Here is a 57,671-nt window from a genome sequence, read left to right on the forward strand (position 1 = left end):
ACCACGGCGGCGAGCAGCGCCAGGCCGCCGAGGATGGCGATGGCGGCGTGCCAGGACACGAAGTCCACCAGCACCCCGGTGATCAGCCGGCCGCTCATGCCGCCGATGGCGTTGCCGCCGATGTACAGCCCCATGGACAGGCCGATGTGCTGCGGGTGGATTTCCTCGCTCAGGTAGGTCATGCCCACCGCGGCCAGGCCGCTGAGCGACAGGCCGACCAGCGCGCGCATGGCCAGCACCCCGTGCCAGGTGGGCATCACCGCGCTGGCCAGGGTGAAGAGGGCGGCGAAGGCCAGCGAGGCGACCATGATCGGCTTGCGCCCGATGGCGTCGGAAATCGGCCCGGTGACCAGCAGGCCGAGGGCCATCATGATGGTCGCGATGGACAGCACCAGGCTGCTCTGGGCGGCGGACAGGGCGAAGGTCTGCGACAGCACCGGCATCATCGGCTGCACGCAGTAGAGCAGGGCGAAGGTGGCGAAGCCGCCGGAGAACAGCGCAAGCGAGGTGCGCATAAAGGCCGGGGTGCCTTTCTCGATGTAGCTCTCGATGTCGTTCACGGCGCCGGCCAGCGCCTGGTTGGCCGCTTCGGCGGCCTGCAGCAAGGCGGGTTCGGAATCCGACGAAGCCCGCACGGCAGAGTGACTCACAACTCACCTCGATTCTGGGAAGGGGTGCGCCTCGCGGCGAGCGAATACGGCCCGCGCAGCCAGGCTGGCAGAAAGTGGAAAGTCGTTGTTGGGCTTATGTGACAAGGATAGGGAAGGGCTTTTATTATTTCCAATATATTGATCGACACGTTTGATATGTAATTCGAATCATTGAGGTGCCCCATGGAGCTGCGCCACCTGCGTTACTTCATCGCCGTCGCCGAAGAACTGCATTTCGGCCGCGCCGCCGAGGCCCTGGGTATCTCCCAGCCGCCGCTGAGCCAGCAGATCCAGGCGCTGGAGGAGGAGATAGGCGCGCGCCTGCTGGAGCGCACCAACCGCCGGGTGGCGCTGACCGAGGCGGGCCGGCTGTTCCTCGACGAAGCCCGCCAGGTGCTCGCCCAGGTCGACCGCGCGGTGCTGCTGGCGCGCCGTGCGCACCAGGGCGAACTGGGCGAGCTGCGCATCGGCTTCACCGCCTCGGCGCCCTTCACCTCGGCCATCCCGCGCAGCATCCACGCCTTCCGCCAGGCCTACCCCGAGGTGCACCTGGACCTGCAGGAGATGAGCAGCCGGCAGATCGTCGAGGCGCTGCAGGAAGAGCGCCTGCAGGTCGGGGTGATCCGCTCCTTCCAGCTGCCGGCCTCGCTGGAGGCGGTGGAGCTGTTCAGCGAGCCGCTGGTGGCGGTGCTGCGCGCCGACCACCCGCTGGCCCGCGAATCGCTGGAAGGCCTGGAGCTGGCGGCGCTGGCCGACGAGCCCTTCGTGTTCTTCCCGCGCAGCTACGGCACCGGCCTCTACGACCAGTTGCAGGCGCTGGCGCGGCAGGCCGGCTTCACCCCGCGCATCAGCCAGGAGGCCGGCGAGGCCATGACCATCATCGGCCTGGTGGCGGCGGGCCTGGGCGTGTCCATGCTACCCGGCTCGTTCCGCCGCACGCGGGTGGACGGGGTGGTCTACCGCACCCTGCTGGACCCCGGCGCGACCAGTTCGGTATGGCTGGTGCGGCGGCGCAGCGAAAGCTCGCCGGCGGCGCTCGCCTTCATCGAGCTGGTCACCCGCGGCGCGGCGGCCTAGCCGCCCGGCGGCATGCGCAAGTGCTCGCCCTCGTCATGGGCATTGCATAGAATCCGGTGTCACTTGAACGGCTTGGAGGGGTGCTCATGCGTCGCGTGGTTTTCAATCAGAAGGGCGGGGTCGGCAAGTCGAGCATTGCCTGCAACCTGGCCGCCGTGAGCGCCGCCGAGGGCTACCGCACGCTGCTGGTGGACCTGGACGCCCAGGGCAACTCCACCCACTACCTCACCGGCCTGACCGGCGAGGACGTGCCCATGGGCATCGCCGACTTCTTCAAGCAGACGCTGGCCAGCGGCCCCTTCGCCCGCAAGGGCAAGGTGGACATCTACGAGACGCCGTTCGACAACCTCCACGTGGTCACCGCCACCGCCGAGCTGGCCGACCTGCAGCCCAAGCTCGAGGCCAAGCACAAGATCAACAAGCTGCGCAAACTGCTCGACGAGCTGGCCGAGGACTACGACCGCATCTACCTGGACACCCCGCCGGCGCTGAACTTCTACACCGTTTCCGCGCTGATCGCCGCCGACCGCTGCCTGATCCCCTTCGACTGCGACAGCTTCTCCCGCCAGGCGCTGTACGGCCTGCTGCGCGAGATCGAGGAGCTGAAGGAAGACCACAACGAGGACCTGGAGGTGGAAGGCATAGTGGTCAACCAGTTCCAGCCGCGCGCCAGCCTGCCGCAGCAACTGCTCGACGAACTGGTGGAAGAGGAAATGCCGGTGCTGCCCGTCTACCTGATGAGCTCAGTGAAAATGCGCGAATCCCACCAGGCCTGCACCCCCCTGATCTACCTCGACCCCCGCCACAAACTGACGCAACAGTTCGTCGAACTGCACGGCCTCCTCGAAGCCTGACACCTACCGCCTACCGCCTACCGCCTACCGCCTACCGCCTACCGCCTACCGCCTGAAGCCGCTCTTCAAGCACTAACCAGCAAATCGCAAGGCGGCCGGCGCAGGTAGTAGCGCGCCGTGCTGCCCAGCAGGGCCTGCTGCAGCGCGCCGCGGCCGCGGCTGCCAAGCACCAGCAGCTGCGGCTGCCAGTCGGCCAGGCTGTGGTCCAGCGCCTCGCGGACCCCCATCGAACTCACCCGGCACTCCAGCTGCGGCAGCGGGCCGCCCACCTGCTGGCCCTCGTCGTGCATCAGTTGCTCCAGCAGTTCGCGCTGCTCGTCCAGGCGCTCGCGCAGCCGCGCGGGGTCGTTGCCGGCGTCGTAGGCATGCAGGGCCAGCAGTTCGCCGCCCGGTGCCAGCCAGGCGCAGGCGCTGCGCCAGGCGTGGCAGGCGCCGACGGAGAAGTCCAGGGCGCTGAGCGCCCGCCGGTAGGGGCGTAGCTGCGCGTCGGCCACCAGCAGCGCGGGCACCCGGCTGCAGCGCAGGATCTGCTCCAGGGTAGTGCCGTCGAAACGTTCCACCAGCGCCTGGCGGTGGGTGCCGGTGACCAGCAGATCCGCCTGCAGCTCCGCCGCGGTGGCGGCTATCACGCTGGCCGGGCGGCCCTCGGCGACCAGCGGCTGGTAATCCGCCAGGCCAGCGCTGCGGGCGCTGTCCTGCAGCGCGGCGACGGCGCTCTGCCGGGCCTTGGCCAGCAGCGGTGCGCCCAGGGGTTGTTCGATGACGTGCAGCAGGCTGACGCGGGCGCCGTGTTCGGCGGCCAGTTGCGCGGCGCGACGCACGGCGACGTCGGCTTCGACGCTGAGATCGTGGGCGACCAGGATGTGCTTGGGCATGGTGGGATCCTCCGGCGGTCCCACCACTCTGGCCCAGCTGCGCGCGCCCATGTTGACGCAGCGCAAGGGCCGCGGATCAACGGCTGCGCAGCTGATAGACGGCGCGGCTCTCGGCCACTACCTCGCCGTGGATGTCCTTGAGTTGCAGTTCCAGCACGTACTCGGCCTTGCCGTTGAGCGTGGCTTCCTCGGCGATGCGCTGGAGCTCGGCCTCGTCCAGGCGCGCCTCCACCCGCACGTCGCTGGCCGCCGGGCGGCGGAAGCGCAGGCCGGCTTCCTTGACGATGGGGTAGAAGCGGTGGCTGTCGAAGCTGGTCAGGGTGATGACGCCGCCGGGCAGCTCGGCGAGGGTGAAGAGCGCGCCGGCGTACATGTTGCCCAGGTGGTTCTCGTTGCCGTGCAGCGGCATGCACAGGCGCACGTGGCCGCGTTCGAGGATTTCGGCCTTGAGTCCGCAGCGCTTGACGAAGGCGATGTGCTCTTCGGTCATCTGGCGGACGAATTCGACGGGAAAGGACATCGGGCGGCTCCGTTTCTTGTGTTGTTCAGGCAAGCCTAGCCGCCCTGCCGTGGCGGGCAATGACCGCTTCGCTCAGGCGCGCTGACCGAAGCGGTCGCGGTGCCTCACAGGCCCTGCCGGGCCAGCCAGTCGAGCAGTTGCGGCAGCGGCAGGGCGCCGCTCTGGCGCGCCACTTCGCGGCCGCCCTTGAACAGGATCAGGCTGGGGATGGAACGAATGCCCAACTGCCTGGCCAGGCGCTGGTTGGCCTCGCTGTCCAGCTTGGCCAGGCGGCAGCGCCCGGCGAGGCGCGCGGCGGCCTGCTCGAAGGTCGGCGCGAAGGCCTTGCACGGCCCGCACCAGTCGGCCCAGACGTCCAGCAGCAGCGGCAGGTCGCCCTTGAGCTGGGCGGCGAAGCCGGCCTCGTCGACGGCGAAGGGCTTGCCCGGCAGCACATCGCCCTTGCAGCGGCCGCAGCGCGGGTGGTCGCCCAGGCGCGCGGCCGGCAGGCGGTTGAGCCCGCCGCAATACGGGCAGGGAATCAGCAGGGGGTCGGACATGGCGCGGCTCCAGCGGGTGATTTCCCCAATCTGGAGCCGCGCCCGGCGGATATCAAGCTGCGGCGGCGGCCAGGGCCTGTGCGAGGTCGGCGATGATGTCGTCGCTGTGCTCGATGCCGATGGACAGCCGCACCATGTCCTGGCTCACTCCGGCGCGGGCCAGTTCCTCGGCGTTGAGCTGGCGGTGGGTGGTGCTGGCCGGGTGGCAGGCCAGGGACTTGGCGTCGCCGATGTTGACCAGGCGCACCACCAGCTTCAGCGCGTCGATGAAGCGCGCGCCGGCCTCGGCGCCGCCCTGGATGCCGAAGGACAGGATGGCCGCCGGCTTGCCCTCCATGTAGCGCCTAGCCAGGGCGTGCTCGGGGTGGTCGGGCAGGCCGGCGTACTTCACCCAGGCCACCTGCGGGTGCTGCTCCAGGTAGTGGGCGACCTTCAGGGCGTTCTCGCAGTGGCGCTCCATGCGCAGGGCGAGGGTCTCCAGGCCCTGGAGGATGAGGAAGGCGTTGAACGGTGACAGCGCCGCGCCGGTGTTGCGCAGCGGCACCACGCGGCAGCGGCCGATGAACGCGGCCGGGCCGAAGGCCTCGGTATAGGTCACGCCGTGGTAGGACGGGTCCGGGGTATTGAGCAGCGGGAAGCGGTCCTTGTGCTGCGCCCAGGGGAACTTGCCGGAGTCGACCACGATGCCGCCGATGCTGGTGCCGTGGCCGCCGATGTACTTGGTCAGCGAGTGCACCACGATGTCCGCGCCGTGCTCGAAGGGGCGGCAGAGGATGGGCGTGGCCACGGTGTTGTCGACGATCAGCGGCACGCCGTGGCGGTGCGCGGCGTCGGCCAGGGCCTGGAGGTCGACGATGTTGCCCGCCGGGTTGCCGATGGACTCGCAGAACACCGCCTTGGTGCGCTCGTCGATCAGCGCTTCCAGGGCGGCCACGTCGTCGTGGGGGGCGAAGCGCGTCTGGATGCCGAAGCGCGGCAGGGTGTGGGCCAGCAGGTTGTAGGTGCCGCCGTAGAGCTTGGCCACCGAGACGATGTTGTCGCCGGCCTCGGCCAGGGTCTGGATGGCATAGGTGATGGCGGCCATGCCCGAGGCCACGGCCAGCGCGCCCACGCCGCCTTCCAGGGCGGCGACGCGCTGCTCCAGCACGTCGTTGGTGGGGTTCATGATGCGCGTGTAGATGTTGCCGGCCACCTTGAGGTCGAACAGGTCGGCGCCGTGCTGGGTGTCGTCGAAGGCGTAGGAGGTGGTCTGGTAGATCGGCACGGCCACCGCCTTGGTGGTCGGGTCGGGGCTGTAGCCGGCGTGGATGGCCAGGGTTTCCAGTTTCATCGTGCGTGCATCCTTGGTGGGCAGAAAGGCCCGAGGATGCGAGCGGCCCCGCCCGCGGTCAATGACCCGGAGCAATGCCCGGCGGGCGCCGCTAGATCGCTTTTCGCTGAGCTTATAACCGCTCAGGAGGAACAGCTGATCTCCAGGTGGCGGCCCCAGTCCGGCGGGCGGCGGGTGAAGGCCTCGCGCCCGGGCTGTTCCTCGAAGGGCCGGCTGAGGGTTTCATGCAGCTCGCGCACCACCGAGTAGTCGCCCTGTTCCGCGGCGGCGATGGCTTCCTGGGCCAGGTAGTTGCGCAGCACGTACAGCGGGTTCACCGCGTGCATGCGGGCGCGGCGTTCATCCTGGCTGCCGCCCTCGCGTTCGGCGCGGGCGCGGTAGTCGGCGGCCCAGGCGTCGAAGCCGGCGAGGTCGACGAAGTCCTCGCGGACCACCGCCAGCGCCGCCTCCGGCGCCTGCTCGCCGAGCCGGCGGAAGAACAGGCTGTAGTCCACCGCGCCGCTCTGCATGGCCTGCAGCAGGCGCTGCAGCAGCTCCAGGTCGCCGTCCTCGGCCGTGGTGAAACCCAGGCGGCGCCGCATCAGGTCCAGGTAGTGGGCCTGGTACAGCGGCAGGAACAGGCCAAGGGCCTCGCGCAGCTCGTCCACCTCGACGAAAGGCGTCAGCGCCTGGGCCAGGGCCGCCAGGTTCCAGTGGGCGATGGGCACCTGGTTGTTGAAGCTGTAGCGCCCGGCGTCGTCGGAGTGGTTGCAGATGTGCCTGGCGTCGAAGTCGTCGAGGAAGGCGTAGGGGCCGTAGTCGAAGGTGATGCCGAGGATCGACATGTTGTCGGTGTTCATCACCCCGTGGCAGAAGCCGTAGGCCTGCCAGTGGGCGATGAGTCCGGCGTTGCTTTCCACCACTTCGCGGAAGAACGCGGCATAGGGCCGCTCCTGCGCCAGGCAGTCGGGGAAGTGGTTGGCCAGGACGAACTCGCCCAGTTCCTTCAGCTTGTCGTGCTGCTGGGTGTAGTAGAAGTACTCGAAGTGGCCGAAGCGCACGTGGCTGGGGGCCAGGCGCAGCAGCATGGCGGCGCTTTCCTTCTGCTCGCGCCACACCGGGGTGGCCGAGCCGGTGACGCAGAGCGCGCGGCTGGTGGGGATGCCCAGGGCGTGCAGGTATTCGCTGGCGAGGAATTCGCGGATGGAGCTGCGCAGCACTGCGCGGCCGTCGCCCATGCGCGAGTAGGGCGTCTGCCCGGCGCCTTTCAGGTGCAGGTCCCAGTGCTCGCCGGCGTCGTTGACCACCTCGCCCAGCAGCAGGCCGCGGCCGTCGCCCAGGCGCGGGTTGTAGGCGCCGAACTGGTGGCCGGAGTAGACCATGGCCCGCGGCTCGGCCTCGGACCAGAGCTTGTGCCCGGAGAAGATTTCGGCGAACACCGGCTCCCCGGCTACCGCCGGGTCGAGGTCGAGCAGCGCCATCGCTGCGGGGCTGGCCACCACCAGGCGCGGCTCGGCGATGGGGTCGGGCAGGACTTCGGTGGAGAAGGCGTCGCCCAGGCGGGCGAAGCGGTTGTCGAAGGTCAGTTCGTCGAGCTTTTTCACGGTCACAAGGCGGCTCCGGTAAGTCCGAGCATTGTGCTCGGACTTGTCCGGAGCCGTCCAGACTCAGGGCTTGCTGCCGGGCGGCAGCGGCGGGTCCTGGTCCTTCACCGGCGCCCCGGGCAGCGCCAGGGGCAGCTGGGTGACGTTCTGCGCCAGGTGGATTTCCTTGCCCTCGCCGTTCTTGACGAACACGTCCAGCTGGTTGAAGGCCATGTCCACGCCGTGCTCGCGGAAGCTCAGGGCGATGGCGGTGAGCAGTTCGTCCACCGCCGGGTTGCGGTCGCCCAGCTCGCGCACGTGGAAGCGCAGCTCGTAGTCGAAGGTGCTGGCGCTGATGGCCAGGAAGTACAGCGACGGCGCCGGGTCGGTGAGCACCCGCGGGTTGGCCCGCGCGGCCTCGAGCATGAGCTTGCGCGCCAGGGCCAGGTCGGTCTCGTAGGCCAGGCCGATCTTGATGGTCACGCGGGTCACGGTGTCGCTCAGCGACCAGTTGATCAGTTGCCCGGTGATGAAGGTCTGGTTGGGGACGATGATTTCCTTGCGGTCGAAGTCGGTGATGGTGGTGGCGCGGATGCGGATGCGGCTGACGGTGCCGGACAGGTTGCCGATGGTCACGGTGTCGCCGATGCGCACCGGGCGCTCGAAGAGGATGATCAGGCCGGAGACGAAGTTGGAGAAGATCGCCTGCAGGCCGAAGCCCAGGCCCACCGAGAGGGCCGCCACCAGCCACTGCAGCTTGTCCCAGCTCACCCCCAGGGTGGACAGCGCGCTGACGATGCCGACGCCGCTGATGGCGTATGACAGCAGGGTGGTGATGGCGTAGGCACTGCCCTGGGCCAGGGTCAGGCGCTGCAGCACCAGCACTTCCAGCAGGCCCGGCAGGTTGCGCGCCAGGGCCATGGTCACTGCGGCGATGACCAGCGCCATGAGCACGTCGCCGAGGCTGATCGGCAGGTTGGTGGCGCTGTCGCCGGTGCCGCCGGTGTACTGGTAGAGGGTGACGTTGTCCAGGTAGGCGGCGACGCTGATCAGGTCGGCCCACACCCAGTACAGCGCCACCACGAAGCCGATCAGCAGGCCCAGGCGGATCAGGCGCAGGGACTGTTCGTTGATCTGCTCGATGCCCAGGGTCGGTTCTTCCGCGGTCTCGCCGCCGTCGACGCCTTCCTTCGGCGGGTTCTGCCGCTTGGCCTGGGCGCGCTGGTAGGCCAGGCGCCGCGCCGCCACGCTGAGGCCGCGGACGAAGGTGGCCTCGATCACCACCCAGACCATCAGCAGGAACAGGGTGTCGATCAGCCGGTCGCTCAGGCGCAGGGCGGTGTAGTAGTAGCCGAAGCAGACGGCGACGAAGAGCAGCACCGGCAGCGCGGTGAAGAGCGCGCCGACGATCATCTTCACCGCCGACGGCCGGCTGGTGCTGGGGCTGGCGAAGAGCATGCGCGCCATCAGCCAGGTCATCACCGCGAAGCCGGTGAGCACCACGGCGATGCCGATCACGTCATCGGCCAGGCTGCCGGGCTGGCGCTCGGCCACGGTGACCACCGCGGCCAGGGCCATCACCACCACGCCGAGGCGGCGGATCAGCTTGCTGCTGAAGCGCATCTGGGCCTGGCTCCAGTGGAAGTGCCGCTCGGCGATGCCGCCGGGGCTGAGGATGCGGTGCGCGGTGTAGAACACCAGCCAGACCTCGGCCATCTGCAGCAGCGCGGCGCCCAGGGTGGCGTTCTGCCCGCGGGCGTCGAGCATCAGGGCCAGGCCGGCGATGGCCAGGGTCAGGGTCCCGGGCAGCGCCAGCAGCACCGCCAGCAGCAGGGCCAGCGGGGTGTGCGCCTGGCTGTCGCGCTTGAAGTGGCCGATGTCGTCGTTGATCGAGGCGAGCTTGTCGTAGAGGTAGCGGCGCTTCCACAGCAGCCCGGCGATCAGCAGCAGCAGCGGCAGGAACAGCAGCGGGCGGTCCACCAGGCCCTCGCCCACCTCGACCACCGCCGAGCCCCAGGGCACCTCGGAGAGCTGGTGCTGCAGCAGCACCGGGGTCATCTTGAACCAGGACAGGTCCAGCGGGCGGTTGCTGGGGATCCAGAACATCTGCTCGTCGAGGGTGGCGCGCAGGTTGTCGCTGGTGTCCTTGAGCTGCTTCTGGTTCAGCTGCAGGGTGATGGCCTCGTTGAGCACCGCGTTGAGCTCGTGGTTGAGGCGCTCCATCAGCTCGCCGCGGGTGTCCACCAGGTTCGCCAGGTCCTTGCGCAGCTGCGCGGTGACGGCTTCCTGGGGCTGCTGGGCGAGCAGGTTGTCGATGTACAGCTGCGGGTTGGCCAGTTCGTCGCGCTTCTGGTTCAGCTCGAACTGGTACAGGCGCAGGTCGGCGATCTCGTCGGCCAGCTCCTGGTCGGTCTTGATCTTCGGCAGCGACTGCTTCTGCTGGTAGAGCACCTTGGACAGCAGCAGGCTGCCGCGCAGCACGTTGATCTGCTGGTCGAGGGTCTGGTCGAGCTGGGTCAGGCTGTCCAGGTGCTGCTTGGCCTCGAGGTTGCGGCGGGTCAGCTCGTTGAGGCGGTCGGTGGTGCGCAGCAGGTAGTCGGACAGGCGCAGGTTCTCGGCGCTCTCCTGGCTCAGCAGGCTGTCGCTGCCGGTGCCCTGGCTGCCGTCGCGGGCCAGTTCGGCGACGGTCTTCTCCGACTGCTCGCGGCGCATGCCGCTGATCATGGTCTGCAGTTCGAGAGTCTCGCGCTCGGCGCGGGCCACCTGTTCGCCGAGCAGGTCCTGCTGGCTGCTGGCCAGGTCCTGCAGCAGGTTGTTGCCGGCCAGCTGCTGGCGCAGCAGCTGGATCTGCGCGTTGAGCGCGGCCTGTTCGGCGAGCAGCTCGTTGCGCCGCTCGGGGGCCAGCGCCTTGCCGGTCTCCTTGCCGGCCTTGAGGATGTTGCCGATCTCCAGCAGGCGCGACTGGGCGCTGCTGATATCGGACTGGGCGCGTTCCGGGCGGGTCTGCGCGGTGATGTACTGGCTCTTCGCGTCGGTCAGCTGCTTCTGCCAGTCGGCCAGCTGGGTGGAGCGGTCGTTGAGCAGCATTTCCAGGCGGCTGACGTTCTCCCCGGCGTAGCGCTGGGTCGCCGGCTTCTCGCTGCTGCCCTTCAGGCGCGCCAGGCTGCGCTGGTTCTCCAGGATCTGCCGGGGCGCGTCGGCCAGGCTGGCCTTGAGCTCGGCCAACTGCTTCTCGCTGTCGTCGCGGGCGCCGAGCAGCTTGAGGGTGCGCTCCAGGCTGGCCTTGGTGACCTTGGCATCGGCGTCGGCGAGCTTGCGATCGGCCAGGCTGTCGAGGCTCTGCTGGACGGCGTCGGCGGACGGTGGCTGGTTGGTGTCCTCGGCGTGCACGGGGAGCACGGCGAGGCAGCCGCCGAGCAGGACGGCGGCGAGCAGGTTGCGCAGCGGGAATGGCATGGTCGCGGGCGGCTATCGATAAGTTGCAGTGAGGGTAGGTGTGCCCGGCGGCGCCAGCAAGAGGGAGCGGCGCCACCAGGCGTTCGGCAGGTTCAGAGGAACAGCCCGGGGCCCGGGCGACCTTCGGGGAATTTGACCCCCACCTTGCGGATCTTGTTCCCGTCCAGGGCGGCCACGGTCCAGGTCAGGCCGTTCCACTCCACCTGGTCGCCGATGATCGCCTGGCCGCCGATCTGCTGGGCGATGAAGCGGCCGAGGTTCTGCTCGCCGTCGACGCCGTCGAGCTTGAGGCCGTAGAGCGAGGCCACCGCGGAGAGCTGGGCGTCGCCCTCCAGCACGAAGTCGCCGAAGAAGCGCGCGCCCAGGCCGCGGTCCGGGGCCTGGCTGAACAGCTTGCCGAGGGCCGACAGGTCGTGCTCGTGGCCGATCACGCAGAGGATGTCGTCGGCCTCGAGGATGGTGCTGCCGGAGGGGTGCAGCAGCTGGGTGCCGCGGAACAGCGCGGCGATGCGGGTGCCCTCGGGCATCTTCAGCTCGCGCAGGGCCGCGCCTATGCACCACTTTTCCTTGCTCAGGTGGTAGACGAACAGCTCCCATTCGCTGGTCGGGTGCACTTCCAGGCCGGCGCGGGAGATCGGCGCCGGGTCCGGCGGCACCACCACGCGCAGCAGCTTGGCCGCCCAGGGCAGGCTGGTGCCCTGCACCAGCAGCGAGATCAGCACGATGAAGAAGGCCACGTTGAAGAACAGCTGGGCATTGGGCAGGCCGGCCATCAGCGGGAACACCGCGAGGATGATCGGCACCGCGCCGCGCAGGCCGACCCAGGCGATGAAGGCCTTCTCGCGGCCATGGAAGGCGCGGAACGGCGCCAGGCCCACCAGCACCGACAGCGGCCGGGCGAAGAGGATCATCCACAGCGCCAGGCCCAGGGCCGGCAGGGCGATGGGCCAGAGGTCATGGGGCGTGACCAGCAGGCCGAGGACCAGGAACATGCCGATCTGCGCCAGCCAGGCCATGCCGTCGAGCATGTGCAGGATGCCGTGGCGCGAGCGGATCGGCTGGTTGCCCAGCACCAGGCCGCACAGGTAGATGGCCAGGATGCCGCTGCCGTGCACGGCGTTGGCCAGGGCGAAGATCAGCAGGCCGCCGCTGATCGCCAGCAGCGGGTAGAGGCCGCTGGCCAGCTGCATGCGGTTGATCACCTGCAGCAGCAGCCAGCCGCCGCCCAGGCCGAGCACGGCGCCGATGCCGAACTCGCGCAGGAAGTGGGCGAAGAAGCTCCAGCTCAGCTCGCTCTGGCCGTGGGCGAGCATGTCGATCAGGGTGACGGTGAGGAACACCGCCATGGGGTCGTTGCTGCCCGACTCGATCTCCAGGCTGGCGGTGACCCGCTCGTTCAGGCCCTTGCCGCCGAGCAGCGAGAACACCGCCGCGGCGTCGGTGGAGCCGACGATGGCGCCGATCAGCAGGCCCTCCATCCAGCTCAGCTTGAACAGCCAGGCGGCGGCCACGCCGGTGAGCCCGGCGGTGATCAGCACCCCCACCGTGGCCAGCGACAGCGCCGGCCAGAGCGCCACGCGGAAACTCGCCACGCGGGTGCGCAGGCCGCCGTCGAGGAGGATCACCGCCAGCGCCAGGTTGCCCACCAGGTAGGCCATGGGGTAGTTGGAGAAGCCGATGCCGCCGGGCCCGTCGGTGCCGGCGACCATGCCCACGGCGAGGAAGATGACCAGGATCGGGATGCCCAGGCGCGAGGACAGCGAGCTGACCAGGATGCTCATGCCCACCAGCACCGCACCGACCAGGAAATAGGTGTTGATCGAGACGGCATCCAAGGTGTCGTGGCTCCTGGCGGGGCGAGGGGGAGTGGCGGCGCTGACGGAACGGATGCAGGCCGCATGCCAAGGGATTCTAACCTGCGGATTTGCAAGGCTGTCAAAGGCTAATTGCGGCGTCTTTCAGCGAGCTTTCAGGGGCCTTTCACCGATGCCGGATCCCCCTGTAGGAGCGAGCTTGCTCGCGAACCGCCGAAGGTTCCAGGATGACACCTGGCTTCCCGCGCATGCCGATCGGCCCCCTCTCCCTTCAGGGAGAGGGTTGGGGAGAGGGGCGGAGCCCAACCCGGCACACCGTTGCAACCGGGATACTCCGTTCGCGAGCAAGCTCGCTCCTACGAAAGGCAGCCTGTCGCCAGGGTTTGGCCCATAAAAAAAGGTTCATCGCGCTTTCCCGGGGAAGGCGGCCTTGATTTTCAGGAAGAAGTAGGCGGAGTCCCTGAAGCCATAGGCCATGCGCTTGATCACCTTGATGCGGTTGTTTACCCCTTCCAGCAGGCTGGTGTGCATGGGGAAGCGAGCGCTGGCCAGGATGCCTCGGGCGTATTTGCGCAGATTGCGAGCGAAGCGTTGCAGCGGGGCCAGGCCACTGTCCCTGGCGTGGCGCAACCAGTCCCGCCAGCGGCGCCAACCCTCCCGCACGCTGGGGGCGTACCAGATTTCCTTGAGCGCATCCTTGAGCACGTAGACCGTGGCCAGTGGCTGGTTGGCCTCGAGGATTTCCTGCAACTGCACGGCTTGCTGATCCTTGAGGTTTTCGCGATTGCGCAGCAGCAACCAACGACTCTGCTTGATTACCTTGCGTGCCGCTTTGTCCTGGCGTAGCGCGTTGGCCTGATCGACACGGATGCGGTCGATCACCTCCCGGCCATAGCGAGCCACCACGTGGAATAGGTCGTAGACCACTTCGGCACGGGGGCAATGCTGTTTTACTTCCAGATCGAAGGCGGTGTTCATGTCCATCGCCACGGCCTCGATTTGCTGGCAGCGCTCACCGAGCAGTTCGAAGAACGGCTGAATCGCCTCGCGGCTGTTGCCATGCCCGACCCACAGCACGCGTGTCCGCTGCGCATCCATGATCACGGTGGCGTAACGATGTCCTTTGTGAAGAGCGAACTCGTCCATCACCAGGCGGCGAACGTCACCCGGCTCGAAAGCACCGACTGCGGCCTCTAGACGACGTTTGTCGAGCTGCTTGAGCGTGTGCCAATGCAGACCGACGAGGCGACTGACGTGACTGATGGGCAGTAATTGCAGCAAAGCCTCGAGCCAGATGCGCAAGCGCTGGGTCAAGCGCGACGCTGGCTCCAGCCAGTCGATCCGCTCGGTCACCCGACCACAGCGCAGGCAGTCGACGCGGCGCACCGGCAGTTGGAGCAGGACGCGCTGGTCGAACAGATCGCGATCACGCACCCGGCGAATCCGCCGTTCGTGGATTAATGGACTGGCCTGACCGCAGCGCCCGCATTTGGGGACAGCGCTGGCGTGAGGCTTGAGCTCGATCAGCAGGGTGCTGTCGGCAGATGGGTGGCAGGCGATGACTTCGTAGCCTGGCCAGAAAGCAGCAAGATCAATAGGATGCACGGCGACAGCAGGGGGTGGGGGTTGGTTCGTTTGGCGACTGCCAATCTACCCGCTTCCCTGACTGTCAATCCGCTCTTCCCCCAGACTCCGCGAAGAACCTAAAAAAAAGCCCCGGACGTGACCGGGGCCCGAAGGTACATGGGGACTAGAACCAGGCGTCCCGCATGCTCGAACAGGTATCGTCGCGGGCCTCCAGCAGGGCCAGCTCGTGGTGGCAGGACGGTACTTCCCAGGTCAGGAAGTAGCGCGCGGCCTGCAGCTTGCCGCGGTAGAAGTCCTCGTCGGCGGCGTTGCTCACGCCGTTATGGATCGATGCCAGGCCTTCCTCGGCGCGGATCGCCTGTTCCAGCCAGCGCCAGCCGATGATGGTGTGGCCGAACACCTTCAGGTACAGCGCCGAGTTGGCCAGGCCCTGGGCCACCTTGCCCTGCATCAGGTCGCCGAGCAGCGCCAGGGTCACCTCCGACAGGCGCGCCAGCAGTTGTTCCAGCGGCTGGCGCAGGGCGTCCAGCGACGGGTACGCCCGGGCGCGCTCGCAGGCCTGGTGGATCAGGCGGGTCAACTGCTTGAGGCCGGCGCCGCCGTTCTGCGCCAGCTTGCGGCCCAGCAGGTCCAGCGACTGGATGCCGTGGGTGCCCTCGTGGATGGGGTTGAGGCGGTTGTCGCGGTAGTACTGCTCCACCGGGTATTCGCGGGTGTAGCCGTGGCCGCCGAGAATCTGGATGGCCAGTTCGTTGGCCTTCAGGCAGAACTCCGAGGGCCAGGACTTGACGATCGGGGTGAGCAGGTCGAGCAACTCGTGGGCCTGCTTGCGCGCATCCTCGGTGGGCAGCGTCTCGCAGTCGTCCACCAGGCGCGCGGCGTACAGGCCGAGGTCGAAGGCGCCCTCGACGTAGGCCTTCTGCGTCAGCAGCATGCGCTTGACGTCGGCGTGCCCGATGATCGACACCTGCGCCGAGGTCGGGTCCTTGGCGTCCACCGGGCGGCCCTGGGGGCGCTCGCGGGCGTATTCCAGGGAGTACAGGTAGCCGGCGTAGCCGAGCATGATGGCGCCCATGCCGACGCCGATGCGCGCCTCGTTCATCATCTGGAACATGTAGGCCAGGCCGTGGTGCGGCTTGCCCACCAGGTAGCCGACGCAGTCGCCGTTGTCGCCGAAGTTCAGCGCGGTGGAGGTGGTGCCGCGCCAGCCCATCTTGTGGAACAGCCCGGCCAGGGCCACGTCGTTGCGCTTGCCGAGGCTGCCGTCCGGGTTCACCAGGAACTTGGGCACGATGAACAGCGAGATGCCCTTCACCCCGGGCGGCGCGTCCGGCAGCTTGGCCAGCACCATGTGGACTATGTTTTCCGAAAGCGGGTGGTCGCCGCCAGAGATGAAGATCTTGTTGCCCTTGATCCGGTAGCTGCCGTCGGCGTGGGGTTCGGCGCGGGTGCGGAGGTCGGCCAGGGAGGAGCCGGCATGGGGCTCGGTCAGGGCCATGGTGCCGAAGAAGCGGCCTTCGATCATCGGCTGCAGGAACAGGCGCTTCTGCTCGTCGTTGCCGAAGGACTCGATCAGGTGGCTGGAGCCCATGCTCAGCATCGGGTAGGACGAGGTGGCGATGTTGGCCGACTGGAAGTGCGCGAAGCAGGCCCGCGAGAGCAGGTGGGGCAATTGCATGCCACCCTGTTCGAAGCTGCGCGAGGCATTCTGGAAGCCGGCTTCGTTGAAGGCGTCCACCGCCGGCTTGACCTCGGGGATCAGCACCGCGGCGCCGTCCACGTACTGCGGCTCGTGCTCGTCGTTCTTGCGGTTGTGCGGGGCGAAGAGTTCCTCGGCGATGCCGCGGGCGGTGGCCAGGGCGGCGTCGAAGGTCTCGCGGTTGTGCTCGGCGAAGCGCTCGCGTTGGGTCAGGGCCTCGGCGTCGAGCACTTCGTAGAGCTCGAAGGCGAGGTTGCGGGAGCTGAGCAGGGTCTCGGACATGGTCGGCCTCCAGGGGAATGGCCGCAGTCTAGTCTGGTGAATGAAGCGGGCACAGCAACATCGACGAGCGTGATAAAGGCCTAAAACAATGCCGGTGCAGCTAAACTGCACGCCCCCAAGGAGTCTGCCGTCCATGAACTACCGTCACGCCTACCACGCCGGCAACCACGCCGATGTCCTCAAGCACCTGGTCCTGTCGCGGATCTTCGCCCTGATGGTACGCAAGGACACGCCCTTCGCCTTCCTCGACAGCCATTCCGGCATCGGCCTGTACGACCTGCAGGGCGACGAGGCCAGCCGTACCGGCGAGTGGGAAGCGGGCATCGGCCGCCTGTGGCAGCTCGACGAGGTGCCGGAACTGGCGGCGGACTACATGGAAGTGGTGCGCGCGCTGAACCCCGACGGCGAACTGCAGTACTACCCCGGCTCGCCGGAACTGGCGCGGCGCCTGACGCGCTCCCAGGACCGCGTGCACCTGAACGAGCTGCACCCGGAGGACGGCCGCCTGCTCAAGGCCAACATGGGCGGCGAGCGGCGCATCGCCGTGCACCAGAACGACGGCTGGCTGCTGCCGCGGGCGCTGCTGCCGGTGCAGGAGAAGCGCGGCGTGCTGCTGATCGACCCGCCCTTCGAGGAGGCCGACGAACTGGAACGCTGCGTCATCGCCCTGGAAGAGGCCATCGGGCGCATGCGCCAGACGGTGGTGGCGATCTGGTACCCGATCAAGGACGAACGCCAGCTCAAGCGCTTCTACCAGGGCCTGGAACGCAGCAAGGCGCCCAAGCTGCTGCGCGTGGAACTGCTGGTGCACCCGGCGGACAGCGCCGACCGCCTCAACGGCTCCGGCCTGGCCATCGCCAACCCGCCGTGGCCGCTGGAGGACGAACTGCGCGAGCTGCTGCCCTGGCTGGCCGAGGTGCTGGCGCAGAGCGAGGGCGGCTGGCGGCTGGATTGGCTGATCGAAGAAGCTGCAAGCGGCAAGCTTTAAGCCGCAAGCAAGAACATCCAGGGCGTAGGGCGTATAACCGTTCGCGGTTATACGCCGTTGGTCGGGTCTCTCCTGGCGCCCTGGTGCCAGGGCCAATCGGCGGATAACGCTGGCGCGTTATGCGCCCTACGATGTTGGGCTTGCAGCTTGCAGCTTGCAGCTTGCAGCTTGCAGCTTGCAGCTTGCAGCTTGCAGCCTCCGGCTACGCCGGCAGGCACACCCCGGTCCCACCCAGCCCGCAATAGCCGTTGGGGTTCTTCGCCAGGTACTGCTGGTGGTAGGCCTCGGCGTAGTAGAACGGCGGCACCTCGCGGATCTCGGTGGTGATCTCGCCGTAGCCGCTGGCGCTCAGTTCCTGCTGGAAGGCCGCGCGGCTGGCTTCCACCGCGGCCTTCTGCGCCTGGTCGTACCAGTAGATGGCCGAGCGGTACTGGGTGCCGGTGTCGCCGCCCTGGCGCATGCCCTGGGTCGGGTCGTGGGATTCCCAGAACACCTTGAGCAGCTGCTCCAGGCTGGTCTGCTGCGGGTCGAACACCACCAGCACCACCTCGCTGTGCCCGGTCAGGCCGGAGCAGACCTCGTCGTAGGTGGGGTTGGGCGTCAGGCCGCCGGCATAGCCCACCGCGGTGACCCACACCCCCGTCTGCTGCCAGAAGCGCCGCTCGGCACCCCAGAAGCAGCCGAGGCCGAGGACGATCTGCTGCAGGCCGCCGGGGAACGGCGGGCACAGCGGGTGGCCGTTGACGTAGTGGGTCTCCGGCACCGGCATCGGCGCTTCGCGGCCGGGCAGGGCCTGGGCCTGGGTGGGCAGCTCCTGCTTGTGCACGAGTATCTGCGAGCGAAGGGTCATGGCATTCGTCTCCTCTGGAAGAGCGGTAATGGACTCTCGGAACAAGCAGAGATTACAGCGGTGAAGGATTATCTGGGGTGTTCCGGCAGTAAGTGATCAAGCTTTCCTTGCTTGGGAGGAATTTTCTTCTACCCCTGTAAGGCATGCGACGCTGGGAAGTTGAGGAAGTCGGACGTTTCGTATTTGCAGTGACTTGGATCATGCATTGCTCGCGACCAGTTTGACGCTCATTGGTGTCGAGCCGGAAAAGAGCCCCATCCGAATGCCCCAATATTCAAGGATGGGCCCGCCATGCAGAGGATGTTCCGAACCATCATTCGTTCGACTCTCGTCGTGCTGATTTCCTGCGTTGGAACAACCGCACTGGTTGCGCAGGCGTCATCGCCACATACGGCATCAATGGCAGCCGCGGCCGAATCCGGCAAGTTTCCCCGTGTCTTCGAAGAACCATTGTTGGCAGATGGCCAGGCATCCCGAGCCCAGACCAAGTTAATGCTCAATGCATTGCACGCCTATCGTGAGCAAAGTGACCCCGCTGACCTCGGGCGTTTCGAGGTACTGCTCAAAGCCTGGCCAGATCTGCCCTGGCGCGTTTCCCTGCAAACCAACCTGGGGTTGACTTACTACCACTACGGCTATTTCAGCCGAGCGATCTCGGCCTGGGAGGATGCCTGGCAGCGAGGCAAGTCATTGCGTCAGCCGGAGCAGAGGGCCGTGGTGGATCGGGCGGTGGGGGAACTCATCCGCATGTATGCGCGCATTGGCCGCGCCGACCGTGTGGAGGCGTTGCTGAAGGAACTCGAAAAGCGCCCAGTCAACGGCAGCGCCACCGAGATGGTGGCGGGTGCGCGGGAGGGGCTCTGGGTCATGCGCAATGAGCCTGGCATCTCCTATCTCTGTGGGCCGATGGCCCTGCGCAGCATCCTGGCGACCGGCACGACCAGTTCAGGGCCATCGTCGTCTGTCGTCACCCAGGCGAGACCGGGGGCCCTGAGTGTGTTGGATGCATATCGCTCCAAGCCGAACGGCGTGAGCCTGAATGAGGTCGATGCGCTGGCGAGGCAGACCGGCCTCGATCTGGTCGTGGCTTATCGCGATGGCGCACAGGACATTCCGCTGCCAGCTGTCGTGCACTGGAAGGTCAACCACTATGCCGCCATTGTCGATGAGAAGGATGGGCGCTATCACCTGAAGGACCCAACTTTCGGTACGGATCTGTGGATCAGCCGCGATGCCCTGGACAGCGAGTCAAGTGGCTATTTCATGATCCCCTCTGAAGTCGCGAGAAAGCCGGGGTGGCGCGCTGTCGCAATGGAAGAGAGCAAGCGTGTACGAGGCATGGGGTATCCCAGCAGCGGTGACTCTGACGCCTATACACCAGACGATGACAAGGAGTGTGATCCCTGCAATCCGGGCAAGGGCATGGCGCATGCCAATGTCCATAGCATGCTGGTCAGCCTGAATATCCAGGACACCCCGGTGGGGACGAATCCGCCGTATGGACCCAAGCCCAAGGTCACCTTCACCTACAACCAGCGCGAGTCACTTCAGCCGACCAGCCCACGCTACTCCAACGTTGGGCCGAAATGGACGTTCAACTGGCTGAGCTACATCCAGGACGATCCTACGTTGGCAGGCGCCAAGGTGAAGCGCTATGTCGCCGGGGGTGGCGGCCTCAATTACAGCGGTTACAACAGTAGCACCGGTATGTTTGCCGCAGAGCGCCGGCAGAGGGCCACTCTGGTGAAGACGGCGAACAACCCAGTGCGCTATGAGCGGCGCCTGCCGGATGGAGGCGTGGAGATCTACGCACAGTCCGATGGTTCCACAGCCTACCCACGCAAAGTACTTCTCTCCCAGGTCAAGGATCCGGTTGGTAATACCTTGACCTTGAATTATGACTGGCAGACGCGCTTGGTAAGCCTCAAGGACGCCACTGGCGGAAAAACATCCTTCGTCTACGACAACCCTGGCAATCCTCTGTTAATCACTCAGGTTATCGACGCTGCTGGTCGCAAGGCCAAGCTCGACTATGACGCCAGGGGGCGGCTGGTCAGGATCGTCGATCCTGCAGGCATGGCTTCGGAGTTCACCTATGCAGCCGGTGACTTCATAGACAGCATGACTACGCCCTATGGGACCAGCCGCTTCACATACGGAGAATCGGGCGTCGGCCGTTGGTTGGAGCTTACCGACCCGAGCGGAGCCACTGAACGCGTGGAGTACCGTCGTCAGACCGCTGAAATTCCTTCTAGTGACGCGAAGGTTCCGGTAGGGATGCGCCTGGCAAATAGCCGCCTCGATGCACGCAATACCTTCTACTGGGGCAAGGAGGCTCATGCACAGCATCGTGGCGACTATACCAAGGCACGTATCAAGCACTGGCTGTATGGGCAGAATAACGCCAACATAACTTCCGGGGTGCTGGAAAGTATCAAGTATCCGCTGGAGAGTCGGATTTGGTTCAATTATCCAGGACAAAGCGGATTCAACAACAATGGGGTTTCGGAAAAGCCCTCCCTGAAGGGCCGTGTGCTGAGCGATGGTACTACCCAGATTGAGCGCTACGTCTATAACAGTGCGGGCAGTCTTATCCAGTACACCGATCCGAGGGGGAGAGAACTGCACCTTGAATACGCTGCCAATCAGATAGACCTACTGAAGATCAAGCGCAGAACTTCCACTGGTTTCGTCACGCTGGGCAGCTATACATGGAATGAGTTACACAGGCCCACCAGTTACACCGATGCGGCGGGTAATATGACCCGTTGGAGTTATAACCGTAGAGGGCAACTGGCTTCGGTAATCAATCCATTGGGAGAAAGGTATAATTACATCTACCATGGCAATGGTCATCTCTGGAGAATCGTGAACCCCTATCACAGGGCTCAAGGGTTCTTCGAGTTCGATAATGCCGGCAGACTCGCCAAGCATACCGATTCGCAGGGGATGGAGGTCGCCTACTTCTACGATGATCTGGATCGCCTCACCCGTATTGACTATCCCCAGAGCGCACGGAGTGAAACTTTCCAGTGGAACCGTTTGGACCTTGTCGGCTGGCAAAGGCGGGATGGACGCCTTACTACCTACACTTATGACAATCTGGGGCGCCGACTCTCGGAAGTGATGTCCGGGGCCTCGTCTGGCGGCACCGGTAACGATCAGATCCAATACGGGTACGACCGAGCGGGCAGGCTGACTTCGCTCACTGATGGCAACGGCAACGTCACCACCTGGCAGAGGGATATCCAGGGGCGCGTCATTGCCAAGATGTACGCCGATGGCAAAGTGGAAAAGTACGGCTACGAAACCGCTACCAGCCGCCTGTTCGATGTGACCGATGAGTTGGGGCAGCGGCGCATCTACACCTATCACCAGGACAATCTGCTGAGGAGCAAGGGCTACTTCCGGCCAAAGTTCCCAACACCCAATGTAGTTTTCGGTTATGACGAATATTTCCCTCGCCTCACTTCCATGTATGACGGTATCGGCACGACCTATTATGGCTACGCCGCCAAGCCGAGCGGCGGGTTGGGGCAGGACAACCTCGTCAGCGAAGACGGCCCTTTCACCAATGACACCATCGCTTATACATACGACCGCTTGGGGCGGGTGACCAAAAGGAGCATAGGCACCCAGGTCGAAACCTTCGCCTACGACAAGCTGGGCCGCCGCGTGAGCCACTCCAGTCCACTGGGAGATGCCTCGTACTCTTACCTGGGGGACAGTGGGCAACAGCTTCAACAGACCTGGTCCGGCAGCCCGCTCACTACTCTTCGACAGTACTTGCCGAACGAGCAGATGCGGCAACTGGAAAAACTGACCCACATCGGTAGCGGCTGGCGTGACGAACAGGGTTTCGCCTATGACGACGCCGAGCGGATCGTATCCATCACCCGTACATCCGATGCCGGTTCCGACCAGGCCATTACCGAGACCCACGACTACGACCACCGGGACCGTCTGCTCAGGACCCAGGTGCATGGGCAGGGATCCATTGGGTACGATTTCCGCTACACCCGCGATGCCGCCGACAACATCGTCGAACAGCAGCTGACGACCTCCGGGCCGCAAAGCACGCCGGTCAACGTGGTGAACCAGATCGACAAGCCCGGTTATCGGTACGATGCCAATGGCAGCCTGCTATCCGACGGAGACCGTGAATATACCTGGGATGCCGAGAACCGCCTGGTGCAGGTGAAGAACCTTACCAGCGGCGCCTCCGGCAAGCTCGAGCCCGGCCAGGTCACGCGCTTCAGGTACGACGGATTGTCACGCCTGGCGGTGGTCACGGAGACGCCGCCATCCCTCTCCACCGACCCCGAGACCCGCTACCTCTGGTGCGGCAGCAGCCTGTGCCAGGCCCGCAATAGCCGCGACATGCTGCTGACTGCCTATTTCGAAGACGGCCAGATACTGGAGGGCCGGGCCGAGTACTACGTGAAGGACTCCTTGGGCAGTGTGATCGGCCGTAGCACGGGTAGCGGACCCCTGCAGCGCCTCCACTACACACCCTACGGAGGCAGCCGGAGCACCCCGGACGATCCTCAGCCGAGTCCGGCCAACAGCAATGGCACCTTGGCGAGAGGTTTCGCGCAATTGCACTGGCATCAGGCCAGTGGCCTGTACCTGGCCCTCTACCGGGCCTACGACCCGGAATCGGGGCGATGGCTGAGCCGTGATCCGATTGGGGAACGAGGGGGATTAATCTTTATGCGTATGTAGAGGGAAATCCTATTTCGTTGCATGACGCTAAAGGTCTTGCCGCTGAGGGAGCTGCGGTTGGAGCAAGCGTCGGAGCCGTTGCTGGTGGTGCGGTTGGCACGATTGCAGGTGGCCTGGGTGGAAGCGTCATTCCTGGATTTGGCACTGTCGGAGGAGGGCTGGCGGGGGCAACAGAAGGTGCCCTATGGGGGGCTGCGGGAGGTGCAGCAGTCGGCAGTCTCATACAGGATGCTTACAACTGGTGTACAAAAGATGATGAAGAACCTTGCGAGGAAGAGGTCAAGCATTGTGAGCAGATTTGTGAGGACTCAGTGTCTGACTCTGGTCGGCAACACGTATGGGGAGGCAGCTGGAGCACCTGCATGATGGGCTGTGTTTCTCAACGCTGCGGAGGTAATAAAGTAAATTGAATCAGACAGTTGAAATCAAGAGGTTGGATAGTCTCATAAGAGGCCGGAATTATGAGGAGGCTCTCAGTGTTTGCAATCTTCTGCTAGAGAAAGAAAGCAGCCTTGGGGATCTGGATGTTTTGCGTAAAAGATCCCATGTATATAGCTTGCTAGGCGATTATCAGTTGGCCATTGACGATCGCCTTGAGCTTATTTCTCGGGCGCGTGAGCAGAGCGATTTTTTCTTTGCTTCTCTATATTGTATTAGGGTTAATAGGTTGAGGGATGCATATAGGATAGTGAATTCAGGGATTTTAGAGTTGCCTGCTTCTGTACATGCTCCCTTTGCTGAAGAGCTTATTTTTCTTAGGGGTTACATACTTCTAAAGTTAGGGCTATACCAAGAGGCACAGGAGGCATGCGGCCACATAAAGGATGGTATGAAGATGTGGGTTTCTAATTTAAATAGACCAATCTCAAAAGATGATCTTAAAGATGCGGCTGAGCAGCGTAATAGTGAATTCGATCTAGGCTGCTGATACGTATAGTCAACTTTCGAAGGCGGCCAGATACTGGAGGGCCGGGCCGAGTACTACGTGAAGGACTCCTTGGGCAGTGTGATCGGCCGTAGCACACGGGTAGCGGACCCCTGCAGCGCCTCCACTACACACCCTACGGAGGCAACCGGAGCACCCCGGACGATCCTCAGCCGAGTCCGGCCAACAGCAATGGCACCTTGGCGAGAGGTTTCGCGCAGTTGCACTGGCATCAGGCCAGCGGCCTGTACCTGGCCCTCTACCGGGCCTACGACCCGGAATCGGGGCGATGGCTGAGCCGGGACCCGATTGGGGAGCGAGGAGGAATTAATCTTTATGCATATGCCAATGGAAACCCACTGAAGTATTCTGATCCTAAAGGACTTGCTGCAGTAGCGCTTTGTTTTATTCCAGGCGTCGGTTGGACTGCATGCGCTGCAATGGCTGAGGCAGCAGTCTCTGCCTGTGCTTATATAGGTTCAGCAGTAGGAGGGGCCCTACTTGGCGGCTATCTAGCGAATGAGGCCTTGCAGAATGATGGAGCTAATTCAGGCAGTAGCTTTCCTGACAGAGATCTCCCGAGAGACAAGAACGGTAACCCAACACCTGAGCCTGATGCGGAGGGACCACACTCTCAACTTGGTCAGAAAGATGGTCGCAATGGTAAATATGATCAGGCTAGAGAGTTTGATGTGGCTGGCAAGCCAGTTCGAGACATAGATTTCACAGACCATGGTCGCCCACAAAATCACGCAAATCCACACCAGCATCCGTATGAGCCCAACCCAACAGGTGGAACTCCGAGGCGCGGAAATCCACAGCCACTATGAGGGTTAGTTATGAGGGAAACTTTAATTGTAGAGCCGCCAATTTCAGGGCGGGTAGTGAGTAACTATCTTTCCAAAACACTGAAAAGTGGTGAGGTTTGCAAATTAAGGAGCATAGAAACTCTATGCACTGAAAATTGTGAGGGTCTAGGCAGGCTCTGGCGTGAGGTAACTGAAAATCAAAATGTAGAAATAAAAATACATGAGCTTGTATCTGTATTGAGAAATGCTGATCAAGTTGTATCACTACATATTATTATAGAGGGCTTGCCGAGTCAGGAGTTGGTGATAGATGATGGAGAGTTGGTTGCGAATACTATAGTCATGCATGATGATTGAGTTATATGGGGCTGTGAAGGTCGAATAATATAGATCGTATGATGGAAATGCCACGATCTGAGTTCTGGTTTTCTCAGCTATTAGAGAAAGTCCGAAAAATGTTCCCTGATTTTGTGGAGGCGTATGAGCCTCGTTAAATGGTTTTCTCGGTGCAGTAATTGAACTTCGTTAATGCCGAGTGCTGTGGAAAGTGTAAGCAGACCTACAAGGAGTTGCTCTTGGTCGAGATGGGGCGTCGTGGAAGGGGTTTAGTGTCCTAGTCGAGCCGCATTATCCCAAGGAGGCAAGCGGGATATCCTGGTCAAGAAGCTTGTTGCACCAAGTGAGAGAGGAGCCATGAGCGAGTTTCTTTTCAATGGACTGGTTTACTTGCTGGGATTCGTAGGTTTAGCTGCTGTCGGATTGATTCCTTATAGGATGTGGCAAGTGTTGAGGGGCACGCTAAAAGGTAGGAGTTAGGAGCGGGAAAAAATATTGGTTTTTCTTGCTTTATTTTTTGCAGTAATGGCCCTGGGGAGCGATTTTTACATTGCGGGGCGAGTTTTTAAGTGCCTTACCAGAACGTACTGTAGGCTGGCCGAGCATAGCTAGTGACTGGGTGTATCTGGTAGTGTTAGGAATTGTGTACTTGGTCTTTGAGGTTGTGGGCCTTTTTACCCGGGGGATTGGCCGAGCCAAGAAAGTTGGGTGTTCTATATGACTGCGTGATTGCACTGATATCGGACCTACAGTCCGGAGTCAGTAGGAGTAGGATGGCTAAGTCATGTCCGGTTGAAGAGCGAGGGGGCTAATCTTTATGAATATGTAGGGCGGTAAGGGATTGAGTCATGTTAAGTGCCACGCAATGAAGGGCGGTGGAGCGAGGTGAATGAGTGAATATATCAGAAGTGATCTTGCTGCTTAAGGAGTCTTTTTCACATCCTACATCGACTCCGAATGTTGGGAGGGAGGATAGGGAGAGATATATTAGGGATAATCAAGAGTGTTTAATTGAGCATGTCGTTGAACCAGTTGCTGTTGAAGCTTATACAGCCGAGTGGACTAGAGAGTTTACGGGGTTTACTGCTGATTCTTATGAAATGCTGTGCATTGCAAAAAGCAAGAATGAAGAGTTGCTTTATGATGAGAGAAATAAGACTTTTTCTTTGGCTATAAGAAATGATAGGGGGAAGCTGTATATTATTGGGTATGCATCGTCAGATGCGTTGGCTGAGTGGCTTGGGTAATCTCTATGGGAAAATATATCCACTTGGACCTGTTCAGTTCCAAGGGGGCGGGCGTCTCTACCAAATCCACATTACTCTCTGAACGCGGCCTTATGTCGGACGACCTGCAGCCGAGTCCTGCCAACAACAGAGGTTTCGTGCAACTGCACTGGCATCAGGCCGGCTAGCGGCCTATTTTTAGTGGCGGTATTTGTTATGAATGGCTTGCGCAGGCCAGGATTAAAAATAATAGTTTTTATATGGGGCTCCAACGCTTTAGGGTACCTAGGCTATGTTTTTTATTGGCATGGCTGGTAGCGTTTTTTAGATTTTTTGAAAAAATAGACTAGTGCTTTGCTGGGCTGGTTAAGTAAAACTCTTCTCCTAGTGCTCCGTGCTACATGGCCTATAAAAAGGCATCGTTTGTCTGAGGATGAATGTGTCGCTGGCTTGGGATCTAAATCCCCGGGAATGGGTGTTACAGATGGATTGAGTGCAGAAATTGTATACTCGCTCACTACGCTCTTTTCTCTAGTCCTATAATTTCAATTCCTATGAAGAACTCCTTCAATACTATATTGCGTATGCGGGGGTGAATTTTTATTGCGATTAGATAGGCGAGAGAGATAGATGTAGAGAGGGAAAGTCTTTTGGGCGGAGTTTGGTGATTTATTTAGCGCGCTAGCAGTGAAGAAAATTTTAAGGATAACTGCGGGAAAAGGAGAGGCAGACACATGGCGGATAGTAACGTTCGATATATAGCAGAGCGAGTGCTGCTGGTGGCAACGAAGAATGACCTCAGGAGAAGATAAATAAAAATAAAAACTCTGAACCAAAAATCGTCGAGCAATCGATGGTAAAGTTTCCGTTTGATGGTGCTGTGGCGATATGCCGCGTGGAAATAGAGGGGTTAACGGAACGTAGCTTCGACGTCTATGGGATGGACTCTCTGCAAGCGATAAATTTAGTTTACAATATCGAAAAATTGATTAGACGCCTAAGCGCTGAGTATGATTTCTATTGGTCATCAGGAGAGCCTTACTTCGACGGTTAGTCATGTTTTTAATGGGCATGCATGTATGGGACGATTCTCAACAGTTCTATGAGTGTATATACAGAGCTATGGAAACAGCGAAAGCAGCAAACAACCTGCTGGCGGCCGTTAGGGATGAATATAGGCGCTTGGCATCAGGGTGAGAGAGCAGAGCTCCCTATTGCTGCCTATAAAGTACTAGATAATACACTGGAGCTGTTTTGGTTCGCCCAGCAAATTGCTGCATGAATTCCAGACGGTGACTGGAAGCTTTTAATTGCCGACAACTCGAATGTCCTTGCAAAGGATGAGAGTGTACTCCTGTATCAAGGAACCTTGAGCCCCACCCAGGTAGAAGCATCTAATAAGCTATTTAGGTTTGGTGCTGAGAGGGGGCGAAATTTCGAAAGTAATGTGGCTACAGTGTGCGCTATATTTATTTTTTTGATATTCGAGGGATATACCTACCTCATATCATCCAACAGCAGTGATCTCTAGATTCTAGACGTTCAAGGTGGTTATGCTCACCTATATGCCAATGGGACTGAAATATCCGAGGCCGAAAATTTGCTTCAGAGCTTTGATAGAAGCCCATTGTTCACGCCACAATGAGTTGTCGAGTAACTTTGACCGTGAGGGGCGTAAATAATTTAGCCTACGGTGCTCAGCCCTCCCCAATTCGCCCATTTTTCTGACTATGCCGAAATTTAATTACGATGAGGTTGTTTTCACAACAGCCGAGGCTTCCTCAAATGCTCGTCCAGGTGCGAAGGCGTGGATCGTTGGAGTATTCGAAAAGCGAAGGAGCGAATTTTTGAAGTCTTTTCCGGATGGGGTCGTATATCTAATTGAGTTCGAGGATGGTAGCTCGGTGGAGGTAATGGAAAATCATTTGAAGCCTTATACCGAGTAAACATAGAAAGAGGTAAGTGGAGTATATGCTATCCAATAGTATTTATGATGGTAATTTACTATCCCTTTCCACGCGGAACGGTGATCTTGAAATTGGAATATCATCCGGAGGGGGATTGAGAAAGATAATAGTCGGCGGGCTTGAAAGGTTGCGTGTTTCAGATTTTAAAGAAGGGAATATTATAAACGCTGCTTATGTGTTCTCCGGTAAGGACGATTCATGCAGCGAGGAGCGCATGGGTGCATTGTTGAAATATGTTTACGATATAGATGATGCGGGCTTGAAAAACAATGAAAGCCTGCGTTTTTTGACTGGAAAGATTGAGGAAATCAAAAGAGGCATGTTGCTTGTTCTAGAGATCGAGCCATCTTGCGGTGGGTATGTGGTGGCTGTTGACAAGTCTATTTCGCTGGTGTGACGGTACGCATAGATGGGTGGTGAAAATTCATTCATGGCGATTTCGCTTTGATTTCAGGTCGCGTGAATATGGAAGCAAGAGAGAATAGAGATGCCGATATTGCAGAATCAGATAAACCTCGATGATTGGGAACCGGTCGTTTCTCGTTGCGACGCAGAGGGTTTAATCAATAGGTTCGGTGGTTTTTCGGACTGCATAATTGTTGAAAGCTACATCTGGGGGGAGTGCTACGTGGACGAAGAGCTTTGTATCCTTTACCCCAGGTTAAGTGCCGCGGACCAAAAGGCAAGAGCAACCTTTCAACGCCAAGGTTTGAATCAAAAAGCTGTTGAGCTTCTATTTATTGGCCTAAAAAGTATTTACATAAAGTGTAGAGGCGATGCAGACGACGGAATAATAAATTTTGTCGCCATTACCGAGGATGGCGGCAGGGGCGATAGACGTTTTCTCGCTAAATCATCCTCTGCTCCAGAGGTGGAGCCGATATTTTCTATTTGTGCTCGTTCAATCTATTGGCGGGTGCTTTAAAAAAGCTAAGAGGCCAAGAGTCTATATTCCAATAAACGACTCGGGATCACCAGAAGTCCTAAGACTAATTCGCATGACTTCTGGTGTCGCCGTGGCTTGGCAATGGCCGTTTAGCCGACTCGAGCAAGGTCGAGTGAAAGGTGTCGCTCGACCTCAGTCGGGCGTGTGCGAGCGGCAGGGGTAGCGCTGCAGGCTGCTGGCGAGCAGGGCGCCGGGGATCGGCTTGTCGAACAGGTAGCCCTGGCCGATGTCGCAGCGGTTGCGCCGCAGGAAGGCCAGCTGCGCCGCGGTCTCGACGCCTTCGGCGACCACCTGCAGCTTGAGGTTGTGGGCCATGGCGATCACCGCCGAGGTGATTTCCATGTCGTCCTGGTTGTCGGGGATGTCCTTGATGAAGCTGCGGTCGATCTTGATCACGTCGATGGGGAACTTCTTCAGGTAGCTCAGCGACGAGTAGCCGGTGCCGAAGTCGTCCATGGCCAGGGTCAGGCCCAGCTGCTTGAGGCGTTCCAGCTGCTGCTTGGTGTCGGCGGTGGCGTCCAGCAGCAGGCTTTCGGTCAGCTCCAATTCCAGGCGCCCGGCCGGTACCTGTTCTTCATGGAGGATGGCTGCGATGGAGCCGACCAGGTCGGGGTCGCTGAACTGCTTGGGCGACAGGTTGATGGCGATGTTCAGGTCGCCCAGGCCGGTTTCCGCCAGCTCGCGGCCCATGCGGCAGGCCTCGCGGATCACCCACTTGCCGATGGGGATGATCAGCCCGGTTTCCTCGGCCACGCTGATGAACTGGTCCGGGCGGATCATGCCCTTCTCCGGGTGCTGCCAGCGCAGCAGCGCTTCCAGGCCGAGCAGCTGGCCGCTGCGCAGGCACAGCTTGGGCTGGTAGTGCACCGCCAGCTCGTTCTGCACCAGGGCGCGGCGCAGGTTGCTCTCGACGAACAGCTTGTGGCTGGCCTCGGCGGTCATTTCCTCGGTGAAGGTCTGCAGCTGGTGCTTGCCGTTGGCCTTGGCCTTGTGCAGGGCCAGGCCGGCATTCTTCATCAGCGTCTGCGGGTCCTGGCCGTGCTGCGGCGCGTAGGCCAGGCCAATGGAGCCGGTGATGTTGATCAGCTGGTTGTCGACGAACAGCGGCTTGTCGAGCACGTCGAGGATCTGCGCCGCCACCCGCTCGCCGCGGCCGGGGCTGGATTCCTCCAGCAGCACGGCGAATTCGTTGCTGGCGAAACGCGCCAGGGTGGTGCCGTCCACCAGGCTGCTGCGCAGGCGCCGGGCCAGGCTGGCGAGCAGCTTGTCGCCGGTCTGGTGGCCGAGGCTGTCGTTGATCCGCTTGAAGTTGTCGATGTCCACCAGCAGCAGGCCCAGGGGCGGGCCGGAGCCGGCGCGCAGGCGTTCTTCCAGCACGTTGATGAAGTAGTGCCGGTTGGCCAGGCCGGTGAGGTTGTCGCGGTAGGCGAGCTTCTCGATGTGCTGCTGGGCCAGCTTGCTCTGGGTGATGTCCTCGTAGATGCCGATGTAGTGGGTCAGCTCGCCGTCGTCGGCGTAGACCTTGGACAGCGACAGCTGCCCCCAGTAGGGCTCGAGGTTCTTGCGCCGGCTGCGGAACTCGCCCTGCCAGCTGTTCTGGTTGACCAGGGTGGAGCGCGCGTCGAACAGCAGCTCGCTGAGGTTGGCCAGGGCCGGCACCTCGGCCAGGCGGCGGCCGCGCACCTCGTCGGCGCCGTACTGGGTGATGGCGGTGAAGCTGGGGTTGACGTACTCGATGACGCCGTCGCGGTCGATCAGCAGGAAGGCGTTGGCGCTCTGCTCGACGGCGCGCTGGAACAGGTGCAGGGCGCTGGAGGCGCTGCGCCGCTCGTGGTTCATCAGGACCTGGGCATACTGGTCGGCCAGCTCGCCGGCGAAGGCGATCTCGTCGCTCTGCCACAGGCGCACTTCGCCGATGTGCTCCAGGCAGAGCACGCCGACCACTTCGCCGCCGACGCGGATGGTGGCGTCGAGCATGGCGCTGATGCCTTGCGGGCGCAGGTAGGCCTCGGCCAGCTCGCGGGTGCGCGGGTCCTGCAGGACGTTGTGCGCGTCGATGGCGCGGCCGCTGTTGATGGCGTCCAGGTAGTTGGGGTAGCGGCTGGCGTCGAAGCCGCGCGGCAGCTCGAACTGGTCGATGTCGCGGCGGTACACCGCCAGCGGCTCCATGTGGTCGTCGTCGGTCAGCCGCCAGATGCCGGCGCGGGCCACGTCGTAGGCCTCGCTGGCGGCCTGGGCGATCAGCTGCGCGGCCTCCAGCAGCGGGTCGCTGGACTGGTAGCGGTGCCGCGCCAGGCGCACGATCAGGTTCTGCTGGGCGCGCGAGCGCACCAGGTGCTGCAGGTGCTCGTCCTGGGAGCGCTGGTACATCTCCAGGGACATCTGCAGGCGCAGGTTCTGTTCCGCCAACTCGCCCTGGGTTTCCTGGCGGGCGCCTTCCTCGTCCTGCAGCAGGTAGCCGTGGAGCAGCTGGCGGCCGCGCTGCTGGAAGGCCTCGCCGACTTCCAGCAGGTTCAGCACGCCGCGGGGCGTGTGCAGGGAGTAGCGCACCTGGTAGTAGGCATGTTCCACCAGTTGCTGCTGGATCTGTTCGTGCAGGCGGTGCCGCGCCTCGGGTTCCATCAGGCTGGCGTAGGGGGCGTCGAGCAGGCCGCAGAGCTCGGCGGCGGCGACGCCGAAGGCGCGCTCGCAGGCCGGGTCGAGGAACAGCAGGGTCCAGCTCGGTTCATTCAACCGCTCGAAGCGCAGCAACCCCAGCCGCGAAGGGACGGGGAGCTGGGTGACAGCCTCGACCGCCGGGCGATTGGCGGTATCGGGATGACTCTTCATGCTCGGCGGTTTTCCACTACTGGGCGAGGTACTTTGCCTCGGCCGACTTCTGCTGGGCGAAGGCAAGGGTGCATGATGCGGTTTTGTCTGACAAGCAATGCCTGTATCGGCGGGACCGGGAGGATTTTGAGCCGCGTGCGGGGTGCCGTTGATCGGAGAATGCCACGCGTCATGGCGTTTTGCCATTATCGCGGCTGGCGGAAATAAAAAAAGCCCCGTCATCCGGCGGGGCTGGAGAGAACGAGCGTGGCGTGCCCGTTGGTGGAAAGCGATCGGCCCCCGGGCGGGGGCCGATGCGGTTACAGCAGCAGGGTGCGGATGTCGCCGAGCAGCTCGCCCAGGCGCTTGGTGAAGCGTGCGGCGGCGGCGCCGTTGATCACCCGGTGGTCGTAGGACAGCGACAGCGGCAGCATCAGACGCGGCTGGAAGGCCTTGCCGTCCCAGACCGGCTGCATGGAAGCCTTGCTCACCCCCAGGATCGCCACTTCCGGCGCGTTGACGATCGGCGTGAAGCCGGTGCCGCCGATGTGCCCGAGGCTGGAGATGGTGAAGCAGGCGCCCTGCATGGCGTCGGCCGAGAGCTTCTTGGTGCGCGCCTTTTCCGCCAGTTCGGCGGCTTCGGCGGCCAGCTGCAGGAGGCTCTTGCGGTCGACGTCGCGGATCACCGGCACCAGCAGGCCGTCCGGGGTGTCCACGGCGAAGCCGATGTGCACGTACTTCTTGCGGATCAGCGCCTTGCCGCTGGGGGCCAGGGAGCTGTTGAAGTCCGGCAGTTCCCTGAGCAGGTGGGCGCAGGCCTTGAGCAGGATCGGCAGCACGGTCAGCTTGACGCCGGCCTTCTCGGCGGCGGCCTTCTGCGCGATGCGGAAGGCTTCCATGTCGGTGATGTCCGACTGGTCGAACTGGGTCACGTGGGGCACGTTCAGCCAGCTGCGGTGCAGGTTGGCGGCGCCGACCTGCATCAGGCGGGTCATGGCCACTTCTTCCACTTCGCCGAACTTGCTGAAGTCCACTTCCGGGATCGGCGGGATGCCCGCGCCACCGCTGGCGCCGCCGGCCGGGGCCGACTTGGCGCGCTGCAGCTGTTCCTTGACGAACAGTTGCACGTCTTCCTTGAGGATGCGGCCTTTCGGGCCGGTCGCCTTCACTTCGGCCAGCTCGACGCCGAACTCGCGGGCCAGCATGCGCACGGCGGGGCCGGCGTGGACCTTGGCGCCGTCGCGGCTGGGCGCGCCCACCGGGGCCGGGGCTTCTGCCTTGGCGGCGGCAGGGGCCGGCGCTGCGGCAGCCGGAGCGGCCGGTGCAGCAGCCGGGGCCGGCGCGGCAGCCGGTTGCTCGGCGGCGGCCGGGGCGGCGGCGCCCGCGACCTTGAGCTTGAGGATCAGGTCGCCGGTGCCGACTTCGTCACCGATCTTGATCGACACGCTTTCCACCACGCCGGCGGCCGGCGAGGGGATTTCCATGCTGGCCTTGTCCGATTCCAGGGTGATCAACGACTGGTCGGCCTCGACCGTGTCGCCGGCTTTCACCATGACTTCGATGACGTTGGCCTTGCCCGCCGAGCCGATGTCCGGGACGGCGATGTCCTGGACGCTGGCTGCCGCCGCCGGGGCGGCGGCAGGGGCGGGTGCAGCGGCCGGGGCCGGAGCCTCGGCCTTGGGCGCTTCGGCAGCCGGGGCGGGTGCCGCGGCCGGAGCCTCGGCTGCGCCACCCTCGACTTCCAGCTCGAGGATCTCGTCGCCTTCCTTCAGGGTGTCGCCCACCTTGACCTTCAGGCTCTTCACCACGCCGGCCTTGGGCGAGGGGATTTCCATGCTGGCCTTGTCGGATTCCAGGGTCAGCAGGCTCTGGTCGGCCTCGACCTTGTCGCCGACCTTGACCAGCAGTTCGATGACTTCACCCTGACCGTTGCCGATGTCGGGTACGCGGATCAGCTCACTCACAATGCGTCTCCTCAGCAGTCCAGCGGGTTGCGTTTGTCGGGGTTGATGCCGAACTTGGCGATGGCCTCGGCCACCACCTTGGGTTCGATATCACCACGGTCGGCCAGGGCTTCCAGCGCGGCCAGCACGACCCAGCGGCGGTCCACCTCGAAGAAGTCACGCAGCTTGCGACGGCTGTCGCTGCGGCCGAAGCCGTCGGTGCCCAGGACCTTGTACTCCTTGCTCGGGACCCACTGGCGGATCTGCTCGGCGTACAGCTTCATGTAGTCGGTGGAGGCGATGACCGGGCCCTTGCGGCCGCCCAGGCATTCCTCGACGTAGCTCTGCTTGGGCTTCTGGCCCGGGTGCAGGCGGTTCCAGCGCTCCACGGCCAGGCCGTCGCGGCGCAGCTCGTTGAAGCTGGGCACCGACCAGACGTCGGCGCCGATGCCGAAGTCCTCGCGGAGGATCTTCGCCGCGGCTTCCACTTCGCGCAGGATGGTGCCGGAGCCCAGCAGCTGCACGTGGTGGGCCGCGCCCTTGGTGTCCTCGTCGAGCAGGTACATGCCCTTGATGATGCCTTCCTCCACGCCCTTGGGCATGGCCGGCTGGACGTAGTTCTCGTTCATCACGGTGATGTAGTAGAAGATGTCCTGCTGCTCTTCGATCATCTGCCGCGAGCCTTCGCGGATGATCACCGCCAGCTCGTAGGCGTAGGTCGGATCGTAGGTGCGGCAGTTCGGGATGGTCCCGGCGAGGATGTGGCTGTGGCCGTCCTCGTGCTGCAGGCCTTCACCGTTGAGGGTGGTGCGGCCGGCGGTGCCGCCGATCAGGAAGCCGTGGGCGCGGCTGTCGCCGGCGGCCCAGGCCAGGTCGCCGATGCGCTGGAAGCCGAACATCGAATAGAAGATGTAGAACGGCAGCATCGGCTGGTTGTGGGTGGAGTACGAGGTGCCGGCGGCGATCCAGCTGGACATGGCGCCGGCCTCGTTGATGCCTTCCTCGAGGATCTGGCCCTTCTTGTCCTCGCGGTAGAACATCACCTGGTCCTTATCCACCGGCTCGTACAGCTGGCCGACGGAGGAGTAGATGCCGAGCTGGCGGAACATGCCTTCCATGCCGAAGGTACGGGCTTCGTCGGGCACGATCGGCACGATGCGCGGGCCGAGTTCCTTGTCCTTGACCAGCTGCGAGATGATCCGCACGAAGGCCATGGTGGTGGAGATTTCGCGGTCGCCCGAGCCGTCGAGCATGGCCTTGAGGGTTTCCAGCGGCGGAACCGGGACCTGGAAGCTCTTCTCGCGGCGCACCGGCATCACGCCACCCAGGGCGGCGCGGCGCTCGGCCAGGTACTTGGCCTCGGCGCTGCCTTCCTCGGGGCGGTAGAACGGCAGGTTCTCGAGGTCGGCATCCTTGATCGGGATGTCGAACTTGTCGCGGAACGACTTCAGGCTCTCGACGTCGACCTTCTTGACGTTGTGCGCGATGTTCTTCGCCTCGCCGGAGCCTGTGCCATAGCCCTTGATGGTCTTGGCCAGGATGACGGTCGGCTGGCCCTTGTGGTTGACCGCCTGGTGGTAGGCCGCATAGACCTTGTAGGGGTCGTGGCCACCACGGTTGAGCTTCCAGATCTCGTCGTCGGAGAGGTCCTTGACCATCTCCAGCAGCTCCGGGCGCGCGCCGAAGAAGTGCTCGCGCACGTAGGCGCCGTCCTTGGCCTTGTAGTTCTGGTATTCGCCGTCGATGACCTCGTCCATGCGCGCCTGCAGCAGGCCGGCGGTGTCCTTGGCGAACAGCGGGTCCCAGAAGCGGCCCCAGATGACCTTGTTGACGTTCCACTCGGCGCCGCGGAACACGCCTTCGAGTTCCTGGATGATCTTGCCATTGCCGCGCACCGGGCCATCGAGGCGCTGCAGGTTGCAGTTGATGACGAAGATCAGGTTGTCCAGCTTCTCGCGGCCGGCCAGGGAGATGGCGCCGAGGGATTCGGGCTCGTCGCACTCGCCGTCGCCCATGAAGCACCAGACCTTCTGCTTGCCGGCGGGGATGAAGCCGCGGCTTTCCAGGTACTTCATGAAGCGCGCCTGGTAGATCGCCTGGATCGGGCCCAGGCCCATGGACACGGTGGGGAACTGCCAGAAGTCCGGCATCAGCCACGGGTGCGGGTAAGAGGACAGGCCGTTGCCGTCCACTTCCTGGCGGAAGTTGTTCAGTTGGTCCTCGCTGATGCGCCCTTCGAGGAAGGCGCGGGCATAGACGCCGGGGGAGGCGTGGCCCTGGAAGAACACCAGGTCGCCGCCGTGCTCGTCGGTCGGGGCCTGGAAGAAGTAGTTGAAGCCGATGTCGTAGAGCGTCGCCGAGGAAGCGAAGGAGGAAATGTGGCCGCCCAGATCCGGGTCGTGCTTGTTCGCCTTCATCACCATGGCCAGCGCGTTCCAGCGGACCAGCGAGCGAATGCGGCGTTCCATGAACAGGTCGCCGGGCATGCGTGCTTCGTGGGTCACCGGAATGCTGTTGCGGTAGGGGGTGGTGATGGCGTAGGGCAGTTGGGTGCCGGACCGGCTGGCCAGCTCGCCCATGCGGGTCATCAGGTAGTGGGCGCGGTCTTCACCTTCACGGTCCAGGACCGATTCCAGGGCGTCCAGCCATTCCTGGGTTTCGACGGGATCGAGGTCTTGCATGGCTTGCTCCAGGGCGGAAAGGCTTCCAGAATCGAAAGCCAGTAGATCGTTGCCGATAGCAGCGCCGGCCTCGTGGGCGACGCCGCGAATTCTTGGAAGTGCACCGGGGGGTGGTTCCGGCGGGTTGTAGTTTTACTACAAAACGCGAGTGGATACAGCCCTTCGCCGAAAAAAGTTAGTAGTAAAACTACAGGCGCCCGAATGGCGGGGCTTCCGCGGGGTTGCCGTTCATCAGGATCGATGCATGACTCTGCCGTCCCGGGCCGCCCTGCCGGCCACCCTCAAGCCCCTCGCCGAGCGCGCGGGGCAGGCCTTCAGCAACGCCGTTGCCAGTCTTCCCGCCGAACATGCCGCCCTTTATGGGCAGTGGTCCGCCGAGCGCCACCACGATTTCGCGCTGGTCTGCGCGGCCAGCGACTTCGTCGCCGAACAGGCGGCGCGTGACGCCGTGGGGTTCCTCGAACTGGTGGCCAGCGGTCAGCTGGACCGCCCGCTGGAGCGCGGCGAGATGCGCGCGCAGCTGGAGGCGCTGCTGGCCGACTGCGCCGACGAGGACGAGCTGGGCCGCCGCCTGCGCCGCTTCCGCCGGCGCCAGCAGCTGCGCATCGTCTGGCGCGACCTGACCCGCGGCAGCGACCTGGCCGGCACTTGCCGCGACCTTTCCGACCTCGCCGACAACGGCATCGACCTGGCCTACCGCTGGCTCTATGAAAGGCACTGCCAGCAGTTCGGCACGCCCATCGGCCACCGCTCCGGCCTGCCGCAGCAGCTGGTGGTGCTGGGCATGGGCAAGCTGGGCGCCGGCGAGCTGAACCTGTCCTCGGACATCGACCTGATCTTCGGCTACCCCGAGGGTGGCGAGACCCAGGGCGCACGCCGCGCGCTGGACAACCAGGAGTTCTTCACCCGCCTGGGGCAGAAGCTGATCAAGGCGCTGGACGCCATCACCGTCGAAGGCTTCGTCTTCCGCGTCGACATGCGCCTGCGCCCCTACGGCTCCAGCGGCCCGCTGGTGCACAGCTTCGCCGCCCTGGAGCAGTACTACCAGGACCAGGGCCGCGACTGGGAGCGCTACGCGATGATCAAGGCGCGGGTGGTCGGCGGTGACCAGGACGCCGGCCAGCGCCTGCTGGAGCTGCTGCGGCCGTTCGTGTACCGGCGTTACCTGGACTTCTCGGCCATCGAGGCGCTGCGCAACATGAAGCAGCTGATCCAGCAGGAAGTGCGGCGCAAGGGCATGAGCGAGAACATCAAGCTCGGCGCCGGCGGCATCCGCGAGGTGGAGTTCATCGCCCAGGCCTTCCAGCTGATCCACGGCGGCCGCGACCTGAGCCTGCAGCAGCGGCCGCTGCTGCGGGTGCTGGCGACCCTGGAGGGGCAGGGCTACCTGCCGCCGGCGGTGGTCGCCGAGCTGCGCGAGGGCTACCAGTTCCTGCGCTACGCCGAGCATGCCCTGCAGGCCATCGACGACCGGCAGACACAGATGCTGCCGGAGGACGAGCTGTCGCGCATCCGCGTGGCCTTCATGATGGGCTTCGCCAACTGGTCGGCCTTCCACGAGGCGATCAGCCACTGGCGCGAGCGCGTCGACTGGCACTTCCGCCAGGTGATCGCCGACCCCGACGAGGACGAAGGCGGCGAGAGCGAGGGCGCCACGCCCGGCGCCGAGTGGCTGCCGCTGTGGGAAGAACAGATGGACGAGGAGTCCGCCTGCCGGCAACTGGCCGAGGCCGGCTTCGCCGAGCCGGCGGCGGCCTTCAAGCGGCTCATCGACCTGCGCCACGGCAACCAGGTGCGCGCCATGCAGCGCCTGGGCCGCGAGCGCCTGGACGCCTTCGTGCCGCGCCTTTTGAACATGCTCGCCGAGCACGAGAAGCCGGACCTGACCCTGGAGCGCGTGCTGCCCCTGGTGGAGGCGGTGGCGCGGCGATCGGCCTACCTGGTGCTGCTCACCGAGAACCCCGGCGCCCTGGAGCGCCTGTTGACGCTGTGCGCGGCCAGCCCGATGGTGGCCGAGCAGATCGCCAGGTTCCCCATCCTGCTCGACGAGTTGCTTAATGAAGGTCGCCTGCTCAGTCCACCGCAGGCGCCGGAGCTGATCGCCGAGCTGCGCGAGCGGCTGATGCGCATCCCCGAGGACGACCTCGAACAGCAGATGGAGACCCTGCGCCACTTCAAGCTGGCCCACGGCCTGCGCGTGGTGGCCTCGGAAATCGCCGGCACCCTGCCGCTGATGAAGGTCAGCGACTACCTGACCTGGCTCGCCGAGGCCATCCTCGAACAGGTCCTGGCCCTGGCCTGGCACCAGCTGGTGCAGCGCCACGGCCGGCCGCTGCGGGCCGACGGCACGCCCTGCGACACCGACTTCATCATCGTCGGCTACGGCAAGGTCGGCGGCCTGGAGCTGGGCCACGGCTCGGACCTGGACCTGGTGTTCATCCACGACGGCGACCCGCAGCGCGAGACCGACGGCGCCAAGCCCATCGACGGCTCGCAGTTCTTCACCCGCCTGGGGCAGAAGATCATCCACTTCCTCACCACCCAGACCACCTCCGGCGCGCTCTACGAGGTGGACATGCGCCTGCGCCCCAGCGGCGCCGCCGGCCTGCTGGTGAGTTCGCTGGCGGCTTTCCAGGCCTACCAGCAGAACGAGGCCTGGACCTGGGAGCACCAGGCCCTGGTGCGCGCCCGCGTGCTGGCCGGCAGCCCGCGCGTGGCCGAAGCCTTCGAGGGCATCCGCGCCGCGGTGGTGGGGCGCCATCGCGACCTGGCCGAGCTGCGCCGCGAGGTCAGCGAGATGCGCGCGAAGATGCGCGACAACCTGGGCACCCCCGCGACCGCCGCCGGCACCGCGCCGAATGCCTTCGAAGCCGCGGCGCCCTTCGATCTCAAGCAGGATGCCGGTGGTATCGTCGATATCGAATTTATGGTGCAATATGCGGCCCTTGCCTGGTCGTGGCAGCACCCGGAGTTGCTGCAGTTCACCGACAACATCCGCATCCTGGAAGGGTTGGAGCGGGCTGGCCTGATCGCCAGCGAGGACGTCCGTTTCCTGCAGGAGGCCTACAAGGCCTATCGCGCAGCCGCGCACCGTCTGGCGCTGCAGAAACAGCCAGGGGTAGTGGGCGGCGACCGTTTCCATGAAGAACGCCGCGGAGTGATGCGGGTCTGGCGCGAGCTCGAGCTCGCCTGATCCCGGGCAGTACGCACAGGTCGCCGGCGGGGCTGGGTTCCGCGGCGACCGGACGACGAATTTCTGTGAGGAGCTGGCAAATATGTCGATGGCCGATCGTGATGGCGTGATCTGGTATGACGGCGAACTGGTGCAGTGGCGCGACGCGACCACCCACGTTCTGACCCACACCCTGCACTACGGCATGGGCGTGTTCGAGGGCGTGCGCGCCTACAACACCCCGCAGGGCACCGCGATCTTCCGCCTGCAGGCCCACACCGACCGTCTCTTCGACTCGGCGCACATCATGAACATGAAGATGCCGTTCACCAAGGAAGAGATCAACGAAGCGACCCGCGCCGCGGTCCGCGAGAACAACCTGGAAAGCGCCTACATCCGCCCGATGGTGTTCTACGGAAGCGAAGGCATGGGCCTGCGCGCCGCCGGCCTGAAGGTCCACGTGATAGTCGCCGCCTGGCACTGGGGCGCCTACATGGGCGACGACGCCCTGGAGCAGGGCATCAAGGTGCGCACCAGCTCCTTCACCCGCCACCACGTGAACATCTCCATGACCCGCGCCAAGTCCAACGGCGCCTACATCAACTCGATGCTGGCCCTGCAGGAAGCCATCTCCGGCGGCGCCGACGAGGCCATGATGCTCGACCCCGAAGGCTACGTGGCCGAGGGTTCGGGCGAGAACATCTTCATCATCAAGGACGGCGTGATCTACACCCCGGAAGTCACCGCCTGCCTGAACGGCATCACCCGCAACACCGTGCTGACCCTGGCCAACGAGCTGGGCATCAAGGTGATCGAGAAGCGCATCACCCGCGACGAGGTGTACATCGCCGACGAGGCCTTCTTCACCGGCACCGCCGCCGAAGTCACCCCGATCCGCGAGGTGGACGGCCGGCAGATCGGCATCGGCCGCCGCGGCCCGGTGACCGAGCAACTGCAGAAGGCCTACTTCGACCTGGTCACCGGCAAGACCAGCGCCCATCCGGAGTGGCGCACACTGGTACGATAAGCTGCAAGCATCGAGCCTCAAGCCGCAAGCGGGAGCACTTCCGGCTTGCGGCTTGAAGCTTTCAGCTTGAAGCTTCCCGACTATGAATATTCTGATCGTAGGTCCCTCCTGGGTCGGCGACATGGTGATGGCGCAGACGCTCTTCGAGTGCCTGAAGCGCGAACACCCCGACTGCCAGATCGACGTGCTGGCGCCCGACTGGAGCCGGCCGATCCTCGAACGCATGCCCGAAGTGCGCCAGGCCCTGAGCTTCCCGCTCGGCCACGGCGTGCTCGACGTCGCCGCGCGCCGGCGCATCGGCAAGTCCCTGGTTGGCCGGTACGACCAGGCGATCCTCCTGCCCAACTCGCTCAAGTCCGCCCTGGTGCCGTTCTTCGCCGGCATTCCCCGGCGCACTGGCTGGAAGGGCGAGATGCGCTTCGGCCTGCTCAACGACATCCGCAAGCTCGACAAGCAGCGCTACCCGCTGATGATCGAGCGCTTCATGGCCCTGGCCTACCCGCCGGGCACCGAGCTGCCCAAGCCCTACCCGCAGCCGCGCCTGGCCATCGACCCGGCCAGCCGCGACGCGGCCCTGGCCAAGTTCGGCCTGAGCCTGGACCGCCCGGTGCTGGCGCTGTGCCCCGGGGCCGAGTTCGGCGAGGCCAAGCGCTGGCCCGCGGAGTACTACGCCAAGGTCGCCGAGGCGAAGATCCGCGCCGGCTGGCAAGTGTGGATCTTCGGCTCGAAGAACGACCACCCCGGCGGCGAGGACATCCGCTCGCGGCTGATCCCCGGCCTGCGCGAGGAGTCGCTGAACCTCGCCGGCGAGACCGCCCTGGCCGAGGCCATCGACCTGATGTCCTGCGCGTCCGCCGTGGTCAGCAACGACTCCGGCCTGATGCACGTGGCCGCCGCGCTGAACCGCCCGCTGGTGGCGGTGTACGGCTCCACCTCGCCGCAGTTCACCCCGCCGCTGGCCGATGCCGTGGAAATCGTCCGCCTGGGCCTGGAATGCAGCCCCTGCTTCGACCGCGTGTGCCGCTTCGGCCACTACAACTGCCTGCGTGAACTGCCGCCCGGGCAGGTACTGCAGGCACTCGACCGCCTGGTCGCGGACCCGGTCGACGTCGAATGAGGGTACTGCTGATCAAGACGTCGTCCCTGGGCGACGTCATCCATACCCTGCCGGCGCTCACCGACGCCGCCCGGGCCATCCCCGGCATCCAGTTCGACTGGGTGGTCGAGGAAGGCTTCGCCGAGATCCCGGCCTGGCACCCGGCGGTGGCCCAGGTCATCCCGGTGGCCATCCGGCGCTGGCGCAAGAACCTCTGGCAGACACTGAAGAACGGCGAGTGGCGGCGCTTCAAGAAACGCCTGCGCGAGGTCGACTACGACCTGGTGATCGATGCCCAGGGCCTGCTCAAGAGCGCCTGGCTGACGCGCTACGCGAAGAAGGTGCCGGTCGCCGGGCTGGACAGGGAATCCGCGCGCGAGCCGGCGGCCAGCCGCTTCTACGACCGTGGCTACCGCGTCGCCTGGGGCCAGCATGCGGTGGAGCGCGTGCGCCAGCTGTTCGCCCAGGCGCTGGACTATCCATTGCCCGCGGGCGTCGGTGACTACGGGCTGGACCGCGGCCTGCTGATCGATCAGAGCGCCGGCGAGCCTTATCTGGTCTTCCTGCACGGCACCACCTGGGTCACCAAGCACTGGCCCGAGGCCTACTGGCGCGAGCTGGCCGAGCGCATGGGCGAGCGCGGCTGGTCGGTCAGGCTGCCCTGGGGCAACGACAACGAGCGCCAGCGCGCCGAGCGCATCGCCCAGGGCTTGGAAAACGCCTCGGTGCTCCCCAAATTATCCCTCGCAGGCATGGCCAAGGTCCTGGCCGGCGCTTCCGCCTGCGTGGCGGTGGACACCGGGCTCGGACACCTGGCCGCCGCCCTGGACGTGCCGACGCTGTCGCTGTTCGGCCCGACCAACCCCGGGCTGACTGGCGCCTATGGGCGTTCCCAGGTGCACCTGGCCAGCGACTGGCCCTGCGCACCCTGCCTGCAGAAGACCTGCACCTACCAGCCGACGGCCGAAGACAAGCGCCAGTTCGACCTGCGGCAAGAGCAGCCCCTGTGCTTCACGCGCCTGAACCCGCAGCGCGTGGCACTGCAACTGGAGGCGCTGCTGCTGGCCCCGGAGACGCTTCGATGACCCTGGCTTTCGTCCTGTACAAGTACTTCCCGTTCGGCGGGTTGCAGCGCGACTTCATGCGCATCGCCCTGGAATGCCAGAAGCGCGGCCATGCCATCCGCGTCTACACGCCGATCTGGGAAGGCGAGGTGCCGCCCGGCTTCGACGTTCGCGTGGCGCCGGTCAAGGCACTGTTCAACCATCGCCGCAACGAGAAGTTCAGCGCCTGGCTGGCCGCGGACCTGGCCCGCGACCCGGTGGACCGGGTGATCGGCTTCAACAAGATGCCCGGCCTGGACGTCTACTACGCCGCCGACGGCTGCTTCGAGGACAAGGCGCAGACCCTGCGCAACCCGATCTACCGCCGCTGGGGCCGCTACAAGCACTTCGCCGATTACGAGCGGGCGGTGTTCGCCCCCGAGTCGAAGACCGAGGTGCTGATGATCTCCGAGGTGCAGCAGCCGCTGTTCGTCAAGCACTACGGCACCCCGGAGCAGCGCTTCCACCTGCTGCCCCCGGGCATCGCCCTGGACCGCCGGGCGCCGGCCAACGCCGCGGAAATCCGCGCCGACTTCCGCCGCGAATTCAAGCTGGCCGACGATGACCTGCTGCTGGTGCAGATCGGCTCGGGTTTCAAGACCAAGGGCCTGGACCGCAGCCTCAAGGCCCTGGCGGCGTTGCCGCGGGCGCTGCGCAAGCGCACCCGGCTGATCGCCATCGGCCAGGACGACCCCAAGCCCTTCCTGCTGCAGGTCAAGGCCCTGGGCCTGTCGGACCAGGTGCAGATCCTCAAGGGCCGCAGCGACATCCCGCGCTTCCTGCTCGGCGCCGACCTGCTGATCCACCCGGCCTACAACGAGAACACCGGCACCGTGCTGCTGGAGGCCGTGGTGGCCGGGCTGCCGGTGCTGGTCACCGACGTCTGCGGGTACGCCCACTACATCGCCGAGGCCGATGCCGGCCGCGTGGTGCCTTCGCCCTTCGAGCAGGACGCCTTCAACCGCATGCTGGCGCAGATGCTCGAAGACGACGCGGCGCGCGCCGCCTGGTCGCGCAACGGCCTGGCCTTCGCCGACACGGCGGACCTGTACTCCATGCCGCAGCATGCCGCGGACGTGATCCTCGCGGAGCGCCCATGAACATCCAACTCCCCGCTCTCCCTGCTTTTCCCGTAGGAGCGAGCTTGCTCGCGAACCCGCTTGACGCCACACCCATCGGGAAAAGCGTTCGCGAGCAAGCTCGCTCCTACGAAGGGCTCCCGCCATGAAGCTCGAGCTGCACGAGCCCTTCGAGCGCCTGTGGGCCGGCAAGGACCCCTTCGTCGAGGTGGAACGCCTGCAGGGCAAGGTCTACCGCGAGCTGGAAGGCCGCCGCACCCTGCGCACCGAGGTCGATGGCCGTGGCTACTTCGTCAAGATCCACCGCGGCATCGGCTGGGGCGAGATCTTCAAGAACCTGCTCAGTGCCAAGCTCCCGGTGCTCGGCGCCGGCCAGGAGCAGTGCGCCCTGGAGCGCCTGCACCAGGCGGGCGTCGCGACCATGACCGCGGTGGCCTATGGCGAGCGCGGCAGCGACCCGGCGCGCCAGCACTCGTTCATCGTCACCGAGGAGCTGGCGCCCACCGTCGACCTCGAACAGCTCTCGCTGAACTGGCTGCGCGAGCCGCCGGCGCCGCGCTTCAAGCGCGCGCTGATCGACGAAGTGGCGAAGATGGTCGGCACCATGCACCGCGCCGGGGTGAACCACCGCGACTGTTACATCTGCCACTTCCTGCTGCACACCGACCGGGCACCGACGCCCGACGACCTGCGCCTGTCGGTGATCGACCTGCACCGCGCCCAGACCCGCGCCGCCACGCCGCGCCGCTGGCGCGACAAGGACCTGGCCGCGCTGTACTTCTCGGCGCTGGACATCGGCCTGACGCAACGCGACAAGCTACGCTTCCTGCGCGGTTACTTCCGCAAGCCCCTGCGCGACATCCTCCGCGAGGAGGCCGCGCTGCTCGCCTGGATGGAGCGCAAGGCCGCCAGACTCTACGATCGCAAGCAGCGCTACGGAGACCTGCTCTGATGTCGGGCTGGACCCTGGAACCCGCCTACAGCCACCTGTCCGCCGACTTCGGCAGCCTGGACGCGGTGTTCGCCCTGCAGGGCGAGCGCCTGACCAAGGACCCCAAGTCCGAAGTGATCCGTATCGAGCGTGACGGCGTGCGCTACTACGTCAAGCGCTACAACAGCGCCGGCAAGGGTTACCACCGCTACCTCGCGCGGCCGCGGATCAAGGCCGAGTGGCAGAACCTCAAGCAGTTCGCCAAGTGGGGCATCCCCACCGCCGAAGTGGTGGCCTGGGGCCTGGAGCGCCGGCGCGGCGCCTTCGTCCGCGGCGCCATGATCACCCGCGAGGTGCCGGGCACCGAAGACCTGGCCGCGCTGGCCCGGCGCAACGACCCGCGCCTGCGCGACCGCGCCTGGGTCGACCACGTCAGCCGGCAGCTGGCGGCGCACACGCGGCTGATGCACGACCACCACTTCACCCACAACGACCTGAAGTGGCGCAACATCCTGGTCGATTCCGCCGGCACCGTGTATTTCATCGACTGCCCGATCGGCGACTACTGGGTCAGCTTCATGCTGCGCCACCGCATCACCAAGGACCTGGCGACCCTGGACAAGGTGGCCAAGCACCACCTCACCGCCACCCAGCGCCTGCGCTTCTACCTGCAGTACCGCCGGCGCGAGCGGCTGAACGCCTCGGACAAGCAGCGCGTCCGGCGCATCGCCCATTTCTACGAGGGACGCGAGTGAACGACTTCATCGCCGACGACGACCGCGAGCGCCTGCAAAGCCAGGGCCTGGCCGGCTTCGACGCGCTCTGGACGCTGCCGCTGGAGGCAGTGGACGAGCCCAACACCGAGCGCGGCGGCTGGAGTAGCGTGTTCCGCCTGGAGCTGGACGGCGGCGCGTACTACCTCAAGCGGCAGAGCAACCACCTCACGCGCAGCCTGCTGCGCCCGGGCGGCGAGCCGACCTTCGCCCGCGAGTTCCGCAACATCCAGCGCTACCAGCAGCTGGGCATCCCAGCGTTGCAGGCGGCCTTCTTCGGCGAGCGCCGCGAGGGCGGCGAACGCCGCGCCATCCTGGTGACCCGCGCGCTGGACGGCTGGCGCGACCTGGACGCCTGGCTGAAGGACTGGTCCGGCCTGCCGCCCGAGCGCCGCCAGGCGATCCTGCACGCCTGCGGCATGCTCGCCCGGCGCCTGCACGAGGCCGGGCAGATGCACGGCTGCTTCTATCCCAAGCACATCTTCCTGCGCGAGGCCGGGGACGGCTTCCAGGCCTGCCTGATCGACCTGGAGAAGACCCGCCCGCTGTGGTTCGGCCTGCGCGACCGCGTCAAGGACCTGGAGCCGCTGCTGCGCCGCGCCCCCGACTGGAGCGAGGTGGACGTGCGCCAGCTGCTCGCCGCCTACCTGGGCAGCGCGGCCAGCGGCGCCGAGGTGGACCACTGGTACAAGCGCCTGGGCGCGCGCCGGCGCAAGAAGGAGAAACGCGGGTGAGGCTGGGCGAACTGCGTAACGCCGGGCGCCAGCCGACGCTGCCGCTGCGGCTGGAACTGGCCGATGGCGCCGGCCCCGCCGAGCTGCGCCTGGACAGCCTGCTGCGCGTGCTGCCGGGCCGGCGCTACGTCGGCGCAGGCAACTGGCGCGGGCGCCAGGTGCTGGCCAAGCTGCTGGTCGGCGGCAAGGCCGCGCGGCACTTCCAGCGCGAGCTGGCCGGCGTGCGCCTGCTCGCCGAGCAGGGCCTGACCACGCCGCTGCTGCTGGCCGACGGCCTGGGCGAAGGCGAGGGCGGCTGGCTGCTCTTCGAATTCCTCGGCGGCGCCGAAAGCCTCGGTGACGCCTGGCGCGCGGTGGAGGCCGAGCCGGCGCTGTCCGACGCCCAGCAGGCGGTGCTCGGCGAGGCCCTGGCGGCCATCGCCGAGCTGCACGCCAAGGGCCTTTGGCAGGAAGACCTGCACCTGGACAACCTGCTGCGCCACGACGGCCGCCTGTACCTGATCGACGGCGCCGGCATCCGCGCCGAGACGCCCGGCCAGCCGCTGTCGCGCAAGCACGTGCTGGAAAACCTCGGGGTGTTCTTCGCCCAGCTGCCGGCCAGCCTCGACCCCTTCCTCGAAGAGCTGCTGGTGCACTACCTGCTGGTCAACGGCGAGCACGCGCTGCCGCTGGAGGCCCTGCAGAAGGAGATCGCCCGGGTGCGCCGCTGGCGCGTCGCCGACCTGCTGAAGAAGATCGGCCGCGACTGCAGCCTGTTCAGCGTGCGCCGCGGCGCCTTCGGTCTGCGCGCGGTGCGCCGCGAGGAAGAGGCCGGCCTTGCGCCGCTGCTGGCCGAGCCGGACGCTTTCATTGACCGGGGGCATGTCTACAAGACCGGCGGTGCCGCTACCGTGGCGAAAGTGGAGCTGGCCGGCCGGCCGCTGGTAGTGAAACGTTACAACATCAAGAACCTGCTGCACTGGCTCAAGCGCTTCTGGCGCCCCAGCCGCGCCTGGGCGTCCTGGCGCGAGGGCAACCGCCTGGAAGCCCTCGGCATCGCCACCGCGAAACCCCTGGCGGTGCTGGAACGGCGCTGGCTGTGGCTGCGCGGGCCGGCCTTCCTGATTACCGATTACCTGGGCGGGCAGGATATAATCGCCCGTTTCAAACCCCATCTGGACGATCCGGACGGGGCCGGCATGCCGCCGGAGGCCGAGCTGAAGGCCCTGGACAGCCTGTTCGCGGCGCTGCGGCGCGAGCGCATCAGCCACGGCGACCTCAAGGGCCACAACCTGTTCTGGCAGGGGGCGGGCGAGACGGGGCGCTGGGCGCTGATCGACCTCGACGCCATGCACAAGCACCACGGCCAGGCCGGTTTCGAACGCGCCTACGCCCGCGACCGCGCACGTTTCCTGCGCAACTGGCCGCAGGACAGCGCGCTCCACCGGCTGCTGGATGAACGCATACCCAAGGCCGGCGTCCAAGCGCAAGACCGACCCGGGAAGTGAAGGCTCCGACGAGCCGACGAAGATCATCGCCTGGGCCCCGCTGACGGGGCCGGGCTTTACCAAGAGGCAACACCAGTGGCATTGACCATCCTCGGCCTGTCCGGCGCCGTAAGCCATGACCCTTCCGCCGCCCTGTACATCGACGGCAAGCTGGTCGCGGCGGTCGAAGAAGAGCGCTTCGTCCGCGACAAGCACGCGAAGAACCGCATGCCCTACGAGTCGGCCAAGTTCTGCCTGGAGCAGGCCGGGATCAAGCCGTCCGACGTCGACGTGGTGGCCATTCCCTTCGCCCCCATCAGCCTGTTCGGCAAGGCCCGCTGGCACTACGCCAAGCGCTACGCCTACGCCCCGGACCGCGCGCTGGACGCCATCCTGCTCGGCAACCGCCGCTACAAGCGCTACTACAAGCGCATCGAGTGGTGCCTGCAGCAGTTGGGCTTCGACCTGAAGAAGGTCAAGATCCAGCCGGTGGAGCACCACCTGGCGCACGCCTCCAGCGCCTACCACTGCTCCGGCTTCAAGGAGAAGACGGCGATCCTCGGGATCGACGGCAAGGGCGAGTACGCCACCACCTTCTTCGGCTGGGGCGAGAACGGCAAGATCCACAAGATCAAGGAATTCTACGACCCGGACTCCCTCGGCGGCCTGTACGGCGCGATCACCGAGTACCTCGGCTTCGACATGCTCGACGGCGAGTTCAAGGTCATGGGCATGGCGCCCTACGGCGATGCCAGCAAGTACGATTTCTCGCGCCTGGCCAAGTTCGAGAACGGCGAGCTGATCATCAACACCGACTACGCCAACGTCATCGGTTTCCGCCGCTACAAGGAAAAGGGCAAGGGCTACTACTTCTCGCCCAAGCTGATCGAGTGGCTGGGGCCCAAGCGCGAAGGCGACATCGCCGACGACCCGTACATCCACTACGCCGCCAGCATCCAGGCGCTGTTCGAGAAGCTGGCGCTGGAGATGATGGACTACTACCTGGGCGACATCCTCCGCGAAACCGGCAAGATCGCCTTCGCCGGCGGCTGCGCGCTGAACGTCAAGCTGAACCAGAAGATCATCTCGCGCCCGGAAGTGAAGGAGCTGTACGTGCAGCCCGCGTCCAGCGACGCCGGCACCGCGGTCGGCGCCGCCGCCTACGTGTCCTGGGAGCGTGGCGTGCCGGTGGAGAAGATGGAGCACGTCTACCTCGGCCCGCAGTATAGCAACGAAGACGTCATCGCCGCCTGCGCCCGCCACGCGGCGGCGCCGGCCTGGCGCAAGATCGACAACGTGCCCGAGCTGATCGGCAAGGTGCTGGCCGACGGCAACCCGGTGGCCTGGTTCCAGGGCCGCATGGAGTTCGGCCCGCGCGCCCTCGGCGGGCGTTCCATCCTCGGCTGCCCGAGCGTGCCGGGCGTGGCCGACCGCATCAACGCGCAGATCAAGTTCCGCGAGCGCTGGCGGCCGTTCTGCCCGTCGATGCTGGATACCGTCGGCCCGCAGATGTTCAAGATCGACCACCCGGCGCCGTTCATGACCTTCACCTTCGAGGTCAACGAAGAGTGGAAGACCCGCGTGCCGGAAGTCGTCCACGAGGACGGCACCTCCCGCGCCCAGGTGCTCAAGCGCGAGTTCAACCCGCGCTACTACGACCTGATGAAGGAGCTGGAGAAGCTCACCGGCAACGGCGTGGCGCTGAACACCTCGCTGAACCGCCGCGGCGAGCCGATGATCTGCTCGCCGACCGACGCGCTGAACATGTTCTACGGTTCGGACCTGCAGTACCTGATCATGCAGGATATCCTCGTGGTCAAGGAAGGTGCGCCGGCCTATGACTCGTTCGGCTGAACCGCGGGTACTGCAATTCTGCCACGGCTATGACGGGCCTTTCCTCGACTGCGCCCGTCAGTACGCCAGCCTGTTCGCCGGCACCGGCTACCGGGTGACCACGGTGTTCCTCACCGGCGCGCCCGACGCCGAGGTGGCCTCCGGCTGCGCCAGCGACGAGGTGTTGTTCCTCGACTACAGCTCGAAGGACGTGCGCGGCCTCAAGCTGCGCGCCATCCGCGACCTGCGCGAGATCGCCCGCTCGCGCGACTTCCGTTTCTGCATCGCGCACCGCTTCAAGCCGACCTGGGTGGCCATGCTCGCCACCCGCCTGCCGGTGATCGGCGTGCACCACGGCTTCGGCGACTACCGCCGGCTCGGCCGCAAGCTGTTCGCCAAACTGTTCGCCAAGCGCCTGAGCCTGCTGGCGGTGTCCAACGCGGTGCGCGACGAGCTGCGCCAGTGCCTGCCGGCCTGGCCGGCCGAGCGCATCGAGACGCTGTACAACCGCGTCGACGTCGACGCCCTGCAGGCCGAGCAGGTGGAGCGCTACCCGGCGCGCCAGCACCTGCGCCTGGCGGACAACGCCTGGGTGGTCGGCAACGTCGGCCGCCTGCACCCGGACAAGGACCAGGCCACGCTGCTGCGCGGCTTCGCCGCGGCGCTGCCGCAGCTGCCGCCGGCCGCGCTGCTGGCGATCCTCGGCAAGGGCCGCCTGGAGGAAGACCTCAAGGAACTGGCCCGCGAGCTGGGCATCGCCGAACGGGTGCTGTTCCTCGGCCAGGTGCCGGACGCGCGGCGCTACTTCAAGGCCTTCGATGTGTTCGCCCTGAGTTCCGACCACGAGCCCTTCGGCATGGTCCTGCTGGAGGCCATGGCCGCCGGCGTGCCGCTGATCTCCACCGCCGGTGGTGGCGCCGGCGAGATCGTCGAAGGCTTGGGCATCCTCTTCCCGCTGCGCGACGACGCGGCGCTGGCCCAGGGCCTCGGGCACCTCGCCGCGCTGGATCGCCAGCAGCGCGAGGCCTGCGCCCGGCTGATGGACGAGCGCCTGCGCAGCCGCTTCTCCGACGAGGCGGTGCGCCGGGAGTTCTGGAGCCTGCCGCTGGTCCGCGCGCTGACGCGCGGTGCTTCCGAATAGACTGCCCGCTGGCCGGGATGCGAAAAGGTGAGTCTTGAAAGTCCTGTTTCTGGTTCAGAAAGAACAACGCGCCATTCTCGACCGCCTCTACGACGGCATCGCCGAACACTGCGAATGCGACCTGCGCTGGCTGAGCAGTGACGAGCAGGCCAACCTGCGCCGCTACTTCCGCGAGCAGGTGGACGTCACGCGCTACGACCGCATCCTGTTCTTCCTGCGCTTCAAGAAGGAAATGCGCCAGGCTTCCTTCATCGCCAGCGTGCCGAACCTGGTGATCCTCGAACACGACGCCTACCAGAACTACATCCCCTGCAAGTACACCGGCAAGTTCAGCGCCCACTACCGGCGCATGCCCTGGGCGCGGGTGATCAGCTCCGGCGCGGTGGTCGCCCGGCGCCTGCGCGAGGAGGGCTTCGACGCCGTCTTCGTGCCCAAGGGCTACGACCAGGACCTGCTCCACGACCTGGGCCGCGAGCGCGACATCGAGCTGGCCTTCGTCGGCAGCACCGGCAGCGTGGCCTACAGCGGGCGCAAGGCGCTGCTCGACGAGCTGGGCAAGGTGGAGAACCTGCTGGTCACCAAGACCAACTCCGGCGCGGACTACCTGAACACGCTCAACCGCATCCGCTTCTTCGTCAGCGCGGACGTCGGCATGGGCGAGTACATGATCAAGAACTTCGAGGCCATGGCCTGCGGCTGCGTGCTTTTCGCCTACGATCAGGGGGAAGAGGAGAACCGTGCGCTGGGCCTGGCCGACATGCAGAACGTCGTCTTCTACCGCGACATCCCCGAGCTGCGCCGCAAGCTGCAGGTGCTGCGCGAGGACCCCGCCCTGGCCGCGCGCATCGCCGAACAGGGCCGCCGGCTGGCCGAGGAAGGCTTCGGTTTCAGCCGCATCGGGGCGCGCATCGTCGAGGCGATGGCACCACCCTTGCGCCCTCGCCCGCAACCGGGCAGGCTGGAACGATTACGCCGGGTCTTGGGAATTTGAACATTCATGCGTCGAAGCTTTCGCGGCGGCCGTCGGGGCCGGAGGTGGTCGTGGCCAAGCCGCTGATCTCCGTGCTGGTACCCTGTTACAACCGCGAACGCTACATCGAGGAGGCCCTGCTGAGCATCCTCGAGCAGGACTACCCGAACTTCGAGCTGATCGTCGTCGATGACGGCTCCCAGGACGCCAGCGCCGAGAAGATCGAGGCCTTGCGCCAGCGCTACGGTTTCCAGTTCTACCGGCAAGCCAACCAGGGCGTGAGCGCCGCCCTGAACACGGCCCTGGGCCATGCCCGCGGCGAGTTCATCGCCACCCCCGACTCCGACGATGTGATGCTGCCGGGCCGCCTGTCGCTGCAGGCCGCCTACCTCGAGGCGCACCCGGATGTCGGCTGTGTCGGCGCGCGGGTGATCTACGTCGACGCCGAAGGCCGGCGGCTGAAGGCCGAGGAGGGCAAGCCGCTGCGCAGCTACAGCTTCGTCGAGCTGCTGTCCCGCGCCCACGCCATCGGCGCCCCCGTGGCCATGTATCGACGCGAGGCATTGGACCGTGCCGGCGGCTATGACCCGGAGATTCGCATCCAGGATTTCCAGATCACCCTGAAGATCGCCCGCCTGGGTTATCGCACGGATGTGTTGCCGGAGCTGGTGACGCTCTACCGCAGGCACCCGGGCAACATGTCCAAGACCGCCTACCAGCGGCAGCTCGACTACGACCTGATGGCCATCGCCCCCTACCGCGGCCAGCCCGGCTACTCGCAGGGTTTCACCTGCGTGATCAACAAGGCGCTCAAGCACTCGGTGGTGTCGGACAAGGCCTATGCCCTGCGGCTTCTGCTGAGGCTGCCGCCGTGGCGCTGGAACCGCGTGACCTGGCGCCGCCTGCGTCACCTGATGTTCAAGTTCCACGAGGGATGAGCGCGTTCGGGATGAAGTCGATGTTATTGCAGGCATGGCAGACCTGGCGGCCCGCCGCGGGCCGGGGTGGCGTGCCTGTCGCCCACCGGGACCGCGTGGCCGAGGCGATGCTGGGGTTCGGCGTGTTCTGGACCCTCGCCGGGGTGCTGCTGACGCCGACCATGAAGTTCTACTACACCACGGTGGCGCTGTTCGTGTACCTGCCGGCGCTCTGGCTGGTGATCGCCCGCCGCGCCGAACTGGGGCGGCTGATCGTCGAGCGCAGGGAAATGTGGTTGTTCCTGGCGCTGTTCGCCTGGGCCAATCTCTCGCTGCTGTGGGCCGTCGGGGATTTCGACCGATTGTCGCGGGTCAAGCAGTCGAGCCTCTTCGTGTTGCTGGTCTGCGGCTGGTTGCTCTGGGCGCGGGCCAGCGAGCCACGCCTGCGCGGTACCCTGATAGCGCTCGGCCTGCTCAACAGCCTCTATTGCCTGGCCGCGCTGCTCTGGGCCCCGGCCTACGCGCCCGGGCGCCTGAACGGCTTCGGTGGCTTCCTCGACAATCCCAATGCGGCCGCCTACGCCACGGCCTTCCTGCTGGTGATGGCGCTGCCGCTGCGCCCGGCGGGGCGCGGCTGGCGGCTGGCCTGGTTGCTGCTGCAGCTTCCCCCGCTGTTCTACGTCGCCCTGTGTGGCAGCCGCGGAGCGTTGCTGGCGCTGATGGCCACGGCGACGTTCTGCCTGGTGCTGCTGCCGGGCTGGCGCTGGCGCCTGGCTGCCCTGTCGACCCTGGTCGGCGGGGCCGCGCTGTTCTGCCTGGAGCCGAGCCTGATGGAACGGGGGGATTCGGAGCGGCTGGAACTGTTGCGCAGCGCCTTGCCGATCCTGCGCGAGCATTTCTGGATCGGCGTGGGCTATGGCACCACCTACGAGGTCCAGGGCTGGGCCGGTGGCTACCATGGCAGCACCCACAACTTCCTGCTGCATACCGCCTTGCAGTACGGGATTCCGGCGCTGCTCGTCTGGCTGCTGCTCTGGGCGATGCTGGGGCTGCGGGCCTGGCGTAGCCGCCATACGCAACTGGGCCTGGCGCTGCTGCTGCTGTGGGTCTTCGCCAGCGTGGCCATGCAGTTCGACGTGTTCAGCCTGTGGGAGCGCACCCGCGCCATGTGGCTGATGCCCTGGGCGGTATTCCTGCTCGGCCTGAGCCTGGAGCGCCCGGCCGGGGAGGCCGGCGGCGAACTCAACCGGCGTTGAGGATGCCCTGCAGTTCGCGGGCGTCCCAGCGTACCTTGCCGTGGCGCAGGTAGCCCGCGCTCAGCTCGTTGCCCTTGTCCGCCAGCAACCACTGCCGATCCTCGGCGTAGCGCAGCATATGCGCGAAGTTGCGCTTGCGCTGCAGGCGGCCGAGGGCGCGGCGCTGGGTCTTCATGTCGGCGATGTCGATCAGCCCCAGTTCGCCCTGCGGGGTCTGCACCACGTTGCCCAGGTGCAGCGAGCGGAAGTACACGCCGCGTTCGTGCAGGCGGGCGATCAGCTCGCCCAGGCGCTCGCGCAGGGTTCCGTCGGCCTGGCCGGCGGCGATCAGCTGGCGCAGCGTCTGGCCTGGCAGCGGGCGGTAGTGCACCAGGTCGCGGGCGATGGCGGGCACGCGGTAGACGCCGATCACCTCGGGGCAGGGGATGCCCAGCCGCTGCAGGGCCTGGGCGTTGTCGGCGAAGCGCCGGGCGTAGGGGTAGAGCGCCGCCGAGGAGACCAGCCGCTTGCGCCGGAACAGCTTGACGAAGTTGCCGTCGGGCAGGCGCAGGACCTTGTCGCCATGCCCGTCGGCTTCCAGCACGGTGGCACCGGCGCGCAGCGATTCATAGGCGGGAAGGTCGAGCTGTTGCATACCGGGGTTCCTGGACGGGGCCGGCTATAGTAGCCCAGGCGCCGGGCAAACGAGAGGCCTGTGTTATAATCGCCGGCCTTTTCAGCGTGCGATTCTTTCATGACCGGCAAAGACACCGCAGAGCCCTCGAGCCTGAAGATCTACTTCCGCCTGCTCACCTACGTGCGGCCCTACTGGGGCATGTTCGCCCTGAGCATCGTCGGCTTCCTGATCTTCGCCGCCACCCAGCCGATGCTGGCCGGCATCCTCAAGTACTTCGTCGACGGCCTGACGCACCCGGACGCCAAGCTGTTCCCCAACGCCCCCTGGCCCTGGCTGCGCGACCTCTCGCTGCTCTACGCGGTGCCGCTGCTGGTGGTGCTGATCGCGGTCTGGCAGGGCATCGGCTCCTTCCTCGGCAACTACTACATCGCCCGCGTCTCCCTGGGCCTGGTGCACGACCTGCGGGTGGCGCTGTTCAACAACCTGCTGACGCTGCCCAACCGCTATTTCGACAGCCACAACTCCGGGCACCTGATCTCGCGCATCACCTTCAACGTGACCATGGTCACCGGCGCCGCCACCGACGCCATCAAGGTGGTGATCCGCGAAGGCATGACCGTGGTCTTCCTGTTCCTCTCGCTGCTGTACATGAACTGGAAGCTGACCCTGGTGATGGTCGCCATCCTGCCGGTCATCGCCCTGATGGTGACCAGTGCCAGCCGCAAGTTCCGCAAGCAGAGCAAGAAGATCCAGGTGGCCATGGGCGACGTGACCCACGTCTCCTCCGAGACCATCCAGGGCTACCGCGTGGTGCGCAGCTTCGGCGGCGAGGCCTACGAGCGCGAGCGCTTCCTCGACGTGAGCCGGGAGAACACCGAGAAGAACCTGCGCATGAACAAGACCTCGGCGATCTACACGCCGATGCTGCAACTGGTGATCTACAGCGCCATGGCCGTGCTGCTGTACCTGGTGCTGCTGCTGCGCGGCGACGCCACCGTCGGCGACCTGGTGGCCTACATCTCCATGGCCGGCCTGCTGCCCAAGCCGATCCGCCAGCTCTCGGAGGTCAGCTCGACCATCCAGAAGGGCGTGGCCGGCGCCGAGAGCATCTTCGAGCAGCTCGACGAGAAGCCCGAAGTGGACCATGGCAGCGTCGAGAAGGAACGCGTGCAGGGCCGCCTGGAAGTGAAGAACCTCAGCTTCACCTACCCGGGCAGCGAGAAGCGCGTGCTCAACGACCTCAACTTCAGCGTCGAGCCGGGGCAGATGGTCGCCCTGGTCGGCCGCTCCGGCAGCGGCAAGTCGACCCTGGCCAACCTCATCCCGCGCTTCTACGACCACAGCGAGGGCAAGATCCTCCTCGATGGCGTGGACGTCGAGGACTACCGCCTGCGCAACCTGCGCAAGCACATCTCGCTGGTCACCCAGCAGGTCAACCTGTTCAACGACAGCGTGCTCAACAACATCGCCTACGGCGACCTCGCCAGCAAGCCGCGCAGCGCGGTGGAGAAAGCCGCCGAGGATGCCTTCGCCCGAGAGTTCATCGACCGCCTGGCCGAAGGCTTCGACACCGAGGTGGGCGAGAACGGCGTGATGCTCTCCGGCGGCCAGCGCCAGCGCCTGGCGATCGCCCGCGCGCTGCTCAAGGACGCCCCGCTGCTGATCCTCGACGAGGCCACCTCGGCGCTGGACACCGAGTCCGAACGGCACATCCAGGCCGCCCTGGAGAAGGTCATGGAGGGCCGCACCACCCTGGTGATCGCCCACCGCCTGAGCACCATCGAGCGCGCCGACCTGATCCTGGTGATGGACCAGGGCCACATCGTCGAGCGGGGCACCCACGACGAGCTGATCGCCCTCAACGGCTACTACGCGCGCCTGCATGCCAGGCAGTTCGCCGACGAGCCGGCCGAGGACGGCATCGGCGAGTCGGCCTGAATGGCCCTGCTCGATCGCCTGCGCGTCGTCCGCGAGCGCGGCTGGACACCCATCGACGCCGCGGCCTACGCCGAGGCCTGGCAGCGCTTCGGCGGCAGCGTGGCGACCCACCCGCAGGTGGTGGAGCGCCTGGCGGGCCTGGCCGGCATCCCGGTGCGCTACCTGGGCTGGGTCGCCGACGGCCAGCTGCGCGCCGCCATCCCCACCTGGGGCCGGCACCTGGCGCTGTCCAAGGAAGTGCTCAAGCGCGAAGGCAAGAAGGCGCTGTTCGACCTGGGCAACGCCGAGGTCATCCTGCCGATCGCCGAGGATGCGCGCATTGCCCTGCGCCATCGGGTGCGCTATCTGTCCGAGCTGAACCAGCCGCAGGTGACCGACGCCCGCCGGCAGGACGAGGAACTGGCGCTGAACCGCGCGCCGGCGGACTTCTCCAAGAAATTCCGCTACAACCAGCGCCGCGAGCTGCGCCTGCTGGAAGAGGCCGGCGGCGTGCTGCAGCCGATGGACGAACTGGGCCCGGCCGAACAGGCGCGCATCTACGCCGAGCTGTTCCAGCGCCGCTGGGGCTTCGAGGTGCCGGGCAAGGCGCGCCTGGCCGAGGTGCTCGGGCTGATGCGCGAGTTCATGCGCGGCTCGCTGGTGCGCCTGGACGGCGAGCCGGTGGCGATCCAGATCCTCTACCGCGTCGAGTCGCCGAAGTGGATCAGCGTCGAATACATCAACGGCGGCGTGGCCCCGGAGAACCGCGAGTTCAGCCCCGGCAGCGTGCTCACCCACGTCAACACCCAGCAGGCCTGGGCCGAAGCCGAGGCGCTGGGCAAGCCGCTACGCTATTCCTTCGGCCGCGCCGACCGCGAATACAAGGACCGCTGGTGCCACCGGGTGCCGGTGTTCCAGGTGTAACGGCACAATCCCGTCATTCCCGCGAACGCGGGAACCCAGTGGCTGTGTAGGAGCGGACTCCGTCCGCGATCGACCCCGGAGAACCCCATGAGCGCCCGCAAGCAGCAACTGCTCAAGGCCCACCGCCGCAAGAAGCGCCTGGTGCTGCTGGTCGCCCTGCTGGCGCTGGTGGCGCTGGCGGTCTTCGCACCCTGGTGGAGCGTGCCCCTGGCCGTGCTGCTGGGCTGGGTGGCCCACGAGGCCTGGTTCGCCGACCACCTGTTCTAC

The 57,671-nt window shown here is 65.1% G+C and carries 42 protein-coding genes (2 of these 42 only partly in view); 27 read left to right on the forward strand and 15 right to left on the reverse strand.

Going from position 1 to position 57,671, the window contains the following annotated elements; translation table 11 throughout:
• On the reverse strand, positions 1–650 hold the 5' end (the start) of the coding sequence (locus PKO50_RS33260; RefSeq protein WP_275628376.1) for an MFS transporter. The gene continues 673 nt to the left of window position 1, outside the view; only the first 650 of its 1,323 coding nucleotides appear in the window; the start codon lies at positions 648–650; the stop codon falls past the left edge of the window.
• A gap of 183 nt (positions 651–833) precedes the next feature.
• Here PKO50_RS33260 and PKO50_RS33265 point away from each other — a divergent pair, with 183 nt between their 5' ends.
• Positions 834–1,727 carry a LysR family transcriptional regulator gene (locus PKO50_RS33265; RefSeq protein WP_275628377.1) on the forward strand — a complete coding sequence of 298 codons (894 nt, stop codon included), beginning with the start codon at positions 834–836 and terminating at the stop codon, positions 1,725–1,727.
• Between the two features lie 86 nt (positions 1,728–1,813).
• Positions 1,814–2,581: a ParA family protein gene (locus PKO50_RS33270; protein WP_089389919.1), complete on the forward strand. Its 768-nt coding sequence runs from the start codon at positions 1,814–1,816 to the stop codon at positions 2,579–2,581.
• Between the two features lie 65 nt (positions 2,582–2,646).
• On the opposite strand, the gene PKO50_RS33275 is transcribed toward PKO50_RS33270, so the two are convergent.
• The 9 genes from PKO50_RS33275 to PKO50_RS33315 all read right to left on the reverse strand — a co-directional run bounded on the left by PKO50_RS33275 (position 2,647) and on the right by PKO50_RS33315 (position 16,245).
• Positions 2,647–3,456 (reverse strand): universal stress protein, encoded by an 810-nt coding sequence (locus tag PKO50_RS33275; protein WP_275628378.1) that lies wholly within the window; start codon positions 3,454–3,456, stop codon positions 2,647–2,649.
• 76 nt (positions 3,457–3,532) lie between these two features.
• A complete protein-coding gene (locus tag PKO50_RS33280; RefSeq protein ID WP_089389921.1) occupies positions 3,533–3,976 on the reverse strand; it encodes a YiiD C-terminal domain-containing protein in 444 nt (147 codons plus the stop codon).
• Positions 3,977–4,080: 104 nt separating this feature from the next.
• Entirely contained in the window at positions 4,081–4,515 is a 435-nt protein-coding gene (trxC, locus tag PKO50_RS33285; protein WP_275628379.1) for a thioredoxin TrxC, read from the reverse strand.
• 52 nt (positions 4,516–4,567) lie between these two features.
• Entirely contained in the window at positions 4,568–5,845 is a 1,278-nt protein-coding gene (locus PKO50_RS33290) for a bifunctional O-acetylhomoserine aminocarboxypropyltransferase/cysteine synthase (RefSeq protein ID WP_275628380.1), read from the reverse strand.
• Positions 5,846–5,967: 122 nt separating this feature from the next.
• The gene (gene selO, locus PKO50_RS33295; RefSeq protein ID WP_275630562.1) at positions 5,968–7,428 is read right to left on the reverse strand and encodes a protein adenylyltransferase SelO; all 1,461 of its coding nucleotides are present in this window, start codon (positions 7,426–7,428) and stop codon (positions 5,968–5,970) included.
• A 63-nt stretch (positions 7,429–7,491) separates the two neighbouring features.
• A complete protein-coding gene (gene mscK, locus PKO50_RS33300) occupies positions 7,492–10,863 on the reverse strand; it encodes a mechanosensitive channel MscK (protein WP_275628381.1) in 3,372 nt (1,123 codons plus the stop codon).
• A 92-nt stretch (positions 10,864–10,955) separates the two neighbouring features.
• Positions 10,956–12,698 (reverse strand): potassium/proton antiporter, encoded by a 1,743-nt coding sequence (locus PKO50_RS33305; protein WP_109934124.1) that lies wholly within the window; start codon positions 12,696–12,698, stop codon positions 10,956–10,958.
• Positions 12,699–13,079: 381 nt separating this feature from the next.
• The gene (locus PKO50_RS33310) at positions 13,080–14,282 is read right to left on the reverse strand and encodes an ISL3 family transposase (protein WP_275627212.1); all 1,203 of its coding nucleotides are present in this window, start codon (positions 14,280–14,282) and stop codon (positions 13,080–13,082) included.
• Positions 14,283–14,427: 145 nt separating this feature from the next.
• Entirely contained in the window at positions 14,428–16,245 is a 1,818-nt protein-coding gene (locus tag PKO50_RS33315; protein WP_275628382.1) for an acyl-CoA dehydrogenase, read from the reverse strand.
• 133 nt (positions 16,246–16,378) lie between these two features.
• Here PKO50_RS33315 and PKO50_RS33320 point away from each other — a divergent pair, with 133 nt between their 5' ends.
• Positions 16,379–17,233, forward strand: coding sequence for a 23S rRNA (adenine(2030)-N(6))-methyltransferase RlmJ (locus tag PKO50_RS33320; RefSeq protein WP_109934122.1), 855 nt, complete (start codon positions 16,379–16,381; stop codon positions 17,231–17,233).
• A 202-nt stretch (positions 17,234–17,435) separates the two neighbouring features.
• Here the strand turns inward: PKO50_RS33320 and msrA are convergent, their stop codons facing one another.
• The gene (gene msrA / locus PKO50_RS33325) at positions 17,436–18,083 is read right to left on the reverse strand and encodes a peptide-methionine (S)-S-oxide reductase MsrA (RefSeq protein WP_109934121.1); all 648 of its coding nucleotides are present in this window, start codon (positions 18,081–18,083) and stop codon (positions 17,436–17,438) included.
• Between the two features lie 291 nt (positions 18,084–18,374).
• On the opposite strand from msrA, the gene PKO50_RS33330 reads away from it, so the two are divergent.
• The 7 genes from PKO50_RS33330 (at position 18,375) to PKO50_RS33360 (ending at position 28,996) form a co-directional block, all read left to right on the forward strand.
• Positions 18,375–22,808 carry an RHS repeat-associated core domain-containing protein gene (locus tag PKO50_RS33330; protein ID WP_275628383.1) on the forward strand — a complete coding sequence of 1,478 codons (4,434 nt, stop codon included), beginning with the start codon at positions 18,375–18,377 and terminating at the stop codon, positions 22,806–22,808.
• Between the two features lie 406 nt (positions 22,809–23,214).
• Positions 23,215–23,736 carry a hypothetical protein gene (locus PKO50_RS33335; protein ID WP_275628384.1) on the forward strand — a complete coding sequence of 174 codons (522 nt, stop codon included), beginning with the start codon at positions 23,215–23,217 and terminating at the stop codon, positions 23,734–23,736.
• Positions 23,737–23,846: 110 nt separating this feature from the next.
• Positions 23,847–24,563 (forward strand): RHS repeat-associated core domain-containing protein, encoded by a 717-nt coding sequence (locus tag PKO50_RS33340; protein ID WP_275630563.1) that lies wholly within the window; start codon positions 23,847–23,849, stop codon positions 24,561–24,563.
• A gap of 54 nt (positions 24,564–24,617) precedes the next feature.
• Positions 24,618–24,899, forward strand: a complete 282-nt coding sequence (locus tag PKO50_RS33345) for a hypothetical protein (RefSeq protein WP_275628385.1) — start codon at positions 24,618–24,620, stop codon at positions 24,897–24,899.
• An 872-nt stretch (positions 24,900–25,771) separates the two neighbouring features.
• Positions 25,772–26,125, forward strand: coding sequence for a hypothetical protein (locus PKO50_RS33350; protein WP_275628386.1), 354 nt, complete (start codon positions 25,772–25,774; stop codon positions 26,123–26,125).
• Between the two features lie 1,941 nt (positions 26,126–28,066).
• Positions 28,067–28,468 carry a hypothetical protein gene (locus PKO50_RS33355; protein ID WP_275628387.1) on the forward strand — a complete coding sequence of 134 codons (402 nt, stop codon included), beginning with the start codon at positions 28,067–28,069 and terminating at the stop codon, positions 28,466–28,468.
• A gap of 231 nt (positions 28,469–28,699) precedes the next feature.
• Positions 28,700–28,996, forward strand: coding sequence for a hypothetical protein (locus tag PKO50_RS33360; RefSeq protein WP_275628388.1), 297 nt, complete (start codon positions 28,700–28,702; stop codon positions 28,994–28,996).
• Positions 28,997–29,149: 153 nt separating this feature from the next.
• Here PKO50_RS33360 and PKO50_RS33365 read toward each other — a convergent pair whose 3' ends face one another.
• The 3 genes from PKO50_RS33365 to aceE form a co-directional block, all read right to left on the reverse strand.
• Complete coding sequence (locus PKO50_RS33365; RefSeq protein ID WP_275628389.1) at positions 29,150–31,846, reverse strand: GGDEF and EAL domain-containing protein; 2,697 nt, start codon at positions 31,844–31,846, stop codon at positions 29,150–29,152.
• Positions 31,847–32,145: 299 nt separating this feature from the next.
• A complete protein-coding gene (gene aceF / locus PKO50_RS33370; protein ID WP_275628390.1) occupies positions 32,146–33,789 on the reverse strand; it encodes a dihydrolipoyllysine-residue acetyltransferase in 1,644 nt (547 codons plus the stop codon).
• Between the two features lie 11 nt (positions 33,790–33,800).
• Positions 33,801–36,449 carry a pyruvate dehydrogenase (acetyl-transferring), homodimeric type gene (gene aceE, locus PKO50_RS33375; protein WP_275628391.1) on the reverse strand — a complete coding sequence of 883 codons (2,649 nt, stop codon included), beginning with the start codon at positions 36,447–36,449 and terminating at the stop codon, positions 33,801–33,803.
• 244 nt (positions 36,450–36,693) lie between these two features.
• On the opposite strand from aceE, the gene glnE reads away from it, so the two are divergent.
• The 14 genes from glnE to PKO50_RS33445 all read left to right on the forward strand — a co-directional run bounded on the left by glnE (position 36,694) and on the right by PKO50_RS33445 (position 53,947).
• Positions 36,694–39,642 carry a bifunctional [glutamate--ammonia ligase]-adenylyl-L-tyrosine phosphorylase/[glutamate--ammonia-ligase] adenylyltransferase gene (glnE, locus tag PKO50_RS33380; RefSeq protein ID WP_275628392.1) on the forward strand — a complete coding sequence of 983 codons (2,949 nt, stop codon included), beginning with the start codon at positions 36,694–36,696 and terminating at the stop codon, positions 39,640–39,642.
• A gap of 82 nt (positions 39,643–39,724) precedes the next feature.
• On the forward strand, positions 39,725–40,648 hold the full coding sequence (ilvE, locus tag PKO50_RS33385) for a branched-chain-amino-acid transaminase (RefSeq protein WP_275628393.1): 924 nt from the start codon (positions 39,725–39,727) through the stop codon (positions 40,646–40,648).
• Positions 40,649–40,730: 82 nt separating this feature from the next.
• Positions 40,731–41,765 carry a lipopolysaccharide heptosyltransferase II gene (gene waaF, locus PKO50_RS33390; RefSeq protein WP_275628394.1) on the forward strand — a complete coding sequence of 345 codons (1,035 nt, stop codon included), beginning with the start codon at positions 40,731–40,733 and terminating at the stop codon, positions 41,763–41,765.
• Entirely contained in the window at positions 41,762–42,829 is a 1,068-nt protein-coding gene (gene waaC, locus PKO50_RS33395; RefSeq protein ID WP_275628395.1) for a lipopolysaccharide heptosyltransferase I, read from the forward strand. Before waaF ends, waaC begins: the two co-directional genes overlap by 4 nt.
• The gene (locus PKO50_RS33400; protein WP_275628396.1) at positions 42,826–43,947 is read left to right on the forward strand and encodes a glycosyltransferase family 4 protein; all 1,122 of its coding nucleotides are present in this window, start codon (positions 42,826–42,828) and stop codon (positions 43,945–43,947) included. The genes waaC and PKO50_RS33400 overlap by 4 nt, the downstream gene beginning before the upstream one ends.
• A 124-nt stretch (positions 43,948–44,071) precedes the next feature.
• Positions 44,072–44,878 (forward strand): lipopolysaccharide core heptose(I) kinase RfaP, encoded by an 807-nt coding sequence (gene rfaP / locus PKO50_RS33405; RefSeq protein ID WP_275628397.1) that lies wholly within the window; start codon positions 44,072–44,074, stop codon positions 44,876–44,878.
• On the forward strand, positions 44,878–45,612 hold the full coding sequence (locus tag PKO50_RS33410) for a lipopolysaccharide kinase InaA family protein (RefSeq protein ID WP_109935201.1): 735 nt from the start codon (positions 44,878–44,880) through the stop codon (positions 45,610–45,612). Before rfaP ends, PKO50_RS33410 begins: the two co-directional genes overlap by 1 nt.
• A complete protein-coding gene (locus PKO50_RS33415; protein ID WP_109935200.1) occupies positions 45,609–46,364 on the forward strand; it encodes a lipopolysaccharide kinase InaA family protein in 756 nt (251 codons plus the stop codon). Before PKO50_RS33410 ends, PKO50_RS33415 begins: the two co-directional genes overlap by 4 nt.
• Positions 46,361–47,851, forward strand: a complete 1,491-nt coding sequence (locus tag PKO50_RS33420) for a lipopolysaccharide kinase InaA family protein (protein WP_275628398.1) — start codon at positions 46,361–46,363, stop codon at positions 47,849–47,851. The genes PKO50_RS33415 and PKO50_RS33420 overlap by 4 nt, the downstream gene beginning before the upstream one ends.
• 75 nt (positions 47,852–47,926) lie before the next feature.
• Positions 47,927–49,684, forward strand: a complete 1,758-nt coding sequence (locus tag PKO50_RS33425) for a carbamoyltransferase (RefSeq protein ID WP_275628399.1) — start codon at positions 47,927–47,929, stop codon at positions 49,682–49,684.
• Positions 49,668–50,804: a glycosyltransferase gene (locus tag PKO50_RS33430; protein ID WP_275628400.1), complete on the forward strand. Its 1,137-nt coding sequence runs from the start codon at positions 49,668–49,670 to the stop codon at positions 50,802–50,804. The genes PKO50_RS33425 and PKO50_RS33430 overlap by 17 nt, the downstream gene beginning before the upstream one ends.
• A 34-nt stretch (positions 50,805–50,838) precedes the next feature.
• Positions 50,839–51,795, forward strand: a complete 957-nt coding sequence (locus PKO50_RS33435; RefSeq protein WP_109935196.1) for a glycosyltransferase — start codon at positions 50,839–50,841, stop codon at positions 51,793–51,795.
• A gap of 50 nt (positions 51,796–51,845) precedes the next feature.
• Positions 51,846–52,712, forward strand: a complete 867-nt coding sequence (locus PKO50_RS33440) for a glycosyltransferase family A protein (protein WP_275628401.1) — start codon at positions 51,846–51,848, stop codon at positions 52,710–52,712.
• A gap of 71 nt (positions 52,713–52,783) precedes the next feature.
• Positions 52,784–53,947: an O-antigen ligase family protein gene (locus PKO50_RS33445; protein WP_275628402.1), complete on the forward strand. Its 1,164-nt coding sequence runs from the start codon at positions 52,784–52,786 to the stop codon at positions 53,945–53,947.
• On the opposite strand, the gene PKO50_RS33450 is transcribed toward PKO50_RS33445, so the two are convergent.
• Complete coding sequence (locus PKO50_RS33450) at positions 53,934–54,581, reverse strand: lipopolysaccharide kinase InaA family protein (RefSeq protein WP_275628403.1); 648 nt, start codon at positions 54,579–54,581, stop codon at positions 53,934–53,936. The two genes, PKO50_RS33445 and PKO50_RS33450, sit on opposite strands and share 14 nt — an antisense overlap.
• 99 nt (positions 54,582–54,680) lie before the next feature.
• On the opposite strand from PKO50_RS33450, the gene msbA reads away from it, so the two are divergent.
• From msbA to PKO50_RS33465, 3 genes are all read left to right on the forward strand, one after another.
• Entirely contained in the window at positions 54,681–56,501 is a 1,821-nt protein-coding gene (gene msbA / locus PKO50_RS33455) for a lipid A export permease/ATP-binding protein MsbA (protein WP_275628404.1), read from the forward strand.
• A 6-nt stretch (positions 56,502–56,507) separates the two neighbouring features.
• The gene (locus PKO50_RS33460) at positions 56,508–57,404 is read left to right on the forward strand and encodes a GNAT family N-acetyltransferase (protein ID WP_275630564.1); all 897 of its coding nucleotides are present in this window, start codon (positions 56,508–56,510) and stop codon (positions 57,402–57,404) included.
• An 87-nt stretch (positions 57,405–57,491) separates the two neighbouring features.
• Positions 57,492–57,671, forward strand: partial view of a PIG-L family deacetylase gene (locus PKO50_RS33465; protein ID WP_275628405.1) — the start only. The gene runs 1,236 nt beyond the window's last position; the window shows 180 of its 1,416 coding nt (coding positions 1–180); its start codon is at positions 57,492–57,494; the stop codon falls past the right edge of the window.

The organism is Pseudomonas sp. 273 (genome assembly GCF_029201425.1).
Taxonomy (GTDB): domain Bacteria; phylum Pseudomonadota; class Gammaproteobacteria; order Pseudomonadales; family Pseudomonadaceae; genus Pseudomonas; species Pseudomonas delhiensis.

Excerpts from the sequence above, each read along its gene's own strand:
- PKO50_RS33265 (WP_275628377.1), top strand. The coding sequence starts at position 834 with ATGGAGCTGCGCCACCTGCGTTACTTCATCGCCGTCGCCGAAGAACTG.
- PKO50_RS33270 (WP_089389919.1), top strand. The coding sequence starts at position 1,814 with ATGCGTCGCGTGGTTTTCAATCAGAAGGGCGGGGTCGGCAAGTCGAGC.
- PKO50_RS33275 (WP_275628378.1), bottom strand. The coding sequence starts at position 3,456 with ATGCCCAAGCACATCCTGGTCGCCCACGATCTCAGCGTCGAAGCCGAC.
- PKO50_RS33280 (WP_089389921.1), bottom strand. The coding sequence starts at position 3,976 with ATGTCCTTTCCCGTCGAATTCGTCCGCCAGATGACCGAAGAGCACATC.
- trxC (WP_275628379.1), bottom strand. The coding sequence starts at position 4,515 with ATGTCCGACCCCCTGCTGATTCCCTGCCCGTATTGCGGCGGGCTCAAC.
- PKO50_RS33290 (WP_275628380.1), bottom strand. The coding sequence starts at position 5,845 with ATGAAACTGGAAACCCTGGCCATCCACGCCGGCTACAGCCCCGACCCG.
- mscK (WP_275628381.1), bottom strand. The coding sequence starts at position 10,863 with ATGCCATTCCCGCTGCGCAACCTGCTCGCCGCCGTCCTGCTCGGCGGC.
- PKO50_RS33315 (WP_275628382.1), bottom strand. The coding sequence starts at position 16,245 with ATGTCCGAGACCCTGCTCAGCTCCCGCAACCTCGCCTTCGAGCTCTAC.
- PKO50_RS33320 (WP_109934122.1), top strand. The coding sequence starts at position 16,379 with ATGAACTACCGTCACGCCTACCACGCCGGCAACCACGCCGATGTCCTC.
- msrA (WP_109934121.1), bottom strand. The coding sequence starts at position 18,083 with ATGACCCTTCGCTCGCAGATACTCGTGCACAAGCAGGAGCTGCCCACC.
- PKO50_RS33330 (WP_275628383.1), top strand. The coding sequence starts at position 18,375 with ATGCAGAGGATGTTCCGAACCATCATTCGTTCGACTCTCGTCGTGCTG.
- PKO50_RS33365 (WP_275628389.1), bottom strand. The coding sequence starts at position 31,846 with ATGAAGAGTCATCCCGATACCGCCAATCGCCCGGCGGTCGAGGCTGTC.
- aceE (WP_275628391.1), bottom strand. The coding sequence starts at position 36,449 with ATGCAAGACCTCGATCCCGTCGAAACCCAGGAATGGCTGGACGCCCTG.
- glnE (WP_275628392.1), top strand. The coding sequence starts at position 36,694 with ATGACTCTGCCGTCCCGGGCCGCCCTGCCGGCCACCCTCAAGCCCCTC.
- ilvE (WP_275628393.1), top strand. The coding sequence starts at position 39,725 with ATGTCGATGGCCGATCGTGATGGCGTGATCTGGTATGACGGCGAACTG.
- waaF (WP_275628394.1), top strand. The coding sequence starts at position 40,731 with ATGAATATTCTGATCGTAGGTCCCTCCTGGGTCGGCGACATGGTGATG.
- waaC (WP_275628395.1), top strand. The coding sequence starts at position 41,762 with ATGAGGGTACTGCTGATCAAGACGTCGTCCCTGGGCGACGTCATCCAT.
- PKO50_RS33400 (WP_275628396.1), top strand. The coding sequence starts at position 42,826 with ATGACCCTGGCTTTCGTCCTGTACAAGTACTTCCCGTTCGGCGGGTTG.
- rfaP (WP_275628397.1), top strand. The coding sequence starts at position 44,072 with ATGAAGCTCGAGCTGCACGAGCCCTTCGAGCGCCTGTGGGCCGGCAAG.
- PKO50_RS33410 (WP_109935201.1), top strand. The coding sequence starts at position 44,878 with ATGTCGGGCTGGACCCTGGAACCCGCCTACAGCCACCTGTCCGCCGAC.
- PKO50_RS33430 (WP_275628400.1), top strand. The coding sequence starts at position 49,668 with ATGACTCGTTCGGCTGAACCGCGGGTACTGCAATTCTGCCACGGCTAT.
- PKO50_RS33450 (WP_275628403.1), bottom strand. The coding sequence starts at position 54,581 with ATGCAACAGCTCGACCTTCCCGCCTATGAATCGCTGCGCGCCGGTGCC.
- msbA (WP_275628404.1), top strand. The coding sequence starts at position 54,681 with ATGACCGGCAAAGACACCGCAGAGCCCTCGAGCCTGAAGATCTACTTC.